The following is a 57,671-nucleotide window of genomic DNA, read 5'->3' as shown; positions in this document are numbered from 1 at the left end:
ACGGTTTCCCTGTTTATGGACCCAGAGAAAATGGAACAGCTGTCAGCAATGACGATTTAGATGATTATCACGGTCACTCACATGCTACAGAAGATTACCCTGATGGTACTTATCATTATCATGTTACAGCAGAAGACCCGTACATCAATGGAAATGGATATTATGGAACGCCAGGTACTTCAACTAATTAGTATATCACTCTTCCTAGTGGTTTTCTCTTTTTCTTGTGAACAAAAGCAGGAAAAAGAGAAAGTTTTACAATTAGAAACGGTTCTTGCTGATACCGTCAAAGTAAAGTCATCGAAGGGCGTTTTTTATGTCGATGGAAAACGTTTCAGTGGCACAATCTACTGGAATTACCCTAATGGTTTGGATACACTTCGTGTCAGAAGATACTATGATGGTTTGAAAGAGGGGACATGGTCAAGGTACTACCCCAATAAAATGTTAGAGGAAGTGAGAACTTATAAGGAAGGGAAAAAAGAAGGAACGCAAGTGGGGTATTTTCCTGATGGTAGAACTCGATTTATCACTCATTTTAAAAATGATCTTTATGAAGGGAATGCTCAGGCTTGGAGTGTAATGGGAAGATTGATCAGAAATCAGAACTATCATGAAGGGCAGGAGACTGGAGTACAGCAGGTGTGGTATGACAATGGAAAAGTCAAAGCCAATTACGTCATCAAAGATGGCAGAAGGTTTGGATTGTTGGGAACAAAAAATTGTATTAATGTATCAGATGAGACGTTTTAATTGGATTGCAATAGTGGCTGTTGTTTTCATTCATATGAGTTGTTCAAAAAGTGAAAAACAGTTGCCGTTTTATAATACACCAGATTTCACACCTCATTTTCTGGCAACAGATCAGGAGGTAAATGAAAAAATCACACATTCAATTGGTGATTTTGAAATGAGAAATCAGCATAATCAGGTTGTGACTCAAAAAGCCATAGAGGGGAAAGTACATGTGGCCAACTTTATTTTTACAAGTTGTGGTAGTATTTGTCCTGTGATGACCGAAAATATGAAAATCATAGATGATCAATATGCGAATGATGAGGATGTACAGTTGATGTCTTACACAGTGACTCCTTGGATTGACAATGTAGAAGTACTTCATGAATATGTAACGGCCAAGGAAATCACTTCAAAAAACTGGTATTTTCTGACGGGAACCAAAGGAGAGATTTATCAGTTGGCAAGACAGTCTTATTTTGCGGAGGAAGACTTAGGTTTTACAAAAGACAGTACAGAGTTTTTACATACCGAACATTTTATTTTAGTAGATCAGAATAAGAAAATCAGAGGCATTTATAATGGTACACTCAAATTGGAAATGCGTCAATTGGTCAAAGACATTCAAACATTAAAAGAAGAAGCATAAAAAAAGTCCAATTTCTTGAGGAATATACACCTGAGGAAATTGGACTTTTTGGTTGTTAAGAAATTAATTTAACTAATCTTGTTCACTGCACAGTTGGTCATAAACATAAACATGCTCAGCAAAATCTCTCCAATTGAAGTTGTCATCTCCATAATATTTATTGAAAATATCAGGACACTTGCTGAAGATAACGCTTTGAGCCTCCTTTTTATATTTCTTCTTTTGAAGAAGAACAGCCCTGTTGGAACCCGTGTCACAAACTAAATAAGACTTATCGATTCCTCCAGTTACTTTCACACCTGAAATACTTAAACTCCCCGTTTCGTTGGCATTCGGATCTTTATAGACCTTCACTACATGATCAAATCCTGGGTTTAACAATTGCATTAAAGCAAATTTATTTTTCTTGCCAGGAAGAATTGCCTGCTCATAATAAACGTACTCTTGATCAACAACCTGATCAAATTCTCTTCCTATTAATTCTTGGATAGAACCGGCAGTCATGGATTGCTCAAATTGAAAAACATCCGTTGGCTTGACAGCAAGAATTTTAATGTCTACGGCCTTGAATTTGTATTTTACACCATCCTTTGATTTGATATTGACACTTTTCAAGATGTCGTTGACCAAAGTGGCAGAACTGATTTTTCCTTCTATTTTAGTTCCATCGTTTTTGATCACATACACCTCTTTAGAGGCGGTCATTCCATCTACAGATAAAACTGGAACAAAAGATTGCCCAAAACAGATTGAGCTTAAAAGTAGCAAGTAAATAAGCGTGAAAGTTCTCATAGTATATTAAAATGTTAATTCGGGTACTAGGGCAGAAGTAATTTTTCATTTCAAAGCCCTAGTACGTATTTGCGATTAAATGCAGGATTTAAAAGGCGTATCCCACCTGTATGACAAACCGGAGTCCGCCGGTCCATGTCCGGAAATCTCCATTGGTATTTATTTCTTCTCCATCTAATAAGCCATCAAGCACAGGAAATTTATTGACAAGTCCATTTTTAATTTCCTGTAATACTTCAGCTTCTTCAGGTATAGTAACGTCACTATTAAGCTTCAATGTACCGCTGTACATTCCCCATCCGGGGCCAATCATAATGAGGTCAACAGCGATCCTTTTTTTGATTACGAATTGATACCCCAACTCAACGCCAATAGTGAAAATATCCGCACTGCCTTCCATTTTCGCTTGAATAGGATCTCCTTGTACGGGCATTCCTCCTAAACTATCAAAAGAGACATTGTTGCTCAAGTTGTATCTATAGTAAGCAACATAAGGTCCCCAATACAGACCGTCAGGAGCAAATCCTCTATTTCTTTTCTTGAAATAGCGTCTGTAGTCGATAGCGAAACTGTAACCTGTGTTTTTAAAATCTCTTGCGACTCCAGTTCCTAGAGGGAGATTGACCAATTTGGGAAAGGTCAGACTTCCTACATTCAATGAAATGGTTTGGAAATCATTAATTCTCCTTTCATAGCCAAAAACATAATTGCCGCTTCCCCATAGCAAATAAGGTGTCAAATTGAAGCGGACAATATTATTACGCATCATCGTAATGGTGGAATCGTGCTCTATAGTTTGCACCGTTTTCTTGCCTTGAGCAAAAGAAATATTGAACAGCAAAAAGAGAGATATGAACAGTAGAGAGGTAGCTTTCATTTTTAAAAAGATATTGGTTTTTAAGTACTAAGTCAAAAATAAATCATAGTTAACTCTAATTTATTTTTTGTGAGTACAACGCTAAAAAACGTATTAATAGTGGTTCTATTAAAAGTTTTTTGAAGGAAGTAATCGCAAAACAATAAATAGAATTAGTATTACTAATTTATTTTTTGTGAGTACAACGCTAAAAAACGTATTAATAGTGGTTCTATTAAAAGTTTTTTGAAGGAAGTAATCGCAAAACAATAAATAGAATTAGTATTAGGTAATTTTGAATTTGTACTTATATCTATAATTTACTCTTTTAATACAAAAGAAACTAATTGAATCAGCCCGAAATCTAACATGGCGCCAATTGGTAAACCAAGGAAGAAACCATAGATAATCAACCTTCTGAAATACATGCCTGCAAAACCATAAAACAGTTCTTCAATTTTGGCAGGGTCCATTTGATTGATCTCATTGACCACAATTCCTTGAAAATCGATGGTTCTGATGAGTGCTCCTGTGTGAGGTGAAGCAGATTTCATCAGTCCATCCAGCATCTTACTCAAAAGATAATTCTTCGTTTCTGTGGTGAGGCATTTATTGAAATCATTGAGGAATATTACAGAGAGATTTTTGATTAACTCTCTGATCACTTCTTGATTTTTATTGTTTTCTAACGACTTTGCAATCCCCCTTTCTACATCATAAATAAGTTGTTCATGATTTACAATTTCAGAGATGCCATTATTTTCAAGGTACTCTGCGATGTGATGGGCAATCGTACTGATGAATTTTTGAGAGGATCTAGAATTCAATAAAATAGTAAATGTATTCTTAATGCCCTCACGCAGATCATCTTCCTTAGTATTTTTGAAAATATCTTTAACCTTTTTAGAAAGAATCACTTTTTTAGAGATTTCTTTGATGATATCCGAAAGCTCATTGATAACCTTTTCTTTCTTTTCATCATTAGAAATTTGATCGGAGAGGTGATTACGGATAATTTCAATTTCAGGAGCGAGGTTCTGACTTAATTGATCATAAAGCTCTCCTTCGGAAATAGAGCCTACACTTAATATTTTCTCGATCTTTGTTTCAAAAATTTCATCCACAATGCGGTTCAATACAAACTGAACACTTGTGAGCAATCTATGGTTTTGAAGCAATCCTAAAATAGTATCCTTGATAGGCTCATTGTTGATGGCAACATTTAAATCTTTGATCTTCGTTTCTCTGGCAATAATTGAAATTCTATCCTGTATTTTTTTTGTAATGTCAGGTAATCCTTTCATTAACAGATCAGGGATTTTTTTATTGGTCAATGCCATTGAAGTTCTTTTGATATTCCCTTCATAAAGAGCAGCCATTCTTCGTTTCTTGATCACAGAAGTGTAAACATCTTCAGCAATTTTCTCATCATTCTCTTTGAGATGATTGATGACTCTATGTATCAATTGATCCACAATTTGGATGCTATTGGCCTGTAAAGCTTCATAAGGTTTACCTCCAAAAAGTGTTCTGATCGGTTGCTCTTGATTTGAAATGTCCAGCAACTGTTTTTCAAAGAAGTATAGGATTTTTCTCTGGAAATCATCCTTTTGAAGTGTGTCAATCATCAATTTCCAAATGCTTTCTTTGATTTTGATCTTATTGTTGCTGAAAATCGGAATATCATTGAGCGACTTACTTCTATATTCAATCAGTTTGTCTCTGAAGACTTTTTTCAACTCATCAAATAAATCGTCTTTTAAGATCCATTGATGTGCTTTATCCAGTTGCTTTTTCAGTATTTGTTTTACAGCGTCAAACATCTGGTCCACAAACTTGTCTGGAATAGCATCATTGAGCATTAAGTCATTGTTGAAAAGGTCGATCACCTTATCAGTCAAGAATTTAGATAAGGTTTCATAAACTGCATCTTTATGTGCAAAGTCAATGAACTTTGTTTGTAAAGAACTTGCAGGGAATGAATCGATCTTAACAAGTTCCTCTTCTATTTTATTAGCAAACGTCTGAGCGTATTCATACCTTTTTGAGAAGAGGTTATGTGTGAAGTCTTTACTGACTTTTTTTGCAATACCCTTCTTTTCTGTTTCTAATAGGATGTCCAGCGTACGGTAATCCGTTTCAACAAAAGTATTGTAAATATTGTCTTTCAGTGTAGATAACTTTCCTTGTATGTCATTGCCAATGGATTCTTCATTGAGAAGTTGTTGCCCTACGAATTTACCCATATTATTGGCAAAATTCTGCTTGTTGGCAGAAACAACACTTGGCGTAAAAGGTACTTGCATTCCAAATACATACTTTGGTGCGTACGGCCTGAAAATCATTTTAATGGCAATCCAGTTCGTGGCAAGACCTGTGATGCCATACACCAATGCAATGTTCAAGCCTAGGCTCAAAGGATTTTCACCCATTGGTACATATGCTGTCAGCCCACCTGCTATTGCACCTAAAAAGGCCCCGAAGTAGGTAATAGGTTTCATGTTTTCACCCATAAACCCTTTCACCATTTCAGGTAATTTATTGTGTTTATTCTGAAGATTATCTGCTACAATCCTGCTGACTTGCCCTTTCATCAGACGATTGATATTTCGATCAATATAACCGACTATTCCGGAAGTTAATTTCTTAGGGAGAGAAGCACTTTTTTGAGCAATCTTCACCAAGTCATGAATCGGACGTTTTTTTCCTTTCTCAAATTCATCCTTGATAAAGGAAACCGAAAGTTTCTTTAATTTTGGAGTCCATTTTTCTACAGTATTAGCTCCAATTAATGCCGAAAAAGGCTTTTGTGTGATTTCTTTATCAATTATACCTTCCAATGTCTTGGAGATATTTACTTTTTCGGAAAGCATGATTTCTTCAGAGAAATTTTGTGTCTTAGTTCCAAAATTTGAAATCGTAGCATCTGTGAATAAAGAGTACAGAGGTTGATCTTTGATACGGTCCAGACGCTCACTTACAATTTTTTTAGCTTTTTCTGTTGATTTCTTTTGATAGATGAATTTCGAGATCAGTTGTTCATCAATCAAAAAGTTGAAAAGCTTAGAAAGGTCTTCATGTTGTCTGTCGGATGACCAAATACTTTCAATTCGTCTATCCATAATGGAAGACATAGAGTTGGCACCTTGCCCTAAGAGCTTTTCATCCACTAAAGTTTTCAAAAGAGCATGAATGGTATCAATCAATCCCTTTTGGTCAAACTTCTGAATCAAACTGCCAATGCTATTCTTTTTTAAATAATCCAGCATAAACTCAGCTCCTTGTTCTGCAAGTGCTTTTGAGTTCTGATCTGTTTTTTGATCATTGGCAATATGAATGATCTCATCTACCACTTTGAAACGCTCACTGACGCTGTCCACAAAAATTCCCATGAGCCAACGGCCAATAAACGTAGCTTCTTCTTCAAAAGCCTCATTGACCAAGTGATTGATTTCTTCTCTATTTTCTTGAATCCATTCTACAACGGCATCTAGAATAATAGGAATATTATTTCTGAGGAAGTTCTCAAAATTTTCAGCAATGGTAGGAGGGAGAATATCAAAAATAGTCGTTTCCTCTTGACTCACCACATCAATTAAAATATTGATTAGTCTCTTGATGGGCGCACTTTCACTTTGATCCTGAAGTTCCATGTCCAGAATTCGGTGCACCTCTTTGGCAATATTCACATGATCGCCTGAGCCTAACAGTTCACTGATACTTTTTTGAGAGATGGATTGACTCAATTTTAAAATCAATTCATCGTTCTCGATTTGCTTCAAAAAGTTATCAATGAAATTGTTCAGTGGCAGTTCATCATTTTTGATCAACTCATGAAGTTCATCAAAGAAATCACCAGTGTATTGATCAAGCGCTTCAAAAAGAATAGGGGAGACAACACTCTTCACTTGTTCCCTTTTGAACTCGTGCCATATATCATTAGTCAGCATTTCGATAAGGTTCTCTTTCTTTAGAATAGAAAGAATAATATCAAAAGACTGATCACAGATATAACGTATGTGTTGTTTTGAAGTAAAATCAGTGATGTGAGAATTCATCAAAAGACCATTCAACCCTTTTCGGATAGTGTCTTTTGATTGTTCGTCTATCAATGCGATAAACCTGTCAATAGAAGTGTCGATTTCTGGAATCTCTGCAATAAGTTCATCTTCTCGGAACGCTTCCTTCAAATGCGTCTCAATAAACTCCGTCAGCATGAGTTGCAAAGCGTTTTGGAAGCTTTCTTTTTTCACTTCCTCGCTGATGTTGTCATGTCTGATGATTTCGGATTCAACTAATTGACTGATATTATTAATAAATTCATCCTTTGTCTGCTCCACAATACTGGGGATACCCATCACTTTTTCGAATAACATTCTAAGTGCGAGATCGTTAGTGGTGTAACCAACGACAGAACCTGAAAATATTTTTAATAGAACTTCACTGATCATATTTAAAGTTGCAATAAACTCCTATGAATGCAAACATTTTTTGAATAGAATTAAAAAAAAAGAAATATATTTCAAGTGAAAAGGGGTTTCAGCGGAATTTATAACAAATGTTTTTATTTGTTAAAATGTGACTCTAAAATGATGATATTGGATAAAACTGATAAGTGTCATTCTTACTTTCAAAATTCTAAATCTATATTGCAAACGGTTTAGGTTTTTTAAGGGATAATGAATTAAAGTATTATTCGTCCTATTATTTTGATCACTAATGAGTCCACTTAAAACACTTTTTAATTAACAATTTTGTCTCAAAACGATGAGTGAAACTATAGAAAAAACGATTGTGAAAGACGTTCAAACTAAAAAAAACAACACAGGGCCTTTCCTAATTATGGTAGGCTTAATGTTCATTGTAGGTTTCTTAACTGTAGTAAACCAACAATTCCAAGCTCCTTTACAGGAAGCGTTACTTTCTGAAGCAGGTGCTTTACAAAACACATTAGCAACGTTCATTACGTTTGCATTCTTTATGGGTTATCCAACTATGGGTAATATTGCCTCTAGCTGGGTAGATAACAAAGGTCATAAAGCTACATTGATCAGAGGTCTGATTATGCTTGTAGCAGCCTTAGGAATTGAAGCTTTATCTGCTAAATTTGCTGATTTGCCATCAGTTGCTATTGGAGAGTCAAGTGTTCCTCAAGCGTTCTTTATCTTCTTAGTAGGATCATATGCTTTAGGATGTGCAATGGCGGTATTGCAGACTGTTATTAACCCATTCATCGCGGTTTGTGTTGTTCCTGGAACATCTTCTGTAACTCGTTTAAGTATTGCTGGTGCTTTGAACTCTATTGGTACTACTATCGCTCCAATTTTCGTAGCGAGTATTATCTTTGGTGGTGTAGCTCCAGAAGTAGCTCAAATCTTATTACCATTATCAATTCTGATGGTAATTATTGCAGTAGTTGCTGGCGTTTTAGGTAAAATTGATTTGCCAAACCCAATGGCTTCAGAAGACGGAGAAGAAGTTGACCCTTCTACTCTTACAAAATCTATTTGGAGCTTCAAGCACTTAACTTTAGGTGTAATTGCCATCTTCGTTTATGTAGGTGCTGAGGTAGCAGTAGGTTCAAATATTGTTCTTCATGCAAAGCAAATTGGTATTCCTAAAGAAACGTATGCATTCATGGCTACATTATACTGGGGATCAATGTTAGTAGGTCGTCTTTGTGGTTCTTTCTTAGCGAAAATTCCTGGACAAACTCAATTATTAGTAACTGCAGGAATTGCTTTAGTATTAACTGTAGCAGGTATGTTGACTCAACAATTATGGTTATTAGTAGGTATTGGTTTAATGCACTCAATCATGTGGGGAGCAATCTTCGCTTTAGCGATTGATAAATTAGGTCCATATACTGCAAAAGGTTCAGGTGCATTAATGATTGGTGTTGCAGGTGGTGCTATCCTTCCTTGGTTGCAAGGTGTTAGTGCTGATGCATTAGGCGATTGGCAAATGACTTGGACAATTGTAATCATTTGTGAGGCTTACCTTATATACTACGCTTTAGTTGGATATAAACATAACTTAGACTAAGTCAGTCAGGTTATTTGAATATAAAATAGAAACATCTTACCAGAAACGGTAAGGTGTTTTTTTTATATCTCGAAAATCTGACCGGATAAAATCTTAATTACTCTATTGATATGCTTCGCGAATAAATCCACCTTCAGAGTTAAGAATCTGACCAGTGATCCATTCTCCTTCTTTGCTAACCAAAAAAGAAATCAATCGAGCAACATCTTCGGGAGCACCAATTCTTCCCATTGGAAATCTTTTTAGAAACATTTCTTTTTGAGCATCATCAAGCCATCCCGTATCGGTCAGTCCAGGGTTGACGGCATTAATTGTGATTTTCTTTGATGCAATTTCTTGTGCAATGGTACGAGTAAAAGTATCAATTGCTCCTTTTGTCACGGCATAGGCCACTTCTTCATTCATTACACTCAAATTCTGACCAGAAGAAAGGTTGATGATTCTACCGCCATGTTCATTTTCTTTAAAATTCTTGATGAATCGTGAAGTAAGAAGAATCACCGCTTTCATGTTGACAAGATAGTGAGCTTCTAATTCTTGCGAAGTGATATTCGAAATGTTGGTGGATGTGCTGTAAGTCGCATTATTGATCAAAATGGTTGGAGCTCCCATTTTTGCATTTACTTGATAAAATAATAAATCTACAGCTCCTTCTTCTTTTAGGTTTAAGGCCAATTTTTCACATTGTACACCATAGTTTTGTATTTCTTTCTGGATCAAATCAGGTTCATTCTCCTGTACACCCCAAGGCATAGTGTCATCATATTCTAGCCAATAGGTAAAGAAAATGTCAATCCCATTTTTGGCAAGGGCGGTACATATTGCTTTACCAATCCCTTTTAATCGACTTACCCCGGTTACAATTGCTATTTGATTATCTTTTTGTGTCATACTTATTTATACATATTCTTTCGGTCAACCTTGTCTAAATCACAAAGGAACTCGCTCAGCTTTTTTGTGACCGCTTTAAAATAGTTTTCGCCTTTTTCTTTTGTGGCTAAGGCAAATGATAATTATGTGCTTCTGTAGCACCCCAAAGTAAAATAGTAACTTCGAAGTCAGCGTGCTGAAGAGTTTCCTAATGGCACTCGGCTAAAATGTAAGGTCTGTTTTTCATGATTTAATTGGTTTTATTAGTTCAACTTTGCTTTCGTAAATCGAAAAGATGATTTTGTAATGATCAGTTATGAAAAATAGTATAGGGTCTTAAGGATAGGAATATATTGTTTGTTCAGCGGATCATCAATGAAATGTATTATTAATAACAAATATTTGTAGATCTAAGGAAGATCATTTTTCTAATGTTGCAATTTTTTGATTTTTACTTTTCAAACTAAACCGTATCAGCATGGAAAATCCTTGGTTAACTATTCAACATTCAGACTATGAAAATCATATGCTTGAAGTAGGGCAGGCACAAGCTCTCAATAAATTAACTTCTTACTGCCTTAAAAAATATAAACCTGAGCGTTTTGCTCTCCTGGGATGTGCGACTGGTAATGGACTAGAACATATCGACCCCAATTTCACCCAGTCAGTTTATGCGATTGATATCAATGGTGATTATCTCAAAAAATTAAAAGCAACTTTTCAAGAGGAGATTACAGGTCTTGAGGTTTTAAATATAGATGTACAACATGAGCAATTAGATTTAGAGCAAATTGATTTATGTTTTGTGGGATTAGTACTTGAATATGTAGATGCAGAGAAAGTGTGTTCTAAAATAATCAAGACATTAAGAGAAAAGGGTTGTTTGATTATTGTGATCCAAAAAAATGATCAAACTACTTTTGTTTCAAAAACGAGATATACCTCGCTTGAATCTTTGTCAAGTATTTCTCAACTGATCAATGAGAAAGAGTTAGAAAGCTGGATGGCTTTTCAGGAAATGGAACTTATTAAAAAAGAAGAGTTGAAACTGACAGAAACAAAGTCGTTTGTAGTGTATGAGTACCATAAATGAAGAATAATAAGTTAAAGAGAAGTCAGTCATTGTGATTCAACCTTTATAAATTCTATTTTTTTGCTGAAAATTCAAAACAATGACTATTATCAGTAAATGAAACTACCTAAAAACAGGTTTTATACTGTTATCAGTGCATAATATCTCCTACGTATTGAAAAACAAGGATTTTATAGAAATGAATAAATGCTCATTTCAATATTAACTCTGGGTGAATAAAAGTAATTTAACATTATTTAACATTATTTTTTTACGATAAGTGTATGCTCATACACTTTACGAACATTTTTTTATATAAATGCAAATACTCATAACAATGCTATAGGATCAACTTACACTTAATAGGTGAAAATGAATAAAGTGTAATCTGTACAAAATATTATTATTTAAATTCAAATTAAACTTTTGAAATATTTCGATGATTTTCATTTTGACGACAGAAAATAATCACACACCTTTGTGATGTAATCAAAACACAACGAAACGAAAAATTAAATACACATACTATGAAAAAGTTAACACTATTATTCGCATCGCTATTAATCTCTTTTAGTATAACAGCTAAAGATTATTATTTACCATTTAACGGAATTTCTTATTTCTTTAAAGCTTCTACTGATGGAACATCAGCATCTATTATTTTCGAAAATTTAGAAGGAGAAGAAATTAGTTTTCAAATAGCAGACGAAGCTGGAAAAGTTTATACATCAAAAACAGTTATCGCATCTGGAAAAGTAAAAGAAGACATTAATTTTAAAAGTTTACCGGAAGGAAAATATACTTTTAAAATGAAGTTTGAAGATAAAATGTTAGTAAGAGAGTTTTTTGTTACTCCATCAAATACAGCAGTAATGATGAATTACCAATTAGCTACTTCAAAACAAAAATTTAAAATATCTGTAGCAAAAGAAAACTTGAACATCATTTTAGGTAAAGATGTTGAGGGATTTGTAAAAGTGAGATTATCAAAAGACAGTGGCGAAACTGTTTATCACTCAAGATTTGTAGCAGGCGCAAAAAACATTAAGCGTTTTGACCTTTCTACATTACCTACAGGTACTTATACTGCAGAATTGGAAATCGACGGAGTTTCATACTCGGATTCATTCTCAGTACTTTAACAAAGACAGTTAGATTAAATAAAAATATAAGTAATAATTCATTTCATTTCATACTTTATTGGAGAGGCTATCATACAAATGGTAGCCTCTTTTGTTTTTATGGAGAATCTCTAAGTTAAATAACTTAGTATACCTCTCAACTAAAAAAGTCCGGCCTAATAGGTCGGACTTTTCCTCATTCTGTAACTGATGAACTATTGTGCTATCTATTTCTCTATTTACTACTCTAATTCTGACTTATAACTTATATCTAGGTTTAACAGGAATTTCTTCTTACTGTTTTAGTATATAACAAATGTACACCTGTCTTACTTCCTAAACATGAGTTTAATACCTAATCAGTATAGGTATAATACCTATTTTAAGCTTTTAAGTCCGAAAAGAGCTTGTGTTTGATAGCATACATCACCAATCCAGCCACATTTCTTTGTCCTGTTTTATCCAGAAGATTTCTTTTGTGAGCGTCCACAGTACGCGGTGAGATGTAAAGCTTTTCAGAGATTTCTTTATTGGTGCACTGATCAATAATCAGACGTAATACTTCTTTCTCTCTTAGAGTGAGAACAAAATGGGCATCATTAGCATTGGCAGGGCGTGCTTCTTTTTCTTTATAACTGCTAATAATATTCTTAGTGGCAGAAGAGCAATAATAGCTGTCGCCATCTCTTACGGCCCTTGCAGCTTTTAGAATTTCCTCTTCCGTACAGTCTTTAAATAAATAGCCGTCTGCACCAGCATTAACCATATTTTTGATATAGTCGCTGTCCATCATCATGCTCAGTGCAATTACTTTTATTTTGGGAAATGTTTCTTTTATCATTTTTGTAGCACTGATGCCATCCATTCCTTTCATAGAGATATCCATAAAGATCAGGTCCACATTCATTGCATTTAAAGCCTTGAAGGCTCTTTCTCCGCAATCTGCTTCGGCAATTACTTCAAAGTCATCACAGTTTTTAAAATAAGATCTGATACCGTGACGTATCACACTGTGGTCATCGACAAGTAATATTTTGGTTTTCATAATTTATAGCCTGGTTTTATTAGGTTTTTGAGTAGTACGTACACGTATTTAATTAGTAAATGTCTTCAATTGAATAATAATGCAAGTGCCATAATTAGGAGAGGAGTCAATATCAATTGTCCCTTCGATCGTTCTGACCCTGTCTTTCATACTGAGTAATCCCAATCCGTTTTCTTCCTTCTTCAAGGTGTTTTTCACATCAAAACCACAACCATTGTCCTCAATCATTAAAGTAATTAAGTCTAGGTTTTGGTTTAATGAAATAGAGACTTCTTTGGCTTTTCCGTGTTTAAAAGCATTTTGAATCGCTTCCTGTGTCACTCTCAGCAGTATATGCTGTTGTGCAAAGGACATCGCATTCTTTTCAATTTTATAAAAGAAGTTGACTTCTTTATTATTGATGGTGCGGTAGGTGTCTACAAGCTTTTCGATAGAGCCCACAAGTCCAAGTTTTTCAATGCATGTAGGCATAATGTTATGTGCTATATTTCTTCCTTCCTTGGTAGCATCTCTAACTTGTTCTCTAATTCTTTGGATGATTTTTCGTTCCTCCTCATTGAGGTTTTGGGTGTTTTTGAGAAATTCATCCAACTGATAAATAGAAGCAGTAAGCGTTTGCCCCAAACCATCATGAATTTCTTTGGCGAAACGTTCTCTTTCTTTATCCTCCGTCTGTAATACTGCTTTCTGAATATTGTCTGTGTGATTTTTAAAGAAAGTGATATCAGAGTGTTTCCCAATCACGCGGATGACCTTTCCATCCACATCTTTCTGAACAGCCACTTTTAGGAGTACCCATAGCGTTTTTCCTGCAGGTGTGATCATTCTGAAAATGGATTGAAAGCCATTTTTAATCAGAATATCCCTCTGTAACATCCGGATGGTATTCGGTCGGTCTTCAGGATGAATGAGGTTCAACAATGCAGAAATATCTTCTTCATTTTCCTGCTTGTCTATACCCATCATCTGATAAAAAGATTTAGAATAATACACCTTTCTAGTGATGTGATTCCAATCCCAAAGCCCTTCTTTGGAGGCTTCAAAGGATAAACGCTGACGCTCTTCATTTTCAAAGATTGCTTGTGCACTGTTGGCGGTGTATTCCAGTTCCATTGGCAAATCAGATAACAGTGTAAGGTCATCACTGTTTTCTATTTTACCTTCCAACATTTCATTCAGTGCTTTTGCTTGAAGTAGTGCTTGCAGGTTTTTCTCTTTGGTAAGCAGTAGTGTCACTTTCTCTTTTAAACGAATCACTTCTTTGGCCTTATCCTGATCCACTTTATGATCCAATTCAAGCCCAACCCACACGTAATAATTTTGGTGTTTAGAAAGTGAAATACTGTGTTTTTTGTGATCACTCTTATGTAAAAGGTAACCGGACCAACTTTCTTGATCCGATATTAAAACTTTAGGTGTTTTATCTTTTAAAGTACCGAAGTCATAATACTGGTGAATGCTTTGTAACGAACTACCTTTTTTGTTGGTGCTGATTACATTGCCAAAATCGTTTAAAATAGCTATAAACAATAGCTTATTGAAGATATAATCATGTAATTCCTCGATATGAAAAGAGGAATTATTAGGTGTTTTCTGGGCTGTCATACAAACTATAGCGATTGAAAAAGCGAGTTTTTAGGTCTATATAATTTACCATTAATCACGCTTTTAAAAAAGTGCTATGTATGATCTGCCTAATTATTGAAGAAACTTGGGACTAAAGTAAACTCAGGAATTTGTACTTCAAATAAGGTATTATCTTCGATTTTTCGCATTACATAAGTACCCGACATTTTACCACATGGGGATGGGAAATGACAACCCGAATTGTACTCAAAAGACTCGCCTGGAATCATGATTGGTTCTTTGCCTACAACTCCTTTCCCATTGACCACATTTCTCACATCACCAGTGATGTCCGTGATTTCCCAATTCCTTCTTAGCAATTGAATTTTATTGGCACTAAGGTTTTCAATTTTGATCTTATAGCTAAATACGTAGTGTCGTCTTGATGGAACAGAATACTCAGGGAGATAGAAGGTTTCAACACTGACTTTGATTCCGTCTGTTATTGCAATTTCCATAGCAGATAAATTTAATGATTACATCTAATCACGATGTCATATACAAAAAGTAGAGTAGATGAGATGTTAATGATAATTGTAATTTAATACACAATTTCTTTAAAGTTAGTGATTTATATTCTATTTACCATATTTTATGTAAGTACTTACATATTTTTGAGCCTTTCCTTGTAAATATGTAAGTACTTATATACTTTTGGGTAAAACAAAGAAATATGGATTTTTATCAATCAGCAGGAACACTTGTATTGGGGAGTAGACTTAGGAGGTTAGGAGAGCGTTTTCTCTCTGAAGTTTCTAAAGTTTATGAAGCCAAAGGGATAGAATTTGATCCATCATGGTTTCCCGTTTTTTATTTGTTAGATGAACATAAAAAGCTGTCAATGAGAGCTATTTCTGATCAATTAAATGTAAGTCACTCGGCAGTGAGTCAATTGACTACAGCATTGATCAAGAAAAAATTACTCAAAGTTGAAAAGGATGAAAATGATGGAAGAAAACGATTGATTCTTTTTACTGAGAAAGGAGAGGAGTTAGTCAAAAAAAGTAAGCCTATTTGGGCATCCATACAACTTTCGATGAAAGAAATAACGGAACAAAATGAATGTCAGATTTTGAAGGAATTGAAAATTTTAGAGACATCATTGACCGAAAAATCATTGTCCGAACGTGTTTTGGACAACTTGGAGAAGTAAAAAACATACACCACACATACAGTATTAGAAGATAATTCTAATACCCACATACTAATCATAAATTACTACCATGGGAAAAATATTCAAATACGGCATTGACCATCTGACGGTGAGCATTGCATTGGATATTGCCAGAGGAAAAATCTCTGGAGTTTTAAATAATACGGCAAAGGACAAGGTAATCAAGAGCCAAGCTTCTGTTCAGGAAATTGTAGACAAAGGAGATGTTGTCTATGGAGTGAATACAGGTTTTGGTCCGCTTTGTACTACTATTATTTCAGAAAAAGATACTTCCACTTTACAACACAAAATCTTACAGAGTCATAGTGTTGGGGTGGGAAATGCTATTCCAAAAGAGATTTCTAAAATCATGTTGATTACTAAAGTGCACGCTTTAGCACAAGGTTTTTCAGGAATTGCATTGACTACTTTGGAAAGAATCATTTGGCACATTGAGAAAGATATCGTTCCTATGGTTCCTGAAAAAGGTTCCGTAGGTGCATCAGGTGATTTGGCTCCTTTATCCCATTTATTTTTGCCTTTGATTGGACTAGGTGAAGTTTATGATGAAAAAGGAAATAAAGCATTAGCCTCAGATGTGTTGCATAGATTGGGGGTGAAATCATTACAGTTAGGGCCAAAAGAAGGATTGGCTTTGATCAATGGTACGCAGTTTATCTTAGCTCATGCAGTGAAGGTAGTTGAAAAGCTAGCCAATGCTTTGGATACAGCGGATATCATTGGAGCGATGTCTTTGGAAGGATTGATGGGATCCGCTCGTCCATTCGAGTCTGCTTTGCATCAGATTAGACCTTATAAAGGAACACAGCATGTAGCTTCTCGTTTGCATCACATGTTGCAAGGTTCTGAAATTTTAGATTCTCATGTGGATTGTGATCGTGTGCAAGATCCGTATTCTTTAAGATGTATGCCTCAGGTTCACGGTGCCTCAAGAAATGCTTGGTTGCACTTGAAAGAAATGGTGGAAGTAGAGCTTAACTCAGTAACGGATAACCCAATTATCTTAGACGCTGAAAATGCCATTTCAGGAGGTAATTTCCATGGACAGCCTTTAGCAATTCCGTTGGATTATGCAGGGGTTGCGGCTTCAGAATTGGGTAATATCGCTGATAGAAGAAATTACATGATGATTGAAGGACGTTTTGGTTTGCCTAAATTACTAATGGCAGACGTAGGGTTGAATTCAGGCTTCATGATTCCTCAATATACTTCAGCGGCATTAGTAACTGAAAATAAAACGCTTTGTTTCCCAGCATCAGCTGATTCTGTTCCAACTTCATTAGGACAAGAAGATCACGTATCAATGGGTTCTGTGTCGGGAAGAAAGACACTTCAGATTATTGGTAATTTGGAGCAAATCCAAGCAGTAGAATTGTTGTACGCTGCTCAAGCATTGGACTTCAGAAGACCATTAAAATCATCACCAATTATTGAAGCTACTCATGCTTATGTTCGTGAGAGAGTAGCTCATGCTGATGAAGACAGAGTATTGGCTTACGATATTGAAGCAATGCATGATATCGTACAAAGCGGTGCATTGGTTCGCATTGCTGAAGAAGTAGCCAAGAAAGAGAAAATCAACCTTGAAGGAGATTTCAAAGCAGAATTTACTTACTAAATTCTATGTTTCAAGTGTTGAACGACAGCGTCACTTGGAACTATGTATTGGCGAAGTCTCCTGACTTCGAAATACACTTTGGTTTGTTGGCTCAAAGTCGGGAGACTTCGCCTATGACCAATCACAAGTGACGCCTACCGGCTTAACACTTGCGATATATTATAAAGAAACACATACCATAAATAGATATATTAACCATGGAAGCAAAAACATCATCACAACAAAAGTTTGAAGCTTTTTTAGAAAAATACGCAAAACACCCACACTACATTCCTCCAACAGGTCCAGAACTAAATGCAAAGTCTTGGCAAACTGAGGCACCTTTAAGAATGTTCTTGAACAACTTAACAGACGAGGTGGCTGAAGACCCGAATAACTTAGTGGTTTATGGTGGTACAGGTCAAGCGGCAAGAAACAGAGAATCATTAGAAAAGATCATCAAAATTCTTTTAGAATTAGATGAAAACCATTCACTTTTGGTACAATCAGGTAAGCCGGTAGGTGTTGTAAGAACGCACCCAGAAGCACCACGTGTATTGATCGCCAACTCTAACCTTGTTCCAGCTTGGGCAACTTGGGAGCATTTCCAAGAATTAAAAGAAAGAGGCTTAATGATGTACGGTCAGATGACGGCCGGTTCATGGATTTATATTGGGACTCAAGGTATTTTGCAAGGTACTTATGAGACATTTGCTTCATGTGCGCGTCAGCATTTTGGTGGCGACTTGAAAGGTCGTTTGCTAGTGACAGGAGGCATGGGCGGTATGGGTGGCGCTCAACCGTTGGCGGCTACGATGTGTGGTGCAGCAATGTTGGGTGTTGATATTGACCCTGCTCGTATTCAAAAGCGTATTGATACAAAGTACATCGATAAAATGACGCACTCTTATGAAGAGGCGATTCAATGGGTAATGGAAGCCAAAGAAAAAGGTGAAGCATTATCAGTTGGTTTGGTAGGTGATATCGGTGATGTATTGGAAAGATTAATTCAAGATGGAATCACTCCTGATGTATTAACGGACCAAACTTCTGCACATGATCCAGTATATGGATATGTTCCTAATGGCTTATCATTGGAAGAAGCAGAAAAATTAAGAGAAACAGATCCTGTTTTATATAAAGAGAAGTCGTTGAAATCAATGGCTCGTCACGTACAGTACATGTTGGACTTAGAGGAGAAAGGAGCAATCACTTTCGACTATGGCAACAACTTACGTGAGTTCGCAAAGCAAGGCGGTTGTGAAAATGCTTACAACTTCCCTGGTTTTACACCAGCTTATATCCGTCCATTGTTCTGTGAAGGAAAAGGACCTTTCCGTTGGGCGGCATTATCAGGTGATCCACAAGATATCAAAGTTACGGACGAAGCCTTAAAAGAAGCATTCCCAGAAAATACACACTTGATCAAATGGTTGGAAGAAGCGGATGAAAAAGTAGCTTTCCAAGGCCTTCCTTCACGTATTTGTTGGTTAGGTATGGGTGAAAGAGAGAAAGCCGGTGTGATTTTCAATAACCTTGTAAAAGAAGGAAAATTGAAAGCTCCAATTGTCATTGGTCGTGATCACTTGGACTGCGGATCAGTAGCTTCTCCAAACCGTGAAACGGAATCAATGTTGGACGGTTCTGATGCTGTTTCAGATTGGCCATTATTAAACCTTATGTCTAATGCGACAGGTGGTGCCACTTGGATTTCATTCCATCATGGTGGTGGTGTAGGTATCGGTTACTCTCAGCATGCAGGTATGGTAGTGTTGGCTGACGGTACTGAACGTGCAGAAAACTGTATTCGCCGTGTGCTTCATAATGACCCTGCAATGGGTATCTTCCGTCATCATGATGCGGGTTATGAAACAGCAACAAAAGTAGGTGAAGATCACGATTTGATCGTTTGAGGTAACAAACAGGTAAAAGGTAAGAATTAAGAGGGAAGAGGTGGTTCGTGTTTTTGTAGGGGTGTTTTATTAAAACGTTCCTACAACAACGCTAACCACTATTTCATTTTCTTGATAAAAATATTCATAATGAAAAAATTAATCGGACCTTTCTCGCAAGTCCTCACCCTAGCAGGTTTACCCTTAAAAGGAGCTTTAGAAGATGAGCAATTGGAAATCATCGAAAATGCGGGTGTGAGTATTGATGAGAATGGAAATATAGATGAAATCAAATCGTTTACTTCATTTGTTCTAGCCGACTTTGATGAAGTAGAGCAGATAAAAGGAGAGGGGGTTTTGATTCCGGGTTTTGTAGACTGCCACACCCATATTTGCTGGGGAGGAAACAGAGCGAGGGATTATGCGATGAGAGTGGCAGGGAAACCTTACTTGGAAATCGCTAAAGCAGGTGGAGGAATTCAAGACTCTATGCGAAAAACTCGTGCGGCTTCGGAAGAGGAATTAAAAGAAGTAACCGTTTCAAGAGCCAATAGACATTTATCGCGTGGTGTGACTACTATTGAAGTGAAAAGTGGTTATGCCTTGGATATCGACAATGAGCTGAAGATGCTGAGAGCGATTAAATCTGCAGATCAAGAAACAAAAGCTGATTTGGTATCTACATGCTTGGCGGCACATATGAAACCTAAAGATTTTGAAGGTACTTCTAAAGAATATTTAGATAGAGTATTGGGTGTTTTATTGCCTGCGATCAAGAAGGAAAACTTAAGTGATAGAGTTGATATTTTTACAGAAGAAACAGCATTCAATGTAGAAGAATCAGCTTATTATTTAGCAAAAGCTAAGGAGCAAGGTTTTGAAATTACGGTTCATGCAGATCAATTTTCTACCGGAGGAAGTAAAGTGGCTGTGGAAGTAGGAGCATTGTCGGCTGAGCATTTGGAATCAAGTACTGATGAAGAAGTGAAGCTTTTAGCAGATTCTGATACGGTAGCAACGGTACTTCCGGGAGCATCATTAGGTTTGGGGATGCAATACCCTCCTTGCCGTAAACTTTTGGATGCCGGAGCATGCTTGGCCATCGCTTCAGATTGGAACCCAGGTTCAGCACCAATGGGCGATATGTTGACGCAAGGTGCCTTATTGGGAGCAATGGAGAAGCTCAGTACCGCCGAAGTATTTGCAGGAATGACTTTCCGATCTGCGAAAGCTTTAAATTTGATGGATAGAGGTCAATTAGAAAAAGGAAAATTGGCAGATATGCAAATGTATCCTTGTGAAGATTACAGAGAAATCTTGTATAATCAAGGGATGTTGGCACCGACTAGAGTTTGGAAGAAAGGCAAATAATCCACCCAATTATATTAGCATAAGACACTTTATTTTCATAAGTTTCCCATTCAATTTAGAAATGGTGCTTGTGAAGATAAAGTGTCTTTTATTTTTAAGTACTACAAAAAAGCATTTGTGTATTTTATTCATAAACCCAATTGAAAGCGAACGACTATTTACTGTCTATGTATCAATATAAAGAACCCTCTCATTTTAAATCTTTACGCTATAAAACAATAGCCTCTTTATTCTTGTTTTTTGTCTCTTATGCGGTATTACTGGCCCTAGCGAGTGGCCTAGCATTGTTTAGCATTTATTGTGGTTATCATTTGATGACTTTAAAACCAATGTTCATTTTCATTCCTTTAAGCTTTGGCGTAATAGGATTTGGTGTTTTGGTGTTTCTTTTTTTACTAAAATTCATTCTTATCAAAAATGTAGTAGATACAACTCTCTATATTTTAGCGAATAGGGAAAACGAACCACGGCTATTTGATATGATTGATGAAATTGTTAACGAATTGGGAACCGCGTTGCCTAACAAAGTAAAAATCACTTCTGAAGTGGGGGCTTCTGTGAGTATAAAGTCAAATATTTGGAACATCTTTTTTCGAAAAAAGAAGGATTTACATATTGGGTTAGGATTAATCAATGCCGTCTCAGAAAAAGAACTCAAAGCAGTTTTAAGCCATGAGTTTGGACATTTTGCACAGTCAAATTCTAATATTGATATAATAGTAATCAATGCAAATCAGCTGATTTATAACCTGCTTTATGATAATGGGTCATTTGAAGCTTTCGTACAATATTTTTCAGATATTCATGCTTTTTTTGCCTTTTTCACAAACATGGCTTACAGAGTAATTAGAGCGATCAAATACTTGTTGTCTAAAATCTATAGTATTCTGAATAAAAGCCATATGAAACTGACTCGAGAAAGGGAGTATGAAGCGGATAAAATTGCCTGTTCTATTACTGGTTATGAACCATTGAAAGCCACTTTGTATCGTTTCGATTTTATCAATGGAGCACTAGAGTCGGTGTATGGATTGTATCAAAAAAAGAGTGAGCAGAAGTTGAAGAGTGAGAACCTTTTTAAGGAACATCAATTTGTGATTGAATATGCCTCAAAAGAGGGGCAAATCAAATTGTCTAACTCCATACCTCATATTGATAAAAATACTTTCAGCAAGTTTAACTATTCAAAGCTTTCTTTTGAAGACCAATGGGATTCACACCCAAGTATTGACGATAGAGTAAGCAGAATATCAAATTATGCACCTTCCATTGGAGAGGAGGAAAAGTACATTCCTGCCAATTCAATTATTTCGAAGTTGGAATCTTATCAGAAAGCATTAACTGAGAAAACTTTCGAAGGCTTGGATAAAGAGGAGGCGGAAGTTATTTCATTAGAGCAATTTAAAGAACTATTTGTAATAGAAAATAATAAATATATTCACCCTGGTCTTTTCAATAATTATTACAATGAAAAGAACCCAAGTGAATTTGTAATTTTGGATGTTGAGACACCCCAAGAGGACTTAAATTTTAAAGACCTTTATTCTGATCAGAAGGTGAAGCTGGTTTACAATGCCATAAGTTTGCAAAGTGATATAGAAAGGTTGTATCAAATCAAAAATGGTTTTATTGATGTCATTACCTTTGATTATGATGGAAAAAGATACGCTCAAAAGGAATGTGATACTTTAATTCAAACACTGACAGATGAATTTAAGGGGAAGGAGAAAGAAATCAGAAAGAATGATGTGGCTATTTACACTTATCTTAAAAGTAAGACAGACAATGTGAAGGCTCTGGAAAAAATATACACTGATTTTTTTGAAGATCAAAAGTACTACTATTCAAAAATGCAGACATTGGAAAAGGCGTATCAGTCATTGCAGGTTGTACATTACAATACTTCTTTTGATGAAATAGAAAATGTTTTTCGAGAATTTGAATATCAAGAGGGGGAAATGAAAGAAGACCTTCAACACTTATTAGAAAATGATCTTTTGAAAGAGAGCCTGAGAAAAGATACGGTTGATTTTTTTAATTACTACCTGTCGAAAGATTGGACATATTATGCCATGGAAAATTATTATCAACAAAATTTGAGTATGCTTTTTAATATTATGGAACTGTATCCTAATGTGCTTAATGAGTGGTATATCATGAAGAAAAGAGCATTTTTGGATTTTCATGTCAATGAATTCTCGAAAACAGAAAATATTCAATTTGCATAAGGCGGAAGTTATTATTTTTTTGTTCCCTTTTGTCACTTTTCAGTCCCTTCTATTTCTAATAATTTCCGTTATATTGTCATCTTATCGTAACCAAGCTACTTTTTTAGACACTATAATTTCTGATGGGACAACTCAACTATTCAAAAACTATAAAGGATTTAACGGGTCCGAAAGGACTACCGCTATTTGGGAATTTATTTCAGATTCAAAAAGAAAAAATTCATCAAAACTTAGAAGATTGGGCAAAAGAATATGGGGATTTCTACAAAGTAAACTTCCCTGGAGCAAAGATTGTCGTAATGGCCAACCCTTCTCATATTGATTATCTATTTAAAAATCGTCCGGATAAATTTCGACGACTTTCTAAAATGAAAGACATCATGGATGAGCTGGGTTTTTATGGGACTTTTTCTTCTGAGGGTGAAGTTTGGAAAAAACACAGGAAAGTGACACAGCAGACATTGAGTCATAAGAATGTGAAGAATTATTTTCCATTGATCCTGAAAATAGGTAACCGTTTGGAGGAATATTGGGAAAAAGAACTTGATGGGGAGAATAGTATTACGGATTATAATATCTCTCAGGATTTTATGAATGCAACGATTGATCTTACAACTAATCTTGCATTCGGCTATGATCTCAACACCATTCATGACCGCCGAGAAGTGACGCAACAGCACATCTCTAAAATTGTTCCCAAGCTTAATGAAAGAACAAACTTGCCGATTCCAATTTGGCGATATATAAAAACGCCTGCTGATAGAGACTTTGACAAGTCGATGAATATTTTGAAAGATATTATTGGTGGTTTTATTGAGAAAAACAAAAGTAATATCGAACAGTTTCAAGAGCGAAAAGAAAATCCTACCAACTTTTTAGAGGCTTTATTGGTGTCTCAGGACAAGGAAAATCCGTTTACATGGGAAGAAATTTATGGAAATATTTACACCATGTTGTTGACGGGGGAAGATACTACAGCCAATACGTTATCGTGGTTCGCTTATTATATGGCAATATATCCAAGTATTCAAGAAAAAATCCGAAAGGAAATTTTTGAAGTATTGGGAGAGGTAGGAGACTTGAAGGAAATCGAAGACACCAAGAAATTAAAGTACCTTTATGCTACTATCCAAGAGGTGCTGAGAATGAAGCCTGTGACACCTTTATTGTATTTCCAATGCAACGAAGATGTGGTGATGGGCGATACGCTTTTTCCAAAAGATACTTTTTTTATTACGCTTGTGCGTGAAGGTGGAATGGACGAAAAGAACTTCTTTTCACCGGATCAGATTATTCCAGAAAGATGGTTGAAAAAAGAAGGAAAATGTCCATTTGAAGGAAACCATAATGAAGAAGTGATGCATACTTTTGGTGGAGGCCCAAGGTACTGTCCGGGCAAGTTTTTATCAGAAACTGAAATGATGGTTTTTATTGTGAAAATGATCAAGAACTATCAAATAGAATTATCGGTTCCAGAAAATCAAATCACAGAGAAATATGATTTTACAATGGTAGTGGACAATATGAAGGTCAAGATGGAAAAGCTTAATTTCATAAAAGCAGATATAACCACAGAGGGCACTTTGGAACAAAAATAGCTATTTAATTAAAACTCAAAATTACTTTCAATACACACTATGAAACAACTTCAATATTCAAAAACAGTGAAGGATTTAAATGGGCCGAAAGGGTTGCCTGTTTTTGGAAATATCTTTGAATTGGATAAATCAAAAATACATCTTCTTTATGAAAAATGGGCGGATGAATTTGGCAGTTTATACAATCTGAATTTTTTTGGTAGAAAACTAACGGTTTGTACTGACCCTGAACTAAATGCCTATATTCTTAAACATCGTCCTACAAAGTTCAGGAGATTTAAGAAAATGGCTGAAGTGATTGAAGAAGTGGGTATCAATGGTGTTTTTGCAGCGGAAGGAGAAAGCTGGAAGAAACAAAGAAAGGTGACCCAAAAGGCATTAGACAACAAAAATGTTCGGTCTTTTTTTCCTGGTATTGTCAGAGTGGCTGACCGATTGTCTAACCATTGGAGCAAGGTTGAAGGAGTTGGAAATTATGAGATAGATAAAGATTTTCAGAAGGCAACTGTGGATGTAACTACCAATTTGGCTTTTGGATATGATATGAATACAGTGGAAAATGATGTGGATCAGACACAAGAACATATCCAGAAGATTTTTCCAAAAATGAATTCAAGAATCAATAATCCCATCCCTGTTTGGAGGTATATTAAAACGGCATCTGATAAGGAGTTTGAAGAGTCAATGGAATATATCAGAAAGGTATTGGGTGAGTTTATTACCAATGCTCAAAGAAAAATTAGTGAAGATATTGATATTTTAGAGCATCCTACCAATTTTTTAGAAGCAATGATTGCTTCTCAAGACAATGATAATCCGTTTACTTGGGATGAAATTTTTGGAAACTTATATACCATGCTTTTGGCAGGAGAAGATACTACTTCCAATTCTTTATCGTGGATCACTTACTTTTTAGCCGCTAATCCAGACCAGCAACAAAAAGTTCAGGCTGAAATTGATGCTATTTTGAAAGGACAGAAGTTAGATAATTTTGATCAGTTAGAAGCTTTTACTTATACAGCTTCAGTGATTAAAGAATCTATGAGGATCAAGCCTGTTACACCGCAGTTGTACATGCAAGCATTGGAAGATGTTGTGATCGGAGATGTCTTCTTTCCGAAAGGAAGTTTTGTAATTACACAATTGAGTCATGCACCTCGTTCGGATAAATACTTTGCTGATGCTTCAACTTTTGCACCTGAAAGATGGCTCGAAAATAAAGAGGAAGGTGGATGTCCTTACCATAAAACACACAATGAGGATGCTATGAAGACTTTTGGCGGAGGAGCAAGAACTTGCCCTGGTAAATTCCTTTCAGAAGTGGAATTGAAGGTGTTTATTATTCGTCTATTTCAGGAATTTGATGTAGAATTGAATGTGGCTCCTGAAGAAGTAAAAGAGGTTTTTGCTTTTACAATGTCTCCAGGAAACTTGAAGGTGAAATTAAAACATCGTTCTATTGATAAAGAAAAAATGATGCAATCAGAAAGCATTGAACAATAAACGCAGAAGGATCTACAGCAGTGTAGGTCCTTTTTTGTTTTTAGACTTTCCAGACTTTTCCTTTAGTGATTTTATCATACACTTCATTATACAATGAACGGCTGATATTCAATTTTTGCCCATTTACAATCAACATTTTGCCTTCAATAGCTTCCACATATTCAGCATTGACAATAAACGAACGGTGAATTCTGATAAACTGATTTTCGGGGAGTTTCTGTTCCACTTGTTTCATAGAAAAGAGTGTGATATGTCTTTTCTCTTTGGTATGAATAAAGATGTAATCCACTGCCGCCTCTATAAAAAGAATATCTTCTAATTTTACTTTGACAGTCTGCTGATCCTCTTTGATAAAGATGTAATCATCATTGTTGGAAGGAGTGGTAACCACTTCTTTTTTATCACTCCAAATTTTATAAACCTTTGCAACGGCTTTTGCAAAACGAGGTAGGGTGATGGGTTTTAAAAGATAATCGATAGCGTTCAATTCAAAGCCATCCACTGCGAATTCTCTATGGGCTGTAGTGAAAATAATATGAGGAGGATTGGAAGCATTTTTTAGCCAATCAACACCCGTTATTCCAGGCATTTGAATATCCAAAAACACCAAATCGATCTCATTTTTCATTAAAACCTCATCCAGTTCAAATACACTTTTGCATTTGGCAGTCAGGTTGAGGTAGGGGATCTCCTTTACATATTTTGCAATACCTTCTCTTGCGATTAGTTCATCATCAACTACAATACAGTTCATCTTTTTAGTTTTTAAGTTTGATATCTAGTTTTACAATAAATTCATCTTCTTGATCCAATATTTCCAGATCGTGCTGATGAGGATAGAGAAGTTCTAAACGTTTACGGGCATTGATTAAACCCAATCCACCTTTATCACTTTTTGGATGATCACTTTTGGTGTTTTGAACCATCAAATGCAACACATCATTTTCCATTGAGATAACAATAGAAATTGTATATCCTTTCGAATTAATACCATGCTTAAATGCATTTTCTACAAAGGTAATCAAAAGCATGGGTGCAATGTTATAGTTGATGTTTTCTGTAGGAAAATCGTAATGTAAAGTCAGAAAATCTTGATGTCGGATTTGTTCCATCTTGATATAATTCCTCAAGTAATCCAGTTCCTCTTCCAAATTGACTTGATCCTGATTGGCCTTGTATAATTGATGACTTAATGCATCTGAAAGCTGAATCACTAATTCTTTTGCTTTCTGAGGTTCATCATCCATCAAAAAGTAAATGGTATTGAGATTATTGAATAGGAAATGAGGTTGTAATTGTGACTTCAATAAGTTCAATTCACTTCTCATGTTTTTGTTTTCCAATTCCTTCACATACTTGTCTTTTAAATACCATTTTTGAACCAGATAAATTGTTGAAGAAATAAAGAACAATACAAAGGTTTCACTTGATGCTGTCCACCAACCGACTTTCCCAGAAAAGAAAGGTTCTATAGTATCAATTTTTAAGATTACAGCATAAACGGTGTAAGTAGCGTAATTACGAATAATGACAGATATGGCCAATAGCATACCGAATGAAATAAAGTAATACGGTTTCTTATTTTGAAATAAAAACTTCGGAATTAAGAAATATAAATTGAAATAGACAAAGGGAATTAATGGTGCTGTAATGACCGTAAATGTTATAAAATTATGGAAGATCTCATTATTAAATAACAAGTCACGAATACTCAGCAGAAGTATATAGCAACACCAAAAAAGGATATGAATGGCTATTTCGATTAGTTTTTTCATTGAAGTACGTTTATTCTATGGTCATAAACAGACCTAAGAAGATAGATTGTTTGCTTGTAGGCAATTTGGCCACTCGGAAATTTCCATCCTTTGAGTATTCGTATCCAAAAACCTGATCAAACCCTAAAACATTTGAAAATGAAGCGAAGAGAACGGTAAAATTTCCCATTAGATTCATCGTGTAATTTAATGCAATGTCTAAGTTATGAAAATCCTTTGTTTTATCATCCATAAATACTTCTGCATTTGGGTTTTCAAACGGCCTACCTGAAGCATAAGTGTAGGTAAGTCCAGGTTGAAGTCGAAGAGAAGGAATGTCAAAATTGGCCACCACATTTATATTGTGATTGGTTACAAAATCAGGTGTAGCACTGATCGGGAAATGTTTATAATTTCTTTCAGAATCAATATAAGAGTAGGTCACCCAATAATCAAGAAATGAAATGGAAGTTTCGTCTCTCCAGAATACATCAATTCCTCTTGCATAGCCATAACCGCTGTTGTCAATGCTTTCATCATTGAATTTAACCAGCTGATCATATTCTTTATGATAAAGTTCTACTCTGAATGTTCTGCCCAATACTTCTCTTTTGTAATTCATGATATAATGAGTCGATTTTTGAAAATCAAGGTCTGACTTATATACTAAATATTCATCTTTCGCCTTTTGGTAATAATCACCATAGCTTACAGTAATTTGATTGAAATCATTGAGGTCAAAAAATAAGGACGTACGAGGGGCAAATGAGAATTTTTCAATTTTTGAAGAATACTCTCCTCTTACACCTAATCTTAATTTCACTACAGGAGACAAGTGCAACATGGATTCAGAAAACGCTGATGTTAAATGATCTCTCACCCAAAAATTTCCCCATCTTGTTTGCTCATTTCTATAATCTCCTCCAACTTTTAAATCCATAATATCCCCAAAACTATGTGATAAAGTGACTTTTGAAATAACATGCTGATTGTCTTCTTTTAAGTTTTCTTCTCCTAAAGCAATATCACCAATTGTTTTGTTGTAAGAAATACCCGCGTCAATCTCCCAAGATCGACCCAATAGTCCTTTATAGCTATTGTTGACATAAATGTCATGTGCCTTTCGGTTAAAAACTCTTCCTTTAAATGGTTTTTCAGGGTCAAATAATACAACACCTACATTATTGACATTGTATTGAGAAAACATTTTGAACATACCCGTTCTGGTTTTATGCCTGAAGGCCGTTTTTACATTCAAAGCCTCAGGAACTTTCACCCAGTCTACATTCTGAGGAGTAATTCCAAAATAGGGTTCAAGGTTGTTGTAAGTTACACCACCCATCAGCACTGTTTTATCCTCCCAAACATGACTGTGACTTCCACCAATGCCCGCAAAATGAAGATTAATAGATGAACTTGTTCGTTCTGGAATTCCTTCAGTTTCCAATAGCAATACAGAAGATAACGCTTGTCCGTACTCTGCAGAGTATCCACCTGTAGTAAAAGTGGTGCCTTGAAACATAAATGGATCAAATTTTCCTCTGCTTGGCATATTTGGAGTATTGCCCAAAAATGGATTAGTGGCCACAGTACCATCAATAATTGTTTGTGTTTCTGTAGCATCACCACCTCTAACAAACAATCCTGTTTGATCGCCAACCTTTGAGGTGCCTGGCAATGTTTGCAGAGCCTGATATAAATCTCCGTTGGCACTTGCGTTGCGTACAATCTCCATTCCTGTAATTTTTAAAGCGGTGATTTCTTCCAGAGACTCACCACTTCCTCCATAGATTTCGATGGCTTTTAAAGTAGTACTGCTTTTAGGAAGCTCTAAGCGAGCAGGATTAGAGAGTGTTGAAACCGAAAACTCTATTTCTGAATACCCAATTGCTCTAACCACAAGCTTATCACTTGGACTGTAATTCGCTTTGAGTTCAAATTTTCCTTTCTCATCGGTAGAGGTACCTTGCATGATGTCTTTCAGAAAAACACTTGCAAACGGCACGGCTTCACCATCAGTATCTGTTACGGTTCCCTTGATGGAACGTTGAGCGTAACTGGCGTTGAACAATAGCAATAAAGACGTAAAAAGTAATAGCGTTTTCATAGTTTCAACTATAAGATTGATAATTGTTTTTTGTAATAAGGTTTAAAGGACAGTCTCGCTTAATTCTTTTAATTCATAATCATGAGGAAAGGCTTTCATACCTTCTGTACAATACTTTTTAGCCAAATCCATTTTGCCATTTCTTTTATAAAGCTGAACCAATAAGCTGTAAACTCTTTCTTTTCCCCATGTAGGTTTCAAAGGGTCATTGTTAGGGTTATTGTCAGCAGCAAGTGCTTTTAATAAATACTTCTCTGCCACTTTTCCTCCGCCATATTTTACAGGAGTATGAAAATCATTTTCTCCCATTCCTAAATTTGCACGCAGGTTGTTTTTATCTAGTTTCAAAGATTTCTTGTAGCGTGCCGTTGATTTTGTGGCAAGTGTTCTTGTTTTAGAAGGATCAATGCTGATACTAAATCCTAAAATACTACCTTCCAGAGCATAAGATTCGGCATCTCTATTTTCTTCTTCATTTAAGAATCCGATAGCTTGATCTACAAATTTTTGAGAGGTTGTTTTGTCGCCGCTACCCATTTCATAAATACCAGCCATAAAAGAAGCATATGCTTTCCAATAAAGACTTGGTTGTTCGTTGATGGTGTTGGCTACTTTGTTTTCTTGACTTTGGAAAGAATCGCCAAAAGCTTTTTCAATGTTTGCTTGAGCACTTTGTGCAAATGATACCGTGTTTGCCATAAGGCAAATGAATAATAGAGAGAATAAGTTTCTTACAGTTTTCATTGTTTTATCGTTTTTGATTAATGATGTAACAATGATCCGGATTAGTAGCGACCTGAAGAAATTAGATCTGTGAGTGGTTTTATTTTCTCGGTGAGTGGTACGTAGGGGTGGTGTAGGGGTGGTCCTGAGTGACCACCCACAGAACCACACAAGAACCATATCATAAAAAAACAGGAATTGAAAAAGATGTTTCATCCTTCAATTCCTGTAATTTCAATAGAGAGTTTGTAATTCATATCCTTGCTAAGCCTTATATACCACATCATCTTCCTCTACATCCGCTCCGGAAATCTTAAACAAAGACCTTGAGTTGTATTGTTCTTCAGTCTGTTCCGTTTCTTGCTCTCTTACATTGTCTCTGTCATACTCTTGGTAACCCCAGCAATTTGGGCAGTCTTGATATACGCTTTTGTTTTTCATAATATTTGATTTTTATGGGTGATAATTATTTGTTTGTTTCAAAATTAGGGGATTAAAACATGTGATGGAAATCGAAAATTTCTATTCAAGTATTATTAAAAGTGATATCCAGTTGTTTGAAAGGAAACATTGTGAAAGGTTTTGATTTTATCATTTTACTTATTGTTATTAAAATATAAATCAAAAAATATCTACTAATAAACATTCATTTTTTAAGTAGGGTTAAAAAAATAATATACTGTTAAATTTCAATATAAGTTTAATATTAAACTAAATTTCATTTCTATATTTGCTATGCAGTTAGAGAAACGAGACTGCTTATAAATTGATATGATAAATAGCCTACGGGCTTAAAAGACCAACAAAAATGAGAAAAATTGTACTAACGTTATCGGTTTTACTAACGGTAACAGGGGCTTTATTTGCCCAAAAATCAAAGAAAAACAAAAGACCTAACATCCTTGTAATTATGGGTGATGATGTTGGATATGGTAACATCAGTACTTACAACAACGGAATGTTAGCGTACCAAACTCCAAACATTGATAGAATTGGTAAAGAAGGTGTAGTTCTAACATCTGAATACGCACAACAATCTTGTACAGCCGGTCGTGCTGCTTTCATTACAGGTCAATCTCCATTAAGAACAGGTTTATCAACGATTGGTATGCCAGGTTCAAAAATCGGTATCCAAAAAGAAGACCCTACATTGGCTGAGATCTTAAGACCACTAGGTTATACTTCAGGTCAGTTCGGTAAAAACCACTTAGGTGATAGAGATGAATTCTTGCCAACAAACCACGGTTTTGATGAGTTCTTCGGTAACCTTTACCACTTAAATGCTGAAGAGGAGCCAGAAGACCCTGCATACCCACAAGATCCTGAATTCAGAAAAAAATATGGTCCAAGAGGTGTAATTCACTCTTATGCTGACGGTCGTATTTCAGATACAGGTCCATTGAACAAAAAGAGAATGGAAACAGTAGATGCAGAGTTTATGGATGCTTCTATTGACTTTATGGAAAGAGCCGTAAAAGACGACAAGCCTTTCTTCGTGTGGTTCAACTCTACTCGTATGCACGTATTCACTCACTTAACAGAAGAGAGTAAAAAATTAGTACATGACTACGGTTTATACGGTGCAGGTATGACAGAATTAGACAATCAAGTAGGTACTTTATTGTCAACATTAGAGCGTTTAGGTGTAGAAGAAAATACAATCGTGATTTTCACAACTGACAACGGCGTTGAGAAAATGACATGGCCTGACGGTGGTATTTCTCCATTCCGTGGTGAAAAAGGATCTACTTGGGAAGGTGGTGTAAGAGTACCTTTCGTAATGAAATACCCTAATGGATTAAAAGATACAGGTCGTAGACTAAACGGTATTGTTTCTCATGAAGATATGGTACCTACAATCTATGCAGCCGTAACAGGAAAAGATGATTTGAAAGAGACATTGAAAACAGAGGGTTACAAATCAGGTGATCAAACTTTCAAAGTACACTTAGACGGTTACAATCAATGGGATTACTTCACAGGTAAAGAGGAAGAGTCAAGAAGAGAAACATTCTTCTATGTGGCAGACAACGGTATGATCCAAGCGATGCGTTGGAACGACTGGAAAATCCACTTTATCATCCAAGAAGGTGAAGGTCCTGATATGTGGTTCTCAGGTCACAGATTTGCATTATCATGGCCAAAGATCTACAACCTAGGTCAAGACCCTTATGAAATGGCAGATCACTCAGGAATGTACTTAAAATGGTACGGTCAGAAGATGTGGTTATTTGTTCCTGCAAAGGAAAAATTAGGTGAATTCTTTATGTCATTCAAAGACTTCCCTCCACGTCAGCGTCCTGAATTATTATCGCCAGGTAAAATGCAGGAAATGCTTTACCAAATGATGGATAGAACTCCTAAGAACTAATCGTAAGTTCACTTATATTATATCGTACACCCCAATACTGCAATTTGAGTATTGGGGTTTTTATATACATGAATGTTCAACTTGAGTTCTGCACTAACTTTTATATGACGGTTCAGGAATGAGAACAAGAACTTCTTCTCCCTTATCATTGGTGGTATTCATATAATAGTCTCCATCCAATTCATAAAACTTTTCACCATTGACTATGACTTCATTATAACCTTTAGGAATGGAATTGACTTCTGCATCTACAGGTCCATCCACCACCACATAGTCATTTTTCCTTTTCTGATAATAGGTTCCGTAGTAATAATAATAAGACTTGTTTCTTACTCTGATTCTTTGATGTCCCACAGGCAAAGTTTTTATACGAATACCATTTGCAGGACGAGCCACAATCCAATTCCTACCATTGGGCCTGTACCATATTCCAGACGAGTAATAATATCGACTTTGATGATGGTTATAGACTATGGCATTATGTGGTATTTGAGTCACCAAAGCACCTCTTCTTGGTAGTGATGAATAACGATAATAAACGGCATTATTTTTCTTTACACGCTTAGTAGTTTTCACCCTTTTCTGTTTTTCATATTTACGATACGTATTTTTTCTAGTTTGTCCATGTGAACCTGTTCCTGCAAAAAATACAATCGTCATAGCTAGGAAGTAATAATAGAATTTCATGTCAGTACAAATTTGATTGATGCTTTAATTCAGTAAAGAGAGAGCGTAATAATTTGTACTCATTTTGGAAGGAAAAAATTAATCTCTCATATCTAAATCAATGTATACTGTGAATCGAAATACATTTGAGGTGGCTGTATGATTATAGGTCCACATATGACCAGCGGTAAAGCTGATATCGTCATCATATTTGTACCCTAAAGCATTGTAGACACGGAAATCTTCTAAGCTTTCTTCATGATTGTCATGCATAAAAAGTTCTACAGAAGGCACTAGATAAAATGTGCCAGGTTCAATATGATCGTTATTAATAGGAATATAGGCATACAACTTATATCGGTATCTATTACTGTATTTTGTGTATTCTTCTTTCTCTTCCCATCTGTGTTCAATACGAACTTGGTGGTAAAATTTTACCCTTCCCCAATAATGATGATATAAATACTGATGCCAAATTCTATATTCCATAAGTGTAGTTTGATCATAAAGATCTTGTTCACCATCACCGATGGGCTGATTGAATTTTCCAATGATGGCAGGACCGACAACGATATCAAAGTTATCATTGACAAAGTAGTTTAATCCCATTCTATTGTAACTTTTATGAAGTTCATAACCACTTCCTTTATCGGTATATCGGAGATGGTGTTCTCCATAATATCCCAGCTTATCGGAGAGGCGGACTTTTAAATAAGCCGCACCCCATTGACCCGTATCTTGAGCATAAATAGAAATAGCAGTTAATAATAGTATTACTGTTATGATAATCCTCTTCATTGTTGTAGCGTTAAGTTCTTAATCATTTATTATGTTCCATAATTTTCAGCACCTGGCATTGATTAAAGTAAACCGCTATCTATTAAAATGAGAGGTTTACAAGAATGAATGCAAAACACTAAAAAAAACAGAGATGTAGAATGAGTAGTGATTTTATATATTCTAGAGTTTAAATAATGTAAAGTTATATAGCATGTATGAATCATTTTTTAGCACATGCTGTTACACACAAGTTGATATCGCAAGACTGAAAATATCACTTTCCAGTAGAAGCAAATCATGGTAATAACAATGTATAAAAGGATATTTGGTTGAGCTGATTTTAGATTTATAACAAAAAATAACCCTTGTAAAGTTATAGAACCTTTACAAGGGTTAAATTGTGGTAACGATGTTTCTTATACTAAGTTTTTAGAGGCAATTTTTTTTGTCGTTCTTCTATCAATTCCAAACCCAAAAATGGCACCGCAAATACCGCCAACAATATGAGCTAACTGAGAGATATTATCATCATCAAAAACAGAAAGTAATTCTTGACCTATAAACAGGGTTACAATCAATACAAAAGTAAGTGGTAATTTTCCTTTTTGGACATTGACAATAGAGCTCAATAGAATAAACATAAATACAACTCCACTAGCACCAAGAAGACCACTAGATAAGAAAACGGCATTGATCATTCCAGTGATAAATGCAGTCATCAAGATCATATAAAGCAACTGTTTGCTACCATATTTTTCTTCTAGGATAGGACCAAGGAGAAGAATATAAGTAAAGTTACCCATAAAGTGTTCCCAGCTTCCGTGACCTATTACATGAGAAAATAATCTAAAGTAAGTCAAAGGTGAAAACAGGCTCATACTGCCAAATCCACCTACGGAGAAAAAGGGAGTAAGATCTATGTAAAGAAATGTTTTTAAGATAATAAAGGCTGCACTTATAAAAGTAAAGGTCAATGTGACCGGTGCATTATATTGTATTTTCATAATTTGACATTTGTAGCTGTAGTAGGAATTTAACCACCACAGCCAATTATTTTATTAAATGAGGGCATCTCTTCATTGTCAGTCAATGAGGGAGTAGTTTCCTCTTCTTGTTTTACAAAAGGATGATGTATCACTCCACCGCAGTTGTCTATGGTGGCGCCAGTTACACTCTTAAGACAATTAACCTCTTTTTTTAGACGTAGACAACCTAGAAAGGCAAAAAGTAAAGCTTCTTTATGCGTTATAATTTCTTTTGGAGGAATGACAATTTCAATATTTGGACAATGATGCTGTATTCTTTCCACCATGAAGGTATTGAAGGCACCACCACCCGTGATCAACAGTTTTTCTTTGCCAAAATGCAATTTTGATTTCTGTGAGGCAAATGCTATCACTTTTCCTACCTGTATTGCAGTATGTTCAACAGAAGTAGCCAATCGATCTTCCAGCTTTTCAACTTTTGAAATGATAGGAAGGTAACTTTCCAGAAACCATTCTTTTCCTAATGATTTTACTTCAAAATTGTCATAAAAAGGAAGTTGGTTTAATTCATCAAGCACATTTTGTTGCACTTCACCTTGTTTTGCCATCTTTCCACCTTCATCATATTCTTTATGAATCTCTCTCATGAAATAATTGAGAGGCATATTGGCAGGTGAAGTGTCAAAAGCAATTGTTTCATTATTCACTTCAAAAGAGATATTGCCAATACCGCCAAGATTCAATCGGTAATGATATTCGTGGAACAATAAACGATCACCAACAGGTACTAATGGAGCACCTTGTCCCTGAAAAGCTAAATCTGCTACTCTGAAGTCATTGATCACATTACAGCCTGAATATCTTGCAATTGCAGGCCCATGACCGATCTGTGAAGTAATACCAATTTCGGTCTGATGGAAAATTGTATGCCCATGACTGCAAACAAAATCGACTTTTAAATTGTTCCTATCGATGAAAGATCGGATATGCATGCCTATCTTTCTACCTAAAGCTCGGTCTAATTTTATATATTCAAGGGCTGAAAGATGTTCAGCAGTGTCAAGTTTGGTTTTCCATTCTTCATCATAATCAACACTGTCAGTATGTGGCATTGTATAACGCCACTGTTTTTGACTATCTTTCCAAAATTCAGCATAACATAGGTCAATGCCGTCCAGACTTGTGCCGGACATCACACCTATTAATCGAAATTTGTTTTTACTACTCATTTTAGTTGCAGATTTGAATCATTTAATTTCGCATTTATATTAATAATAAGCAATGAAAACGCATACATACGTAGAAATAGTTACCATAGGAGATGAAATTCTTTATGGACAGATAACGGACACAAACTCCCAATGGATGGGGACTGAACTCAATAAAAAAGGCTTTAATGTAATACGTAAAACTTCTATTGGAGACACTAAAGAGGAGATACTGACTATCTTAGAAGAAGCCCAGTCTAGGGCTGATATTGTGTTAATTACAGGTGGTTTAGGGCCTACAAAAGACGATATTACCAAAAATACAATAGCTGAATATTTTGACGTAGATATGACATTCCGTCAAGAAGTATATGATAATATAGCGGAGTTGTTTAAAGCTAGAAATAGAGAGCTGACCACATTGAATAGAATGCAGGCTGATATTCCATCGAATGGAAAGGTACTAATGAATAAAGTAGGTACTGCACCTGGAATGTGGTTTGAAAATGGAGAAAAAACTATCATTTCTATGCCGGGTGTTCCTCATGAGATGAAGTATTTGATGGAAAATCATGTCTTGGATCAGTTACAGGAGAAGTACCATACACCGTTTATCGTTCATAAAATGTTGAGAACGATGGGAATTCCGGAGTCTAAACTGGCTGAAATGATTGAAGATTGGGAGGAAAGCCTTCCAGAAGAATTAAGTTTAGCTTATTTACCTCGTTTGGGGCAAGTTCGATTGAGAATTACTGGAGTAAGTTATGATGAAACGGACCTAAAAAACAAGATTGAGCAAGAGGTTGAAAAGTTAAGAACTTTACTAGGTGATAACTTGTATGCAGAAGAGGATATAGATATTGAGTTGATAGTTTCAGATCTTTTAAAAGAAAAAGGATTGACTTTGGCTACAGCCGAATCTTGCACTGGTGGAAACATCGCAAAAACTATCACAAGTATAGCAGGAGCTTCAGCTTTTTATAATGGAGGCATTGTTTCTTACAGTAATGAAGTGAAAGAAAGTCAGCTAGGGGTAACCTCTGAAAGTTTAAGGGATTTTGGTGCGGTCAGTGAGCAAGTAGCTCTTCAGATGGCGAACAACGTCCGTGAAAAGTACAATTCTGATTTTGGTGTTGCCACTACAGGGATTGCAGGGCCAACTGGAGCAACGAAAGACAAGCCTGTTGGAACTATATGGATTGCGTTGTCTACCAAGAAAGGTACTGAAGCCAAATTATTGCAACTTTATAATAATAGAAAGTTGAATGTGACAGTGACAACCAATTCAGTTTTGAAGTGGCTTTTGGAAGAATTAAACCAAGAAAATTAGGTTATATTATTTTCTTAAGTGATTCTTTTAAATGAAATAAAATAAAATCACTTTGTTAACAGCGTAAAATCTGAGTCTTAAAATATAATAATTTTGAGACTCTTTTTTGTTTTATGTCATTGTTGATCAGTTGTTTATAAATAAACACACGTAATAATGTAGTATTAGAAGTGTAAAAATGTATTTTATTTTTTTTTGAGGACAAACAGGAACTAACTAACATTGCATATGACGTCAGCAAAATTGAAATGAATTATTTACAATCGCAATCTAGAATATGATTTGATTATAACTATTTATCCAATTACAACTTAACTCTTTAGACATATTACGCTCTCTTAATGGCTTAGGAAAAAAAGCGCGTCTAAAAGTTACATAACAAATTCTGAATGAATCTAAATTGATTCTCTTCGAAAAATTCTAATCTACCAGAATTTTTTAATTACTTTTTATTATTTCTATTTACATAAAAACATGCACAAACTAATTAATTTAAAAAGCATAGCTTGGGTGCTCTCTATGGCTTTTTTAATGCTTTTTAGTACTCAATCTTGGGCTCAGGAAAAAGCATTGTCTGGAACGATCTTAGGTGAGGGAAGTGAACCTCTACCAGGAGTGAATATTAAAGTAAAAGGAACTACTATAGGTACTGTAACTGATTTCAATGGACAGTTTAAGTTAAATGTATCAAACGACGCAGAAGTGCTGGTCTTCACTTTTGTAGGTTATAAAACAATAGAACGTACTATCGGTACGCAAACGACCTTTGATATTTCATTAGAAATTGATCAAGAACAATTAGAAGAAGTAGTGGTAATTGGTTACGGTGTTCAAAAGAAATCACTAGTAACAGGTGCCATTGCAAGTGTGGAGGCTGATGATATTGTAAGTTCAGCGATCAGTGCAGAACAAGCTCTACAAGGTAAAGCAGCAGGTGTGACTGTCTCTCCTCAATCAGGTTCTCCTGGTAACGGTATCAAAGTTCGTATTCGTGGTGCTAGTTCAAATGGTAATAGTGATCCTCTATATATTGTAGATGGTATGAAGACTAATAATATTAGTTTCTTAGCACCATCAGATATTGCTTCAATGGAAGTATTGAAAGATGCAGCTTCTTCAGCAATCTATGGTTCTGAAGGTGCAAATGGTGTTGTAATCATCACAACGAAAGGTGGTAATAAAGATGGAAGATCTAATATTGATTACTCTTTCCAGTATGGTATTCAGAGTCTAGGTTTGAAACCTCAAATGATGAATGCCAATGAATATGCTACTTTCATGAGAGAAGTACACGATCCTTCAAAAGGTTATGTTCCAGATCCAGCTGAACACGGACAAGGAACAAACTGGCTGGATGAAGCTTCAGAGCAAGCTCCAATGGTGATGCATAACTTATCATTCTCAGGTGGATCTGAAAAAGGCTCGTACTTATTGAGTGCAGGTTACACTTCTCAAGATGGTATTATTGGTGGTAGCACTGCCAGTTATGAGCGTTACAACGGACGTTTGAATGTAACTAGAAATCTTAAAAAATGGATTGATGTTCAAGCGAATATTGCATTGACAAGCTTCTCAAGATCTTCAATTACTGAGGATGAGGCTTTTAATGGTATTGTAAACAGTGCTTTAATGATGGATCCTACAGGGGAAGCAAGATATGCTCCTAATCAATTGACTCCTTATATGCAGGAAAAATTGGATGAAGGTAAAATTTTAAGAAGAGATGAGAATGGAAATTATTACGGATTATCAAATAACGATTTCCTAAAAGGTGAGGTGATTAACCCATTGATCCGTTTAGCAAATGAAAAAGGTGTCTATAAAGAGAACAAAATGCTTTCTACAGGTATGGTGAATTTAAAACCAATTGAAGGTTTGAAAATTAGTTCACGTATAGGTTTAGATGTTACGCAAGGAAGTTTCAATAGCTGGAACCCTTCATTCTGGGCCAACTCAAACTTAGAAAGTAATGCACCTACAGTAACAGCAAACGAGGAACACTGGAACAATTGGTTATGGGAGAATTTTGCAACATATACTACAAAGTTCGATAAGCACTCTATCACTGCATTAGTGGGTATGTCGTCACAAGAGAACAGATACCGTAACCTTGATACTAGATCAGGTAATATGGTAAAAGAAGATGACTTATTTAGATATCCAGATTATGTGGATTCAAGAGATAACGATAGAGTAACAGGTAGAAATGAAACAAGAAGAATGACTTCGTATTTTGGCCGTTTATCATATGATTACGATAACAGATATATCTTCGAAGCGACATTCCGTAGAGATGGTTCTTCATTATTCTCTCCTAAAAATCAGTTTGGTACATTCCCTTCATTCTCTTTAGGTTGGAATGTTTCCAATGAAAGCTTCTGGTCAGTAGATGCCATTGATTACTTGAAAATCAGAGGTAGCTGGGGTAGAAACGGTAGTTTATCTAACTTAGGTGTTGATCAATACAGATCGTTGATTACTACAACAAACATTTTCTATCCTAATGCAGACGATGTATTGTTAACAGGAGCAGAACCAGAGTTTTTAGCGAACCCTGATTTAAAATGGGAAACTTCGGAACAAACAAATATTGGTTTTGATTTAAGAGCGTTCGATAGTAAATTATACTTCACTTTAGATTACTATAATAAGCTAACAAAAGATTTATTGACGCCTTCAACTCCTGCTTTATCTTATGGTAATAATGCTCCTTTTGCAAATGCAGGTACAGTATCTAACAAAGGTGTAGAGATGATCTTAGGATATAGAAATTCTGAAAGAGAATTTACTTATGATGTAAGTGTAAATGGTGCTTTCAATAAGAATGAAGTGATTGAAGTATCACAAGGTTTAACAAGAATAGAGGGCGTTTCATTACCAACGTTAGGTCCAGTTACTTATTTCGAGGCAGGTTTGCCAGTATGGTACTTCAGAGGTTATCAAAATGATGGTATTTTCAGAGATCAAGCACACATCGCACAATGGATGGAAGCAAATAACATTCAAGATGATGCTGGAGATTTTGCTCCTGGTGATCCAATCATTAAAGATGTAAACGGTGATGGTAAAATCAACGAGCAAGACCTTACAAATATCGGTTCTCCTCACCCAACTTTCATTTTTGGTGCTAATTTATCTGCAGCTTACAAGGGATTTGATTTGAATATCTTCTTACAAGGAGCAACTGGACATCAAAACTTCATTGGATTTACAAGAGCTGATAATAATGCAACAAACAGATTACAAAGTGTAACTGCTGACCGTTGGATCGAAGATGGTGATGTAGCAACTTACCCTAGAGCAGGTTATAGTTCTGATAAGTATTTCAAGAGTGATTTGTTAGTACAAGATGCAAGCTACTTGAAGATCAGACAAATTCAATTAGGATATACATTGCCAACAAACATTGCTGCAAAAGTATTAATGCAGAGAGCAAGAGTATATGTGTCACTTAACGACTTCTTTACTTTCACAAGTTATGAAGGAATGGACCCTGAAGTGGGTAGCCAAAACAACAACGCTCAAGGTATTGACTTTGGTACTTATCCAATTTCAAGAAAAGTATTATTCGGTCTTTCAGTGACATTCTAATCAAACAACATAAAAGAAATACTCAAAATGAAATTCAATAGATTTAAAAAGGTATTAACCGTTTTGGGAGCAGCAGCTGTTTTAAGTTCATGTTCAGCAAAATTTTTAGAAGTAGAGCCTTATGGCAAGTCAAAGGCTGAAGAATACTATCAGACAGACGAGGAAGTGAAGTTGGCTTTGGTTGCAGCTTATGATATGCTGTCAACAGATCAGTTTCAAGGTTGGTCAAGCTGTTATGTTATTAAAAACCTTCCTTCGGATGATGTGAATTGTGGTGGTGGTAACTCTTCAGATCAACCACAATATCAGGAACTTGATGATTTTAATTGGCATCCTGAAAACCTGGGAATCCGTTCGTATTATCATATTAACTATTTTGGTGTATACAGAGCAAACTTAATTATTTCAAGTGCTCCTGAAGATGCGAGTGATTTGATGAAAAGAATGATTGCTGAAGCAAAGTTCTTAAGAGCATTCCATTATTTTGAATTGGTAACTGCCTTTGGTGATGTTCCTTTATGGTTGGTGCCTCCTGTAGAACTACAAGAAGGTAAAGCAAGAACGCCTAAAGCGGAAGTATATGCTCAAATAGAAAAAGATTTATTAGAAGCGTCAGAAGTGCTTCCAAATAAGTCAACTTTTGCAGGTACAGGTGATGCATTTAGAGCAAACAAGCAGGCAGCACTTGGTTTATTAGGTAAGGTGAGAGTATATAGCGGAGATTATTCTGGTGCGATTGCTCCGCTGGAGAGTGTGATTCAAACAGAAGGTTCTGAAGTTGGCTTGGAAGCGGATTTTGAAAGCTTGACTTTACAAACTACAGAATTTGGTATTGAATCGTTATTTGAAGCATCTTTTATAACAAATGGTGATACTTGGGGTACAACAGAATGGAATAGAAATGCTCATGATAACCGTCATATCCAATTATCTGGTCCAAGAGAGTTAAATGAAATTGAGGGTGCAGTTCCAGAGAAAGAAGGTAAATTAAGATCAGGTTGGGGATTCTTACCTCCGACAAAAGTATTATTTGATGCTTTTGAACCAACCGATGGGAGAAGAGATGGGACAGTGTTAGATGCTGATGGTTTAGCGAAGTACTATGGTCAGGAATTCGTTGACGGTTGGGATACAGAAGGTTTAGTTCGAACAAAGTATACTTCTTTTGAATCAGAAACTTCAACTGAAGATGGGGCGACTCCGGAGTTGAACTATACAACTAACTGGAGATTGCTTAGATATGCTGATGTTTTATTGCTAGCAGCTGAAGCTTATTATAATCAAGGTCGTGAAGCAGATGCAAGAGCAATGTTAAATAAACTTCGTCAAAGAGCAGGCGGATTAGCAGATTATGATGCGTCGGTTTCTGGACAAACTTTATTTGATGCAATAGTGAAGGAAAGAAGAGTGGAGCTAGCTTATGAAGGTTCACGTTTTTGGGATTTAGTAAGATGGGGACTTGCAGCACAAGAGTTATCAGATTTAGGTTTTGTAGCGGGTAAGCATGAAGTTTTTCCAATTCCGCTAGCAGAAATAGTAGGTAATCCAGGTATTGGTCAAGAGGATCAAAACCCAGGTTACTAAGAGATATATAAATAGACAGACAATTCATCATTAATTACAACAATTTTTTACTGGAAGCACTAATAGTGTCTTCCAGTTTTTTTATTGATATATTTGTATTACAATTGAATTAATGATTATCATTTTATTTTAATTTAAGTTACTGGTTTATAGGTGTATAATTTTGTACTTGGGAAGTTGTTGTATGTAACAATATTCATACTGAACCAGGTCTGGATGACACAAACAAGGCCATCATTTTTAATAAAATACAACCTTTTCTTTGGTAGATAAAGCAAATGAACTTCAAAAAAATCACTCCTTTTCTACTTCTTAATCCACTAGTGTTTGTTTTCGCACTCTATAAGATCGTTAACTTAATCAATGCTGATGGGTTTAAAGTAATAGTTTTATCCATATTTGTGAATATAGCCGTCTTTTCAGCTTCTTCTTTATTGCTTGACCGGGTATTGGTGAGAAGAGTAAGCCAACGTTTACTAATTGTTTTTGAAGTCGCTATTTACTGTTTAGTAATACTCTCTTTTCATCTTAATTAGGTTCAATTATTCAGGTAGATTTTATTATTTATGATGGTAACATCAATCAAAATCCTAATTTTTGTATTGCAAGTTTCTTTTGTTGATTTATTTAAGCGATAAATTCTATTCTTTAAAAATAAAGAAGAGTTTAAGTGAGGTGTTTTTATGTATTCTTGATCGTAATTATTCTATAATATATTCTTTGTTAAGTGTCTTTAAATTAGTGTTTTATGTATTGTTGTTGTAAAAATGATGTATTAAGAATGAAAAAATGTGGAATCATTTTCTTTTCATTTTTTTTAGTCTTCATTATGATTGTGTATTGATGAACATGAAATGAAATAAGAATATTTTGATGGGTTAGTTAGATAGCGTTAAATGAATTTAACCTGTCGATTTACAAATGGAATGAATAATTTTAGACACATATTACTTACCTCCATAATTTCTCAAAGTGGTCTTCGTAAAGTACGGCACAATTGTATATTGTCGTCAGTAACTTTTAATAGAAACATTGCTACTCATTGTCTATTGCTGAAAGAATGATTGCAATTTTTATTAACGGATCAATCGTCAAAAAATTAAATAAGATAAATAATTAATTGGGTTAGGATATAGCAATGAAAGAGAAGACTAAGATCAATAGTGTACCAACTTCTCAGTATAGATTTTTTACTAAAAAGGAATTGGAACAAGTATTAGGACATACACAGTTAGACAAAAAGCAGAATAGGTACTTGAATAGTGAACAGACGAACGGACAACTACTTATCTGAAAACTGAACCAATGTTGAATGAAATTCTATCTTTTGCTTTGGGCCAAGGCTCAAAGCGAAAGAAGAATCAACAACAATCAATGCGAATAATGATAGTCTACAAAGAAGTTTCATTTGAATTGAGATGACTTTGAAAAGATAAAATAAGAATATGAAAAAGAACAGATTTGACAAACTGAAGTTTTTAATAGTATTACTATTGTTGGGAGGAAATGTATTTGCCCAAACTGATACAGAAAAGGAGATTGATAAGATTATCGCTCAAATGACAGTGGATGAGAAAGTGACTATGTGCCACGCACAATCCAAATTTACGTCTGCAGGTGTACCAAGGTTAGGTATTCCTGAAGTTTGGATGTCGGATGGACCTCATGGAGTAAGAGCCGAGATCAATTGGGATAACTGGGGGTATGCAGGTTGGACCAATGATTCTATCACTGCTTTTCCTGCATTGACGTGTTTAGCGGCAACTTTTGATGAACAATCTTCATATGATTATGGTGTTGCCGTAGGCGAAGAAGCACGTTATCGTAAAAAAGATATTCTACTTGGCCCTGGTGTAAATATTTACAGAACACCATTGAACGGTAGAAATTTTGAGTATATGGGAGAGGATCCACACCTAGCTTCAAAATTGGTGGTGCCTTACATCAAAGGAGTGCAGACCAATGGAGTAGCTGCTTGTGTGAAACATTTTGTAGCTAATAATCAAGAACTTTGGAGAGGTCATATTAATGTAGAGTTGAGCGAAAGAGCACTACGTGAAATTTACTTGCCTGCGTTTAAAGCTGCAGTTTTAGAAGGTGAAACTTGGTCTATGATGAGTGCTTACAATCAGCTCAGAGGACAATATTGCTCTCATAATGAAGAATTGGTCAATACAATTCTTAAAGGTGAATGGGGTTTTGATGGTGTTTACCTTACAGACTGGGGTGCGGCGCACGACACCAAACAGTCTGCACTTTACGGTTTGGACATTGAAATGGGAACAGGTACAAATGGTTTGACATACTCAAAGAAAAATCATTATGAAAACTATTATTTGGCTGGAGCATTTAAAGAATTAGTTAAAAACGGAGAGGTAAGTGAAGAGGTGTTGGATGATAAAGTCAGAAGAATATTAAGATTGATTTATAGAACAAGTTTAAGTGAAAACCGCCCACTAGGAAGTGTGAATACAGATGCTCACCATGAGGTGGCTAGACGAGTAGGGCAACAAGGAATTGTATTGTTGCAAAATGAAGATAATTTCTTCCCAATTGCAGACAAGCTAGGATTGAAAATAGCCGTAATAGGTGAAAATGCTACTCGTATGATGACAATTGGTGGTGGTTCTTCAGAATTGAAAGTTGAATATGAAATTTCACCTTTGCAAGGAATTCAAGAGAGATTTACAAATGCAGAAATTACTCATGCGATGGGCTATGCTTCGGGACCATCACAATACGGAAGAGTAATTCCTTCTACTTTAGATGCAGATGAGTTGAAAAAAGAAGCATTGGAAGTAGCAAAAAACGCAGATGTCGTTCTGTTTTTTGGCGGATTGAACAAGAGTCATCATCAAGATTGTGAAGATGGTGACCGTACAACTTATGATTTACCTTTTGGTCAAGGTGAATTGATTCAAGCACTTTCAGCAGTCAATGAAAATATTGGGGTAGTATTGGTCAGCGGAAATGCTGTGGCTACACCTTGGACGGACCAAGTTAAAGGGTTAATGCAGGGATGGTATTTAGGTAGTGAAACGGGACATGCGATGGCTGATGTAATTTCAGGAGATGTTAATCCTTCTGGTAAATTGCCGATTACATTCCCTAAAAAATTAGAAGATAATGGTGCTCATCAACTAGGCGAATTGTCTTATCCAGGTGACTCGGTTAATGTAGAATATAAGGAAGGAATTCTAGTAGGTTACCGTTGGCATGACACAAAGAAAATAGCTCCAAAATATGCCTTTGGATATGGCTTGTCTTATACAGATTTTGAAATCAGTGAAATTGCTGTGGACAAGAAAGTATATGCTCCAGTAGATGAAATTACAATTACTTGTGATCTGAAAAACAATGGTGAATTAAAAGGAGCTGAAGTAGTGCAAGTGTATGTAGGTAAGAATAAGTCAAAAGTGGAGAGAGCACTTAAAGAACTGAAAGCATTTGAAAAGGTAGAATTAAGTGCTGGTGAAACATCAAAATTAACATTGAAAGTAGCAATAAGCGATCTGAAATATTATGATGAAGAGCAATCAGATTGGGCGCTGGAAAGTGGAGATTATTATATCTACGTTGGCAACTCATCCGATAATATCTCAAAGAGATTAAAAATCTCGGTGGATAGCAACGTGAATTAAAAATATTCAAACTGCCTCTTGCACATTTTTTACGAATACAATGTACTAAGAGATATTTTCAAAATGCTCTTAATATCAAACAAACAGTAAGGGGCAGTTTACTTTTCAATCTATTTATTAAAAGAACTAACATGAGAATTATTACTACAACATTTATTTCTATTTTACTACTTTTTACATCTTATGAGAGTATCGCTCAACTCTCTCCTGAAGATGCGGCCAAAGCAATTGGCAGAGGGATCAACATGGGTAACACACTTGATGCCCCCTATGAAGGGGATTGGGCTTTGAAAGCAGAGGAATATTATTTTGATGCGTATAAAGAAGCAGGTTTTCAGTCTGTTAGAATTCCCATCACCTGGGCCAATCATGTTAGTGAAACAGCACCCTATGAAGTAGACCCAAAATTTATGAACCGTGTGGAGGAAATCGTCGACTGGGGGTTGGAAAGAGACTTCATTATCATCATTAATTGCCATCATGAAAAGTGGTTGAAAGAAAACTATAATGCGGAAAATGTTGCTCGTTTTGAAGCCATTTGGACCCAAATGTCTGATCGTTTTCATCAAAAATCAGATCGTTTATTATTTGAAGCTCTAAATGAGCCTCATGGTATGACTATCGCTGAGGCGGCGGATGCTAATCAAAGAGCCTTGAATATTATAAGGGAAAAAAATCCAACAAGAAATGTAATCATTGCAGGTAATGAGTGGTCGGCAATTAAAGACCTATTGACAATGCCAATCCCTGAAGATGATGATTATTTGATTGGGTATTTTCATACTTATGATCCATGGGACTTTTCTTCTGCTGAAGTAAAGAAAACGTGGGGGACTGATGCAGAGAAAAATTATATTTCTAACGAATTCCAGAAAGCAAAAAATTGGAGTGATCAAAATGGAATACCAGTTATAATTAGTGAGTTTGGTGCGGTGCATGACACTGATTTTAATTCAAGGATGCGTCATTATGCTCACTATGTGGAAGAATCTTTAGCAAGAGGCATTTCTTTCATGGCCTGGGATGATGGTGGATGGTATGAAATCTATCAGAGAGCTGAAAAAAAATGGCATGAGACAAAAGATATTTTAATCTATAATACAAAACAAACTCCTACAAATATTCAATTGTCAATGAATCCTGATTCAACTGTTGTGATAGCATGGGAAAATAGAGCGACAGCAACGACCAAATTGAGAATTGAACGTAAATCAAAAGGAGAGTTTGAAGTGATTGATGAAGTTGCCCCAAGCCAAAGTTCATATACAGACCTTTCAGTAAAAGCAGGACATATCTATCAGTATAGAATCTCTCAGATGGAGGGTGATCAGGTGATTATTTCTTATCCACAGAAAATTGATTTGATCAATTATGAAATTAGACCTTTTGGAGCTTCGCCTCTAGTGCTTCCAGGAGTGCTTGAAGCTGAAAATTATGATATTGGAAGAGATGGTTATTCCTACAAAGACCAAGAGCAAGAAAATCTTGGAGGTGCATATAGAGAGGATGGAGTTGATATTGAAGAAAGAGAAGATGGTGGTTTTCATGTAGGATACCTAGAGCAAAATGAATGGTTGCAATATACGGTTAACGTTACAGAGCCGGGAATTTATACATTGAGTTCTTTAGTGGCAGCCGAAGAAGCAGGAGGAAGATTTATAGTGACATCTTCTAGTTCATCAAGCAGAGCAATTGTGGATGTTCCCTCAACCAACAGTTGGCAGACCACCACAACAGTAAATACTGAAATGGAATTGGCATCAGGAGAGCAGACTTTAAAAATCACAATTAATAAAAAGCCTGCTTTTAACATTGATAAAATTGTTTTTACAAAGAAGGAAGAAATTCCTACAAGTTTGGGAGGTGAGTTGAAAAGAGATCAAACATTGATTTATCCTAATCCATTTCATTCTTCATTTACTTTAAGATTTGCAGAAAATAGCTCCCATGGTCATCAAATTGAGATCTATAATCTTGTTGGCAATGTAATAGATACAACGACAATTGAAGGGATGCAATCTACTATTGACCTTACAAACGTTCCTGAAGGAATATACTTTGTAAAGTATCAGTTGAATGGGAGGGATTATGTCAAAAAAATAATTAAGAATTAGAGAAAATAGTGAGCGTGTTGTTGAAAAATAGATCAATGAAGGGAGCAGGCGTTGTCTCTTAAATGATGTGCTGTTTCTTTTTTGAAAAAATAATATTTAGAAGAGGATATAGATATATTGTACTTTCAACAGCCGCTCATTTTCCTCTCATCAAAAAAATACAGTGTCCGATTGGTTACCTTCCTTTATAGAAAAGCGTTTCTTGGTTTTGAAGTAGTGTTTTTTAGGTAAAGGAAGGGTTTTTATAAAAGAAATGAATTATTACGAATAGATACAAAAGTTGGGTAAAAAACATCCAAAAGTAAATTTTGCACTTTAAACGGTTTTCTAATGTGTGTAAGGATTTCAGAGTCAACTACTTGAAGTAAAACTAGGAAATAACAAGCTTTGAAGTGAATATTAAAAGCTTGTTAAGAAGTCTTTGTAGAGTATGGATCCATTATAATTCAGTTAACAATTTACTTAACTTTAATCATTCAAAAACCAGCATTATTCTAGTAATAAACCAATTAAAATACTAGAGCTAGCTATAACTAAATGAGTATGAGATATTTTAAGCTTTTCTTCCTATTGAAGTGCATTGCTATGGTGAGCATTTCAGGATTGACTATCGATGCAAAAGCACAAGTAAGCCAAAATGGTTTGCTTCAGGTAAATGGAAATAAAATAGTAAACAGCAGTGGACAACCCGCTAATTTTGCAGGGCCAAGCTTGTTCTGGTCTAACAACAATTGGGGTGGGGAAAAATTCTATAATGAAGGTGCCGTTTCTTGGGTGAAACTGGATTGGAACGCCGGAATTATTAGAGCCGCAATGGGTGTTGAAGCTGATGGAGGCTATTTTAGTGAGCCATTTAGTAACAAAGCAAAAATCGAAACAATAGTAAACGCAGCAGTGGCCAATGATATGTATGTTATCATAGACTGGCACTCTCATCATGCCCATGAACACGATTGGGCAAAAGCTTCCGCTTTCTTTGAAGAAATGGCACAAAAATACGGGCACCTTGATAATGTGCTTTATGAAATCTACAATGAACCATTGCAGGTTTCTTGGTCTTCTGCTATTAAACCTTACGCGGAGTCTATCATTACAGCTATCCGTAAACATGATCCAGATAATATTATTATTGTAGGTACGCCAACATGGTCTCAAGATGTGGATCAAGCAGCAAATGATCCCATTAATCAACCGAATATTGCTTATACTCTACATTTTTATGCTGGAACTCATGGTCAATATTTAAGAGACAAAGGAAATTATGCCTTGTCAAAAGGAGTAGCACTTTTTGTGACAGAATGGGGGTCTGTGAATGCAAATGGTGATGGCGGTGTCAATTATGATGAAACATCAGCGTGGGTAGAATGGATGAAAGCCAATAGTATTTCACATTGTAACTGGTCTCTCAACGATAAAGAAGAAGGTGCGTCGGCATTATATCCAGGTGCCTCAACAACTGGTGGTTGGTCTAGTCTGACTCCATCAGGAACTTTGGCAAAGGAAATTATATTATCGTATGCAGGAAATGATGGGGGATCTTCAGAAGAAAACATTATCACAGGAAATTGTGAAACAGTAACTTTGCCTGGAACTATTGAAGCAGAAGCCTTTTGCAAGGCACTAGGTGTTCAAACAGAAACTACAACTGACACAAATGGTGGTGAAAATGTAAGATATGTTGATGATGGAGATTGGTTGGAATACACCATCAATGTCCCAGAAGCAGGGAACTATAAAGTAGAATTAAGGGTAGCTTCTGAAGGTGGAGGAAGCCGACTGAGAATAGATCAATATGAAGGGAATAATGTTCTAGGAACAATAGATATACCGAATACTGGTGGATGGCAGTATTGGGAAACTATTGATCTTGAAGTAAATTTTGAGACAGCAGGTGAACAGAATATTGGTATCTATGCATTAATTGGAGGAGTAAATATTAATTGGATTTCAATTACTCCGGTGGAAGAAAACGATGGAGGACTTGGTGTTATTCCCGGAAAAATAGAAGCCGAAAATTATGCTTCAATGTCTGGCATTCAGACAGAAACAACCACTGATATAGGTGGAGGTGAAAACGTAGGCTGGTTTGATGCTGGAGACTGGGTAAAATACAATGTGACAGCGGTTAACGCCGGTGATTATACTTTGAAGTTGCGAATGGCTTCGTTAAATGGTGGCAATGTGTCTTTTGATGTGAATGGGAACACAGTGGCGACCTTAAATGTGCCTTCTACAGGCGGTTGGCAGACTTGGCAAGATATCACAGAAACAGTGACTTTACCTTCTGGAAATTTTGAAATGGCATTGTCTACTTCTACAGGTGGTATTAATGTAAATTATTTAGAGTTCATAGAAGAAGTGCCGTGTATTCCAACAGACACTTTATTTTCTATTTCACCTTCTAATACTACTTTATTTTTAAACGATTCAATTCAGTTGAGTGCTTTGGTAAAAGACAATTGTGAAAATGATCTTGTAGCGGCAATAGTATGGTCATCGAATGCACCCAATGGTGTATTCAAGGCAGAAGCTTTAGGAGAATATATAGTAACTGCAACGGTGAATGGTATTGTTGATTCCACTGTAGTTACTGTCAATGAAAACAATGGAGGAGGTAATGGCGGTTTTGTAGTTTCTAAAAATGGTCTGCTGCAAGTAAGTGGCAATAAGATTGTGAATAAAGAGGGGCAACCAGTGAGTTTTGCGGGGCCAAGTTACTTCTGGTCAAACACAGGCTGGGGTGCTGAGAGGTTCTATAATGCAGATGTAGTTTCTTGGACAAAACAAGATTGGAATGCTGGTATTATTAGAGCGGCAATGGGTGTAGAAGATCCAGGAGGTTATTTTGAAGATCCAGCCGGTAACAAAGCTAGGGTAGAAACGGTGGTAAACGCAGCCATTGATAATGATATGTATGTGATCATTGACTGGCATTCACATCATGCCAACGAACATGACTGGTCAAGAGCAGCTAGTTTTTTTGGAGAAATGGCACAGAAATACGGACAATATGATAACGTCATTTATGAAATTTATAATGAGCCTTTACAAATTTCATGGTCTTCAGGAATCAAGCCTTATGCGGAGTCAATTATTGCATCAATACGTCAGTATGATCCTGATAATATCATCGTTGTAGGTACACCGACTTGGTCGCAAGATGTGGATCAGGCGGCAAATGATCCCATCAATCAATCCAATATCGCTTATACGCTTCATTTTTATGCAGGAACTCATGGTCAATACCTTAGAGATAAAGGAAATTATGCTTTGTCAAAAGGAATTGCATTGTTTGTTACTGAGTGGGGATCAGTGAACGCAAATGGCGATGGAGGTGTGAATTACACAGAAGCTCAAGCTTGGGTAGACTGGATGAAAGCTAATGCTATTTCACACTGTAAATGGTCACTTCATGATAAAGTTGAAGGGGCTTCTTACTTAAACTCTGGAGCTTCGAGTACAGGTGGTTGGTCAAACCTTACCGCATCAGGTACTTTTGCCAAAGAAATTATGTTGAGCTATGATTATGGACTGGACAATAATGGAGGTAACGGGGACAATGATGGTGGCAATCCGATAGGTTCATCCCTTCGTTTGGAAGCAGAAAATTACACTTCAATGAGCGGTATTGAAGTTGGAGGCAATGTCGTAGGATATATCGATGCTGGTGATTGGTTATCTTTCGAAAATGTGAATATTACTGCAAGCGGAAATTATACGATTTCATATCATGTATCAAGTCCGTATAGTGGAGGAAAAGTTCAGTTGGAAGGAGATAATGGAACGCCAGTGTATGGAAGTGCTGATGTTCCAAATACAGGAGGGTGGAACACCTACCAATCGGTAGCTCATTCTGCTTACCTCACTAAAGGAGTTCAAACATTTCGAATTCATTTCCCTGTGGGACCTTTTAACATTGATTGGATAGAAATTGTACCTGAAAATTCAAATAATAGAAAGGTAGTTAACACACAGCAATCGCTTCATGATGAAATTGAAGTGTTAGCTTATCCTAATCCATCACACAATGTTGTGCATCTATCAGGTTTAGACGGTCAATTCCACTTGTTGGAAGTATTCAATTTGGATGGGCAAATTAAAGGCAAAATGCAATTGGAAGAAGTTCAATCATACCACTTAGATATCAGTGATCTTCAAGATGGTATCTACTTGGTTCAACTGACTGGGAAGGATAAGTCCAAGACTATCAAAATTATAAAACAATAATTAAAAAAATATAATAAGGTCAATTTTTAGTGTAACATCGCCACTTATAAGGTGATAAAAAATAAGTGTAAAAGGTGACTTTTATCTTTTTATTCTTGGTGATTTTTGGGTGTTATTTTAACTCAAAATTAAATTACTTAATAAATCTTAATGACCTTAAAATAATAATATTTTTTATCGTTCTTGAGTATATGATTAATAACATGTCTAACATAAATTGACGAGACAATGGAGAACACAATATTGTCAGCTATAGAAAAGCTAGAGCAGCAAGTAGCTTTTATGAAAGGAAGAATCAAAGACCTAGAAGGAAATGGTTGTTCCCTGAAGGATACAGAGCACTTAAGAGCACGTATTAAACGTCACAAATTAGAACTCAACGAACTCAGATTTCAGCAGGCAAGAGGGTAGTTTTCCCAAGGGTTAATCATCCACATACTTAAAGAAATTGAAAAAATAGACAAGTATTCAGTTACTTGTCTATTTTTTTTGGTCTGTATTTTTACTCTATTGACCTCCTTTTAACTCCACTAAAACTTGAATCTTTTATCCGGTTTTTATGTTAAATTAAATACGAAGAAAGAGCAAGCTTGGTAGTCATATTTTGACCTCTTTCTAGAACGTAATTTTTCAAACTAGCAGAATTTAGTTTACAACGTATTAAACGTATATAGAACATTTGCTTTCTACTCTATATATGCGTATTTTTATACTATATACTGTTATATTTATATTCTTTTGAACTATCTATAAAGCCAATGATAAGAACATTACTTTTTTTTATACTAACATCCTTTTTTACACCGGCTATTTTACAAGCACAACATATCAAAAAACAATTTGAGCACTTAAGAACAGAAAATGGGCTTTCTGATGCTACGGTAAGTTCAATTTTGCAGGATAGTAAAGGATTTATGTGGTTTGGAACCTTTAAAGGCTTGAATAGGTATGATGGTTATGAAATGAAAGTTTACTCCTATGGCATGGGGAGTGAAAAAGGACCAAATGATAATATGATTTCTTGTTTGCTGGAAGATCATAAGGGGCTTTTATGGGTTGGTTTTTTAAATAATGGAGCCAGTGTATATGATCCAAAAGATGAAACTTTTCAGCATTATGCAGGTGGTTGGCAAGAAGATTTAATGGTGCCAAGCTATTCTGTAAACTGTATGATGGAAGATGATGAACAGCAACTCTGGATTGGTGCGAGCGGAGGAGTTTCTATCATTTCAAAAGACAGAAAACAGTTCAAAAAGTATTACTATGAAGAAGGCAATCCGAATACCATCAATGGGGCTTCGGTTTATGATATTGTGGAGGATAAGTGGAACCGAGTTTGGTTGGCTACTGATAATAGAAAGCTTTCTGTTTATGATAAAAACACAAATAAGTTTTCGGAAGTAGAATATACACATCTGCCATTGAAAAGTATTGATGATAACGTCAAAAAGAATCTTTTGATTTATAATGATACCTTATTGTACGTGGGAAGTAACAGCGGAGGCTTAGCAGAGTATAATTTATTGACAGGTGAATTTACAACTTATGTTACAGGTGAGCCAGGTAAAGGACCTAGCAGTAATAATATCAAAGATATAGAACAAGTTGGTAACAAATTATGGCTGGCAACTGACGGTGCAGGATTGGATGTTTTTGATGTTACTACAAAATATTTTGAATCTCATATTCATTCCAAAGTCGATCCTTTGTCCCTCTCAACAGATGTTTTGTGGAGTTTGTACAAGGATAGGGAGGAAAATATTTGGCTAGGTGCGTATTTGGAAGGTGTAGACAAATATGATCCCCGTAAAAACTTCTTTAGACAAATAAGTCATATTCCGTGTAATGAGAATACATTGCCCAACAAACCTGTTCTTTCTTTGTATTATGACAAGAAAGGAAAGCTTTGGGCCGGTACCGACTGGGGTGGACTTCATCAGCAGTCTGAAGAAAATGAGAACTACTTTAAGCACTTTGATATTGATGGTAAAGAAATTGATGGTTTTGCTGTTGATGTTGCCAAAACTATAACAGAAGATTCTCTAGGTAATTTTATTGTCGGAACATATAGCCAAGGTCTCAGGATCATTGATAAAAAAACGGGAAAATATTACCATATGAAAAGAGAGTCCAATGATGATTGTCTGACCACCAATAATATTTGGGCACTTTATACAGATTCCAAGGGTATCACCTGGGTGGGTACTTTGGGTGGTGGAATCGCTCAATTTGATCCGGTGAATAAAGAATGTGTGAAAATGGATTTGGATTACTTAAACGCAGGCCAGATTCATATCTATCATATTTTTGAAGATGCCCAATCCAATATTTGGTTCAGCACGGATAATGGTGTGCTGAAATATGAAAGAAGCACAGGCAAATGGACATTTGATTTGATGAAAGGACTGATTGAGAAAAATCATAATTTCAATTATATCAGAGCCGTTTTTGAAGATAAATTGAGACACATTTGGATGGCAACTGCTGCAGGCTTGGTCAAGTACCTTCCGGAAAGAAATGAGTTTAAAGTACTCACAGAAGAGAACGGGATTCCACAATTACCAATATTAAATATTACATCAGATAGCAGAGGAAACTTAATCATTGTTTCTAAGAATTATATTTCAAAAATGACCTTATCGGATGAAGAGATAGTAAGTTTCCATATTTCTAATAACTCTTTTAACTATAATTCTTTAGCAAAAAATAAACGAGGAGAAATATTGATTGGAGGTACGGATGGAATAACAACGTTTAATCCTCAGATGTTGAGCGAAAATGAAGTTGCTCCACCAGTTTATATTACAGGCTTTGATATTTTCAACGTCCCTCAATTGCCTTTAGATTCAGCTTCAATTCTTAATAAATCAGTATTAGAGACAGAAACAATTGAGTTGGATTATGACCAATCAGTGTTCAATTTTAATTATTGTGCACTGAATTTTACAGAGACAGAAAGAAATCAATACGCTTATAAGCTTTCTGGTTTTGATACAAAATGGAACTATGTTGGAGATAGAAGAATAGCCACTTATACTAACTTGGACCCGGGTAAGTATACTTTCAAAGTGATTGCGTCTAACAATCATGGTGTTTGGAATAAGGAGGGGGCTTCGATTAATGTCATTGTCAACGCACCTTTCTGGCAATCGACATGGTTCAGGCTCTTGATGTTCATTTTGTTTTTAGTGACGCTCTATATATTGCAAAGAGTTAGGATTATGAATGTCAAGAAGCAATTTGCTTTGGAGAGTATTCAAGCAGAGCGAGAGAAAATTCAAATTCAAAACACTACTTTAGAGAAAGAACTGGATTCTACAAAAAGTGAATTAACCAACATTACAATCAGTCACCTTCATAAAAACCAGAGTTTACAACAGGTCAAACAAAAGCTGGAGGAATTAGCGACTAATCTTGGAAGTACTGAAAAGCGGAAAATTAGAACAATTGTCAAAGAAATCAATAAGGAGAGTGATGATCATGACTATTGGGATAAATTCGAACATCAGTTCAATAAATCACATGATAATTTCCTGGAAAGGTTCAAAGCAGAGTATCCTGATCTCAGTAAACGTGAACTCAGAATTTGTGCTTACTTAAGGATGGATCTCGAAAATCAGGAAATTGCAACATTGATGAATGTCAGTGTGAGGACACTCGAAACTTCTCGTTATAGAATCAGGAAAAAGATTGGGTTAGAGAAAAGGAAATCTCTAACCAAAATGATAACAAGGTTTTAAATAAATATTAAGGCTGCCGATGGGTAGCCTTTTTCTTTTTCAAGGAAAATTAGAAATGCCGTGCTAGTATCATGAATACACGTTGTAGTACACTACTATAAATTGAATAATTATTCAATACACCTTTACTTTGTAATTGATGAAACGAAAGGAATTATAAACTTTGAGGAATCGATCTATGATTTTGGAAAAAGGAATGATTACAAATTTACAACGGCTTTCTTTACATGATGGTAATGGTATTCGTACTGTAATCTTCTTGAAAGGGTGTAATATGAGATGTTTGTGGTGCCATAACCCTGAAACCTTTTCCCAAAAAGTTCAAATAGAAAGAATTGATCAGAAATGTATTTCTTGTGGAGCATGTGTAGAAGTTTGTGGTTCTGGAGCATTGTCAATGTACAACGGTAAGGTACACTATAATGCCAAATCGTGTACTCAAAATGGAGATTGTATACCGGTTTGTTATTCTGGTGCTATGCATCAAGTTGGTGAAATGCACACGTCGGAATCACTCTACAAAGCCATTGAAAAAGATGTCCCCTTTTTTAAATTTTCTGATGGAGGAGTAACTTTTTCGGGTGGAGAACCTCTACTGCAGCACCAATTTTTAATGGAGGTTATTCAATATTTCAAATCAAAAGACTTGAATATTGCTGTAGAGTCCAACTTCAA

At 35.7% G+C, this 57,671-nt stretch carries 40 protein-coding genes (2 of these 40 only partly in view); 24 read left to right on the top strand and 16 right to left on the bottom strand.

Features of this window, described 5'->3' with window-relative positions; translation table 11 throughout:
* The 3 genes in view from AVL50_RS02730 to AVL50_RS02720 are tightly spaced (each overlapping or abutting the next) and all read left to right on the top strand, a layout consistent with a single transcriptional unit that may run on beyond the window.
* Positions 1 to 191: the end of a YHYH protein gene (locus AVL50_RS02730; protein ID WP_253764247.1), read on the top strand. It extends 595 nt beyond the left edge of the window; the window shows 191 of its 786 coding nt (coding positions 596-786); its start codon lies beyond the left edge, outside the window; its stop codon occupies positions 189 to 191.
* Complete coding sequence (locus AVL50_RS02725) at positions 163 to 753, top strand: toxin-antitoxin system YwqK family antitoxin (protein ID WP_062615051.1); 591 nt, start codon at positions 163 to 165, stop codon at positions 751 to 753. The genes AVL50_RS02730 and AVL50_RS02725 overlap by 29 nt, the downstream gene beginning before the upstream one ends.
* Positions 656 to 1,384, top strand: coding sequence for an SCO family protein (locus AVL50_RS02720; RefSeq protein WP_253764246.1), 729 nt, complete (start codon positions 656 to 658; stop codon positions 1,382 to 1,384). Before AVL50_RS02725 ends, AVL50_RS02720 begins: the two co-directional genes overlap by 98 nt.
* Before the next feature lie 72 nt (positions 1,385 to 1,456).
* On the opposite strand, the gene AVL50_RS02715 is transcribed toward AVL50_RS02720, so the two are convergent.
* The 3 genes from AVL50_RS02715 to AVL50_RS02705 all read right to left on the bottom strand — a co-directional run bounded on the left by AVL50_RS02715 (position 1,457) and on the right by AVL50_RS02705 (position 7,483).
* Positions 1,457 to 2,176 (bottom strand): hypothetical protein, encoded by a 720-nt coding sequence (locus AVL50_RS02715; RefSeq protein WP_062614938.1) that lies wholly within the window; start codon positions 2,174 to 2,176, stop codon positions 1,457 to 1,459.
* A gap of 88 nt (positions 2,177 to 2,264) precedes the next feature.
* The gene (locus tag AVL50_RS02710) at positions 2,265 to 3,053 is read right to left on the bottom strand and encodes a DUF3575 domain-containing protein (RefSeq protein ID WP_062614937.1); all 789 of its coding nucleotides are present in this window, start codon (positions 3,051 to 3,053) and stop codon (positions 2,265 to 2,267) included.
* A gap of 299 nt (positions 3,054 to 3,352) precedes the next feature.
* The gene (locus AVL50_RS02705; RefSeq protein WP_062614936.1) at positions 3,353 to 7,483 is read right to left on the bottom strand and encodes a DUF445 family protein; all 4,131 of its coding nucleotides are present in this window, start codon (positions 7,481 to 7,483) and stop codon (positions 3,353 to 3,355) included.
* A gap of 316 nt (positions 7,484 to 7,799) precedes the next feature.
* Here AVL50_RS02705 and AVL50_RS02700 point away from each other — a divergent pair, with 316 nt between their 5' ends.
* Positions 7,800 to 9,077, top strand: coding sequence for an MFS transporter (locus AVL50_RS02700; protein ID WP_063850516.1), 1,278 nt, complete (start codon positions 7,800 to 7,802; stop codon positions 9,075 to 9,077).
* A gap of 102 nt (positions 9,078 to 9,179) precedes the next feature.
* Here the strand turns inward: AVL50_RS02700 and AVL50_RS02695 are convergent, their stop codons facing one another.
* Positions 9,180 to 9,968 carry an SDR family oxidoreductase gene (locus AVL50_RS02695; RefSeq protein ID WP_062614935.1) on the bottom strand — a complete coding sequence of 263 codons (789 nt, stop codon included), beginning with the start codon at positions 9,966 to 9,968 and terminating at the stop codon, positions 9,180 to 9,182.
* Positions 9,969 to 10,425: 457 nt separating this feature from the next.
* Here AVL50_RS02695 and AVL50_RS02690 point away from each other — a divergent pair, with 457 nt between their 5' ends.
* Together AVL50_RS02690 and AVL50_RS02685 are read left to right on the top strand one after the other, a co-directional pair.
* Entirely contained in the window at positions 10,426 to 11,040 is a 615-nt protein-coding gene (locus AVL50_RS02690) for a class I SAM-dependent methyltransferase (protein WP_062614934.1), read from the top strand.
* A 506-nt stretch (positions 11,041 to 11,546) separates the two neighbouring features.
* Entirely contained in the window at positions 11,547 to 12,161 is a 615-nt protein-coding gene (locus tag AVL50_RS02685; protein ID WP_062614933.1) for a hypothetical protein, read from the top strand.
* A gap of 361 nt (positions 12,162 to 12,522) precedes the next feature.
* On the opposite strand, the gene AVL50_RS02680 is transcribed toward AVL50_RS02685, so the two are convergent.
* The 3 genes from AVL50_RS02680 to apaG all read right to left on the bottom strand — a co-directional run bounded on the left by AVL50_RS02680 (position 12,523) and on the right by apaG (position 15,269).
* Complete coding sequence (locus AVL50_RS02680) at positions 12,523 to 13,185, bottom strand: response regulator transcription factor (RefSeq protein ID WP_062614932.1); 663 nt, start codon at positions 13,183 to 13,185, stop codon at positions 12,523 to 12,525.
* A gap of 48 nt (positions 13,186 to 13,233) precedes the next feature.
* Positions 13,234 to 14,790, bottom strand: a complete 1,557-nt coding sequence (locus AVL50_RS02675; RefSeq protein ID WP_062614931.1) for a PAS domain-containing protein — start codon at positions 14,788 to 14,790, stop codon at positions 13,234 to 13,236.
* 89 nt (positions 14,791 to 14,879) lie between these two features.
* Positions 14,880 to 15,269: a Co2+/Mg2+ efflux protein ApaG gene (gene apaG / locus AVL50_RS02670; protein ID WP_062614930.1), complete on the bottom strand. Its 390-nt coding sequence runs from the start codon at positions 15,267 to 15,269 to the stop codon at positions 14,880 to 14,882.
* Between the two features lie 215 nt (positions 15,270 to 15,484).
* Between apaG and AVL50_RS02665 the strand changes: the two genes are divergently transcribed.
* From AVL50_RS02665 to AVL50_RS02635, 7 genes are all read left to right on the top strand, one after another.
* Positions 15,485 to 15,964 carry a MarR family winged helix-turn-helix transcriptional regulator gene (locus AVL50_RS02665; protein WP_062614929.1) on the top strand — a complete coding sequence of 160 codons (480 nt, stop codon included), beginning with the start codon at positions 15,485 to 15,487 and terminating at the stop codon, positions 15,962 to 15,964.
* A 70-nt stretch (positions 15,965 to 16,034) separates the two neighbouring features.
* Complete coding sequence (gene hutH, locus AVL50_RS02660) at positions 16,035 to 17,603, top strand: histidine ammonia-lyase (protein WP_062614928.1); 1,569 nt, start codon at positions 16,035 to 16,037, stop codon at positions 17,601 to 17,603.
* A gap of 197 nt (positions 17,604 to 17,800) precedes the next feature.
* Positions 17,801 to 19,495, top strand: coding sequence for a urocanate hydratase (gene hutU, locus AVL50_RS02655; RefSeq protein ID WP_044201870.1), 1,695 nt, complete (start codon positions 17,801 to 17,803; stop codon positions 19,493 to 19,495).
* A gap of 129 nt (positions 19,496 to 19,624) precedes the next feature.
* A complete protein-coding gene (hutI, locus tag AVL50_RS02650) occupies positions 19,625 to 20,845 on the top strand; it encodes an imidazolonepropionase (protein WP_062614927.1) in 1,221 nt (406 codons plus the stop codon).
* Positions 20,846 to 21,012: 167 nt separating this feature from the next.
* Entirely contained in the window at positions 21,013 to 23,073 is a 2,061-nt protein-coding gene (locus AVL50_RS02645; RefSeq protein WP_082795627.1) for a M48 family metallopeptidase, read from the top strand.
* Between the two features lie 122 nt (positions 23,074 to 23,195).
* Positions 23,196 to 24,671 carry a cytochrome P450 gene (locus AVL50_RS02640; RefSeq protein ID WP_062614925.1) on the top strand — a complete coding sequence of 492 codons (1,476 nt, stop codon included), beginning with the start codon at positions 23,196 to 23,198 and terminating at the stop codon, positions 24,669 to 24,671.
* A gap of 39 nt (positions 24,672 to 24,710) precedes the next feature.
* Positions 24,711 to 26,174: a cytochrome P450 gene (locus AVL50_RS02635; protein WP_062614924.1), complete on the top strand. Its 1,464-nt coding sequence runs from the start codon at positions 24,711 to 24,713 to the stop codon at positions 26,172 to 26,174.
* A gap of 40 nt (positions 26,175 to 26,214) precedes the next feature.
* Here the strand turns inward: AVL50_RS02635 and AVL50_RS02630 are convergent, their stop codons facing one another.
* The 5 genes from AVL50_RS02630 to AVL50_RS32865 all read right to left on the bottom strand — a co-directional run bounded on the left by AVL50_RS02630 (position 26,215) and on the right by AVL50_RS32865 (position 31,199).
* Positions 26,215 to 26,928, bottom strand: a complete 714-nt coding sequence (locus AVL50_RS02630; RefSeq protein WP_062614923.1) for a LytTR family DNA-binding domain-containing protein — start codon at positions 26,926 to 26,928, stop codon at positions 26,215 to 26,217.
* Positions 26,929 to 26,932: 4 nt separating this feature from the next.
* Entirely contained in the window at positions 26,933 to 27,949 is a 1,017-nt protein-coding gene (locus tag AVL50_RS02625; RefSeq protein WP_082795626.1) for a sensor histidine kinase, read from the bottom strand.
* Positions 27,950 to 27,959: 10 nt separating this feature from the next.
* Positions 27,960 to 30,035: a TonB-dependent receptor gene (locus tag AVL50_RS02620; RefSeq protein WP_062614921.1), complete on the bottom strand. Its 2,076-nt coding sequence runs from the start codon at positions 30,033 to 30,035 to the stop codon at positions 27,960 to 27,962.
* 42 nt (positions 30,036 to 30,077) lie between these two features.
* Positions 30,078 to 30,779: a hypothetical protein gene (locus AVL50_RS02615; RefSeq protein WP_157491113.1), complete on the bottom strand. Its 702-nt coding sequence runs from the start codon at positions 30,777 to 30,779 to the stop codon at positions 30,078 to 30,080.
* Positions 30,780 to 31,022: 243 nt separating this feature from the next.
* Positions 31,023 to 31,199 carry a hypothetical protein gene (locus AVL50_RS32865; protein ID WP_157491112.1) on the bottom strand — a complete coding sequence of 59 codons (177 nt, stop codon included), beginning with the start codon at positions 31,197 to 31,199 and terminating at the stop codon, positions 31,023 to 31,025.
* Between the two features lie 367 nt (positions 31,200 to 31,566).
* Here AVL50_RS32865 and AVL50_RS02610 point away from each other — a divergent pair, with 367 nt between their 5' ends.
* A complete protein-coding gene (locus tag AVL50_RS02610; protein WP_062614919.1) occupies positions 31,567 to 33,129 on the top strand; it encodes an arylsulfatase in 1,563 nt (520 codons plus the stop codon).
* A gap of 93 nt (positions 33,130 to 33,222) precedes the next feature.
* Here the strand turns inward: AVL50_RS02610 and AVL50_RS02605 are convergent, their stop codons facing one another.
* The 4 genes from AVL50_RS02605 to AVL50_RS02590 form a co-directional block, all read right to left on the bottom strand.
* Positions 33,223 to 33,816 (bottom strand): DUF6515 family protein, encoded by a 594-nt coding sequence (locus AVL50_RS02605; protein ID WP_062614918.1) that lies wholly within the window; start codon positions 33,814 to 33,816, stop codon positions 33,223 to 33,225.
* A gap of 78 nt (positions 33,817 to 33,894) precedes the next feature.
* Positions 33,895 to 34,593 (bottom strand): DUF2490 domain-containing protein, encoded by a 699-nt coding sequence (locus tag AVL50_RS02600; protein WP_062614917.1) that lies wholly within the window; start codon positions 34,591 to 34,593, stop codon positions 33,895 to 33,897.
* A gap of 398 nt (positions 34,594 to 34,991) precedes the next feature.
* On the bottom strand, positions 34,992 to 35,579 hold the full coding sequence (locus tag AVL50_RS02595; protein ID WP_062614916.1) for a rhomboid family intramembrane serine protease: 588 nt from the start codon (positions 35,577 to 35,579) through the stop codon (positions 34,992 to 34,994).
* 29 nt (positions 35,580 to 35,608) lie between these two features.
* A complete protein-coding gene (locus AVL50_RS02590; protein WP_082795625.1) occupies positions 35,609 to 36,790 on the bottom strand; it encodes an anhydro-N-acetylmuramic acid kinase in 1,182 nt (393 codons plus the stop codon).
* 52 nt (positions 36,791 to 36,842) lie between these two features.
* Here AVL50_RS02590 and AVL50_RS02585 point away from each other — a divergent pair, with 52 nt between their 5' ends.
* The 10 genes from AVL50_RS02585 to AVL50_RS02545 form a co-directional block, all read left to right on the top strand.
* On the top strand, positions 36,843 to 38,099 hold the full coding sequence (locus AVL50_RS02585; RefSeq protein WP_062614914.1) for a competence/damage-inducible protein A: 1,257 nt from the start codon (positions 36,843 to 36,845) through the stop codon (positions 38,097 to 38,099).
* A gap of 474 nt (positions 38,100 to 38,573) precedes the next feature.
* Positions 38,574 to 41,690, top strand: coding sequence for a TonB-dependent receptor (locus tag AVL50_RS02580; protein WP_062614913.1), 3,117 nt, complete (start codon positions 38,574 to 38,576; stop codon positions 41,688 to 41,690).
* A gap of 27 nt (positions 41,691 to 41,717) precedes the next feature.
* Positions 41,718 to 43,274, top strand: coding sequence for a RagB/SusD family nutrient uptake outer membrane protein (locus tag AVL50_RS02575; protein ID WP_062614912.1), 1,557 nt, complete (start codon positions 41,718 to 41,720; stop codon positions 43,272 to 43,274).
* Between the two features lie 1,138 nt (positions 43,275 to 44,412).
* On the top strand, positions 44,413 to 44,568 hold the full coding sequence (locus AVL50_RS32860) for a hypothetical protein (RefSeq protein WP_157491111.1): 156 nt from the start codon (positions 44,413 to 44,415) through the stop codon (positions 44,566 to 44,568).
* 151 nt (positions 44,569 to 44,719) lie between these two features.
* Positions 44,720 to 46,915, top strand: a complete 2,196-nt coding sequence (locus AVL50_RS02570) for a glycoside hydrolase family 3 C-terminal domain-containing protein (protein ID WP_062614911.1) — start codon at positions 44,720 to 44,722, stop codon at positions 46,913 to 46,915.
* Positions 46,916 to 47,046: 131 nt separating this feature from the next.
* A complete protein-coding gene (locus AVL50_RS02565) occupies positions 47,047 to 49,029 on the top strand; it encodes a cellulase family glycosylhydrolase (RefSeq protein ID WP_062614910.1) in 1,983 nt (660 codons plus the stop codon).
* A gap of 543 nt (positions 49,030 to 49,572) precedes the next feature.
* Entirely contained in the window at positions 49,573 to 53,256 is a 3,684-nt protein-coding gene (locus AVL50_RS33280) for a cellulase family glycosylhydrolase (RefSeq protein ID WP_172826748.1), read from the top strand.
* A gap of 228 nt (positions 53,257 to 53,484) precedes the next feature.
* The gene (locus AVL50_RS02555; protein WP_062614909.1) at positions 53,485 to 53,667 is read left to right on the top strand and encodes a hypothetical protein; all 183 of its coding nucleotides are present in this window, start codon (positions 53,485 to 53,487) and stop codon (positions 53,665 to 53,667) included.
* Positions 53,668 to 54,014: 347 nt separating this feature from the next.
* On the top strand, positions 54,015 to 56,996 hold the full coding sequence (locus AVL50_RS02550; protein WP_062614908.1) for a two-component regulator propeller domain-containing protein: 2,982 nt from the start codon (positions 54,015 to 54,017) through the stop codon (positions 56,994 to 56,996).
* 196 nt (positions 56,997 to 57,192) lie between these two features.
* Positions 57,193 to 57,671 carry the 5' portion of a glycyl-radical enzyme activating protein gene (locus AVL50_RS02545; RefSeq protein WP_172826747.1) on the top strand. Its footprint extends 388 nt past the window's final position, so only the first 479 of its 867 coding nucleotides appear in the window; its start codon is at positions 57,193 to 57,195; its stop codon lies off the right edge, out of view.

Origin of the sequence: Flammeovirga sp. SJP92 (assembly GCF_001583495.1) — a bacterium.
GTDB lineage: Bacteria > Bacteroidota > Bacteroidia > Cytophagales > Flammeovirgaceae > Flammeovirga.
The sequence above is the reverse complement of the archived record's forward strand: the minus strand, read 5'-3'. Positions and strand labels throughout refer to the sequence as shown.

Bases quoted from the DNA above. Each gene is read 5' to 3' on its own strand.
- AVL50_RS02585 (WP_062614914.1), top strand. From the start codon at position 36,843: ATGAAAACGCATACATACGTAGAAATAGTTACCATAGGAGATGAAATT.
- AVL50_RS02610 (WP_062614919.1), top strand. From the start codon at position 31,567: ATGAGAAAAATTGTACTAACGTTATCGGTTTTACTAACGGTAACAGGG.
- hutH (WP_062614928.1), top strand. From the start codon at position 16,035: ATGGGAAAAATATTCAAATACGGCATTGACCATCTGACGGTGAGCATT.
- AVL50_RS02575 (WP_062614912.1), top strand. From the start codon at position 41,718: ATGAAATTCAATAGATTTAAAAAGGTATTAACCGTTTTGGGAGCAGCA.
- AVL50_RS32865 (WP_157491112.1), bottom strand. From the start codon at position 31,199: ATGAAAAACAAAAGCGTATATCAAGACTGCCCAAATTGCTGGGGTTAC.
- AVL50_RS02680 (WP_062614932.1), bottom strand. From the start codon at position 13,185: ATGAAAACCAAAATATTACTTGTCGATGACCACAGTGTGATACGTCAC.
- AVL50_RS02700 (WP_063850516.1), top strand. From the start codon at position 7,800: ATGAGTGAAACTATAGAAAAAACGATTGTGAAAGACGTTCAAACTAAA.
- AVL50_RS02600 (WP_062614917.1), bottom strand. From the start codon at position 34,593: ATGAAGAGGATTATCATAACAGTAATACTATTATTAACTGCTATTTCT.
- AVL50_RS02720 (WP_253764246.1), top strand. From the start codon at position 656: ATGGAAAAGTCAAAGCCAATTACGTCATCAAAGATGGCAGAAGGTTTG.
- AVL50_RS02570 (WP_062614911.1), top strand. From the start codon at position 44,720: ATGAAAAAGAACAGATTTGACAAACTGAAGTTTTTAATAGTATTACTA.
- AVL50_RS02675 (WP_062614931.1), bottom strand. From the start codon at position 14,790: ATGACAGCCCAGAAAACACCTAATAATTCCTCTTTTCATATCGAGGAA.
- AVL50_RS02625 (WP_082795626.1), bottom strand. From the start codon at position 27,949: ATGAAAAAACTAATCGAAATAGCCATTCATATCCTTTTTTGGTGTTGC.
- AVL50_RS33280 (WP_172826748.1), top strand. From the start codon at position 49,573: ATGAGATATTTTAAGCTTTTCTTCCTATTGAAGTGCATTGCTATGGTG.
- hutU (WP_044201870.1), top strand. From the start codon at position 17,801: ATGGAAGCAAAAACATCATCACAACAAAAGTTTGAAGCTTTTTTAGAA.
- AVL50_RS02620 (WP_062614921.1), bottom strand. From the start codon at position 30,035: ATGAAAACGCTATTACTTTTTACGTCTTTATTGCTATTGTTCAACGCC.
- AVL50_RS02690 (WP_062614934.1), top strand. From the start codon at position 10,426: ATGGAAAATCCTTGGTTAACTATTCAACATTCAGACTATGAAAATCAT.
- AVL50_RS02590 (WP_082795625.1), bottom strand. From the start codon at position 36,790: ATGAGTAGTAAAAACAAATTTCGATTAATAGGTGTGATGTCCGGCACA.
- AVL50_RS02580 (WP_062614913.1), top strand. From the start codon at position 38,574: ATGCACAAACTAATTAATTTAAAAAGCATAGCTTGGGTGCTCTCTATG.
- AVL50_RS02645 (WP_082795627.1), top strand. From the start codon at position 21,013: ATGTATCAATATAAAGAACCCTCTCATTTTAAATCTTTACGCTATAAA.
- AVL50_RS02725 (WP_062615051.1), top strand. From the start codon at position 163: ATGGAACGCCAGGTACTTCAACTAATTAGTATATCACTCTTCCTAGTG.
- AVL50_RS02555 (WP_062614909.1), top strand. From the start codon at position 53,485: ATGGAGAACACAATATTGTCAGCTATAGAAAAGCTAGAGCAGCAAGTA.
- AVL50_RS02685 (WP_062614933.1), top strand. From the start codon at position 11,547: ATGAAAAAGTTAACACTATTATTCGCATCGCTATTAATCTCTTTTAGT.
- AVL50_RS02595 (WP_062614916.1), bottom strand. From the start codon at position 35,579: ATGAAAATACAATATAATGCACCGGTCACATTGACCTTTACTTTTATA.
- AVL50_RS02615 (WP_157491113.1), bottom strand. From the start codon at position 30,779: ATGAAAACTGTAAGAAACTTATTCTCTCTATTATTCATTTGCCTTATG.
- AVL50_RS02715 (WP_062614938.1), bottom strand. From the start codon at position 2,176: ATGAGAACTTTCACGCTTATTTACTTGCTACTTTTAAGCTCAATCTGT.
- AVL50_RS02565 (WP_062614910.1), top strand. From the start codon at position 47,047: ATGAGAATTATTACTACAACATTTATTTCTATTTTACTACTTTTTACA.
- hutI (WP_062614927.1), top strand. From the start codon at position 19,625: ATGAAAAAATTAATCGGACCTTTCTCGCAAGTCCTCACCCTAGCAGGT.
- AVL50_RS32860 (WP_157491111.1), top strand. From the start codon at position 44,413: ATGAAAGAGAAGACTAAGATCAATAGTGTACCAACTTCTCAGTATAGA.
- apaG (WP_062614930.1), bottom strand. From the start codon at position 15,269: ATGGAAATTGCAATAACAGACGGAATCAAAGTCAGTGTTGAAACCTTC.
- AVL50_RS02695 (WP_062614935.1), bottom strand. From the start codon at position 9,968: ATGACACAAAAAGATAATCAAATAGCAATTGTAACCGGGGTAAGTCGA.
- AVL50_RS02710 (WP_062614937.1), bottom strand. From the start codon at position 3,053: ATGAAAGCTACCTCTCTACTGTTCATATCTCTCTTTTTGCTGTTCAAT.
- AVL50_RS02630 (WP_062614923.1), bottom strand. From the start codon at position 26,928: ATGAACTGTATTGTAGTTGATGATGAACTAATCGCAAGAGAAGGTATT.
- AVL50_RS02605 (WP_062614918.1), bottom strand. From the start codon at position 33,816: ATGAAATTCTATTATTACTTCCTAGCTATGACGATTGTATTTTTTGCA.
- AVL50_RS02640 (WP_062614925.1), top strand. From the start codon at position 23,196: ATGGGACAACTCAACTATTCAAAAACTATAAAGGATTTAACGGGTCCG.
- AVL50_RS02550 (WP_062614908.1), top strand. From the start codon at position 54,015: ATGATAAGAACATTACTTTTTTTTATACTAACATCCTTTTTTACACCG.
- AVL50_RS02665 (WP_062614929.1), top strand. From the start codon at position 15,485: ATGGATTTTTATCAATCAGCAGGAACACTTGTATTGGGGAGTAGACTT.
- AVL50_RS02705 (WP_062614936.1), bottom strand. From the start codon at position 7,483: ATGATCAGTGAAGTTCTATTAAAAATATTTTCAGGTTCTGTCGTTGGT.
- AVL50_RS02635 (WP_062614924.1), top strand. From the start codon at position 24,711: ATGAAACAACTTCAATATTCAAAAACAGTGAAGGATTTAAATGGGCCG.